Raw genomic sequence first — 54,265 nt, 5'->3', positions numbered from 1 at the left:
ACCGTAGACTTATCCACACCCGACTGCGACGCAGTCGGCCTTAGACCCCGGGTCAAAATTGAATCGGCACGGTGGGTCAAAATTCCATCGGCACGAACAGGCCAAGCGGGCCCAGTACATCGCCGAGCGCATCCGGGCCGCTGGCCACGAACGCCGCAAGCTGGGTGAGCTGCCCGATGACTGGACAGCGCTGATCGAAGACTTCCAGCGCGACTTCCCCAACTTCGCTGAGTTGGCCGAGGTACTGCACGACCACTTCGCCCTGCATGCGATGGGCGATGGCCGTGTGGCATGGTCGCCTATCCTGCTGGTCGGCCCTGCCGGGATCGGCAAGACAGAGGCCGCCCGCTGGCTGGCTGCGCGGCTGAGCCTTCCCTTCCGTGTGATCGACATGGCCAGCACCCAGTCCAGCTCGCCGCTGGCCGGGTCGGAATCGTTCTGGTCGAACTCGGAGCCTGGCGTGGTGTTTGAGCAGTTGGCCTACCAGCCGCTGGCCAATCCGGTGATCGTGCTGGACGAGCTCGACAAGACCGACCAGCAACGCCCGTACGACCCGCTCGCGGCGCTTTACACCCTGCTGGAACCTCGCAGTGCACGCGACTTCATCGACCTCTCGATCCGCGATTTCGCCATCGATGCCAGCCACGTGAACTGGATCGCCACGGCCAACAGCATCGAGAGCATCTCAGCACCACTTCTGTCGCGCATGACGGTGCTGCATGTACAGGCCCCGACGCCAGAGCAGGTGGCCCACATCGCTCGACAGATGTATGGCCGCATGCGGGCCGAGAGCCCTTGGGGGTCAGGTTTTGCGCCGACGCTGGACGACCAGGTGCTGGACAAGCTGAAGAACTTGCCGCCGAGAACCTTGGGGCTGGCGTTGAAGCGCGCGCTGGGGCGGGCAGCACGGGACGAGCGGGATCACATTCGGGTGTGCGACCTGCCGGCCCTCGGCAGCTCGCCCCGAAAGGCAATGGGGTTCGTGGCCTGACACCGCACAACGCCGCACGCCCAGTACGCTTGTGAGCGTTTCAGCGTGCATCTAGCCTCTGCGACATCCGTAGGACGCAACCAGGCGATTACGGTAATTACGATAGTTACGGTAATCGCTGCTGCCCTCACCCCCGCTGGTGGGCCTGACCACATGCATGGCAAAACCACGTGCTCTGCCACCGGCGCTTCGCGGCGCTGTAGGCCTTCGCCTGGGTACGCCATCTCTTCATCAGCAGCCAGCCCAGCGCGATGAGTCCCACGCCCACAGCTGCCTGCTTCCAGTTGTAGCGCAGGCCCGCCAAGCCGACGTACACGCATTCACGTGCCAACAGCGGGCACACCGTCATCGACATGTAGATGACGATGCCGCCGATCCCATAGGCTCCGATGAACGGTAGCGGTGACGGCGGCGCGGGCGGAGCGCAATGCTGAGCCAGAGCCGTGGATTGGGAGCCCTGGCTACTGCCTTGAACAAACTGCCCATCTGAAGTGACCGCCGTGTGCGATGCGTGAAACTCCTGTGTACCGCCCGCATGCACAACAGCCATCGGCTGAATGTGCGTGCTGCCACAACTCGGGCATTGCATCGACATGCTCAGCCCTCCGAACCTTCGGTGTTGACCGTGCAGGTCAGCGTGGCCTCACCGCCCTCCATGCCCGCCGAAAGCACGCCGACCTTGGTTAAACGGCCATAGGTCTTGCCGTCCTTGCCCAGCTTCAGCGAGCCTGATTTCGCAAGCTGCTGGACCGTAAGGCCGGGCAAGTAGCTGCGGTAGGTTTGCTCACCCCCGTCACGTGACACCGCTACCTTGCGGACGCTGACCCCATAGACCTTGACTGACTCGGTGAGCGTGACCGGCGTGACGCCTTGATCTGGATTCCATCCCGACTGCTTGAGCAGCGACTCAGCCAGTTCAAATCGTGGACCGATGGCTGTGCAGCTCAGCGCCTGTTCGAGCTGCGCCTTGGTCTTGGCGTCCACGGGCTGCGACGCTCCGTTGCTGGAGGCAGGAGGCACGGTTGGCTTGATGATCGCGTTGGCGTCATACCCTACCAACCAGAGATTGGTCGGTGCGCCCGGCTGCCAGCCGGTGTCGAGCACCAGTTGCTGGACAAACCCCTGGAAGGCGAGCTGCTGCCGCTCGCTGATCGGCTGCCGGTCGGGGATGGACAGCATGGGCGGCTTGGGGCCAACGGTACGGACATTGCCGCTGTGCTCGACCGCCGTCTGCTGCATGAAAAGGTGCAGGTTGGCGGCGTTGTTGACCGCGTACCCCACCGACTGCCCCCAGCACACCGAGAAGGCGGGCACAGGTTCGGACTTGGACTTGCTCCACCAAATGGTGGCTGTGCCGACCCAGCAGTCGTTACGCGACCAGTCCGTGACCGTGACAGCCACGCGTGGGAAGTAGGTCTTGGACGTTCCGTCGTAGGGATGCTTCGCGAAGACACCCGCCAGCTTTGTCGCCGAGGCGCGCGGTGCAGCAGGAGCGCTCGAAGGGATATCACTCTCCCTCCCTGCACCGGAAGCCGGTGCATGTGCCCGTGCGGCGTCAGCGGCCGGGGCGGCCTCAGGAGTGCTGGCCGATGCGCTGGCTGCGTTCCTGGGCTGCAGGCCGAGCTTGTCGCTCAACGACACCGACACGCGGGTACTGCCATCCGGCTGTTCCGTCGTCGTGCAGCCGGCCAAGATCATGGCGGCGAAGAATAGGCAAATAGCGATCCTCATTCATCTTCTCCCATAGGCTGCTTTCATCTGCCCATTAACGACTTAACGTCACTCATGGTTGACATTAAGTCTCTCATAGCTTGTAGCCTGTGTGGGCGTGAGTGGTCACGCTTGGCTGCATGAAGAAGAACAAGGAAAAGCAGTCAGCTCGAATGGTTTTTGCGGCCAACCTGCGCCTGGCCCGCCGTCTGCGCGACGTTTCTCAGGAAGCCCTGGCACTTGATGCGGGGCTGTCACGGACGTACGTCAGCGAGGTAGAGCGCGGAGAGCGAAACGTGTCCATCGACAACATGGGGCTGCTGGCTGACGCCCTGCAGATCCCGCTCAAAGACCTTGTCGATCCGGAGCGCTTCAAGGTCTTGGACTGAGGGTTGAGTCCCCGATTGCTCTGTGGGATGGACCAAGTCCGCTACGAACGGTTTTCCACAGATTCGCGCAGCCCAACTACCAGTAAAAGTATCTGAAGAGCTATCAGAACCCCTATCTGTATAGAACAGGGGCGATCTATCGACCCTGACTGGGGCGATTTATCGAGGAACCGGCGTTACAGCAGGGGCGATCTATCGAGCGTTGCCGGGGCGATCTAACGTGGACAACCTTTGCTGTCCACGAGCTTGTCCACATCAGCCGAGCTTCTTGGCGAGATCCTCGGCCCTGGGGTGGTAGTACCGCTTGAGCATGCGCAGGTCTCGGTGGCCAGTCATCGCCGAGAGCTCCAGGACGTTCGTGAGCTTCTCAGCCAGCCGTGACGCAGCCTCGTGCCGCGTGTCATGAAAGTGAACATCTTCGAGGAACCCCGGGATGGGCCGGCGCTTGGCCTGCTTGCAGTCAGCACGGTACTGCTCTTGAGCACGCTCAATGGCCCGCGCAAAGCCCTTTCTCAGTGCCAACGCCGTTGTCGGGAAGACGGCCCCTGTGCGCTGAACCTCTGCCTCTCCCTCAACATCCTCGTCGGCTTCTGGTGTTGGCAGCGCCTTGAGGATGGCCACAGCCCGTGTAGACAGGGGCACCGTTCGAGAGTCGCCGTTTTTGGTGTCGGGCAAGTGAGCGGTCTGGCGCTCCAGGTCCACATTTTCCCAAGCCAGCGAAAGCAACTCCCCCCTCCGCATGGCCGTTTCAATGGCGAGCTTCACAAGAGGCAACAGCCACGGGTTGCGAGCTCCTTTGCTGAACGTTCCATCGACGAGGCGCTCCCCACCAGTCAGCGCAGCCAGCAGGTAAGACTCTTCCTCAGACGAAAAGCGGCGATCCCGCGCGCGCGCTTTTTCGGGACGCTTGATGGACCGGATCGGGTTTTCGACGTGGATGTCCCACTCACGCCGAGCATGGTTGAATACGGTCGAGAGCACGTCGATTTCGCGGTTGACGGTCCCCCCGGTCACCTCCTTGAGTCGGCGGTCACGCCATTTGGCGACCTCCGCGCTTGTGACGGCGGTCATCTTCAGGCCGACCAGCGCTTGGTCACGCAGGAGCACATCGATCTTTACGGACTCGATGGCCGCCGACTTTTTAGAGGGGGTGACCTCGCGTTGATAGCGCTGAAGGACTGCGGCAAGCGTGGTTTTGTCTGCTTCCCGCCTGTCGATGAAGCCTGTGGTCTCCTGTTCGCTCTCGACCATGCGAACCCACTTCTCCGCGTCCTCCCGGTAGGTGAAGGTGCGCGACTGCTCCGGGAAGCCCTTGCGCCTGACCTTGGCCCGCCACTGGTACTCCCCACGCTTTGTGATCTGCCCCATACGTCTCCCTGATGGCCCAATGGCCCAAGAATGGCCCAAATAATCAGGAAGCACCTTAAACCACCAGTAAAAACGGCACAAGGGCTAAGCGTTCGGGACGTAGAGGCCGGAGGTTCGAATCCTCTCACCCCGACCAGAATTTTCAAGCTGACACGGCCGCCATTATTTCAACATGGCGGCCGTTTTTGTTTTTGGAATCAAGAACTTAGACAGTTCCTGGGCGGGAAGTCGAGGCATCGCACCGAGCGTGTGCAAAATGTGCGAATGTCGTTCTTTTGAGAAAAAGCGACAGTTTGCTCCATTCTTGCGCCAATTCACCTTGCGTCGCGTTTCGTGTGCCTGCGTAGAGTTCACTAAGACTGCGCTGGAGCGCCGAAGAATCGGCGACCTAAAGTCAAGTGGCAGTGACTACGCGGCGACCTGTTTTACCGCCATTGATGCTTACACGGGATTCCATCCACGTCTAAGGAATCCCATCATGTCAGACATCTCCAATCGTTCCGCCTACCGTGTCACCGCCGCACGCCGCCCCGAGCACGACCGCGTACCGCGGCACAACATCGCCTGGCTGGCGCAGCCAGGTACGCACCGTGTTACGCGACAGCCCCGTACTGCGGGCAATCACTCGAGCGGATTTGTTCTGGCGGAAATGCATCCGCTGAATCTTGCCAATCATGTCCATGGTGATCACTCCTGCCCCCCGTGCCTCAAAAAGCAGCAGGGTAGGTGGAACACCCGGGTCAATTTTGCGTCAGCATAACCTTCAAAGGTGGGGCAATTTTCGTTCGGGACGAACATCATTTCAGGGCCACATTTGCCCGGCTGTTGCGCTTTCGCCGCAAAGGTGCCGTTCGTACGGTTCCGCCCTTTCCGCCATGCGCCGGGTGACCGCACTGCAATCTCTGCAAAAATCTTCCCGTTGGCCACCCGTCGTGGCTGACTCACGCTCCATTTCCCCTCGCCTCTTATGCCCCGCCGCATTCTCTATCTCTCCGGCACCCGTGCCGACTTCGGGCTGATGCGCCAGACCTTGCACGTGGCCGCGGCGCATCCGGGGCTGGAGGTGGCGGTGGCGGTCACGGGCATGCACCTGCACCCCGACTACGGCCACACGGTGGACGACATCGAGGCCAGCGGGCTGCGCATCGCGGCGCGCATTCCCAGTGATGTGGGCGCGCGCGATGGCGCGGGCATGGCGCGGGCGATCAGCCAGACGCTCGCCGGGTTGGCGCCGGTGCTGCTGGCCGAGCGTCCTGATGCGCTGCTGCTGCTGGGCGACCGGGGCGAGATGCTCGCGGGGGCGATTGCCGCGCTGCATCTGGGCGTGCCGTCCATTCACCTGCACGGCGGCGAGCGCTCGGGCACGGTGGACGAACCGGTGCGCCATGCCATCAGTAAGCTGGCAGCGCTGCATTTCTGCGCCACGGTGCAGTCGCGCGAGCGCCTCATCGCGATGGGCGAAAACCCGCAGCGCGTGCATGTCGTGGGCGCGCCGGGGCTGGATGATCTGTCTGATGCGCGGCAGCTTCCGCGAGAGGCTGCGCTGCATGCCTTGCAGACGGCGCTGGAGCGGCAGACTCCCCCCCCCAACCCTCCCCACGCGTGGGGAGGGGGTACTGATGTTGCAGTGAGAGGGTTTGCTCCTCCCCCACTTGTGGGGGAGGCCGGGGGGGGCATCCGAAGGGAACGCGAAGCGCTGTTCTCACCTCCCCCACTTGTGGGGGAGGCCGGGAGGGGGAGCCTGACCGAGCGCCCTTACGCCCTCGTACTCTTCCACCCCGTAGTGCAAGAGGCGGACGACGCCGCCGCGCAGACCCAGGCGCTGCTTGACGGTCTGCGGGCCGCCGGGGCGGGCTCGGCCTTCAGCGTGGTGTGGCTGGCGCCCAATGCCGACGCGGGTTCGGGCCACATCGAAGCCTTGCTGCGGGCGCAGCAGTGGCCGGGGTTTCACCGCATCACCCATCTGCCGCGCGCCGACTATCTGGCCGCGCTGCGCCACGCCGCGGTGCTGGCGGGCAATTCGTCGTCGGGCATCATCGAGGCGGCCAGTCTGGGCACGCGGGTGGTCAACGTCGGCAGCCGCCAGAACCTGCGCGAGCGCAACGCCAACACGGTGGACGTGCCGCCGCAGGCCAGCGCCATCGAGGCCGCCGTGCGGCAGGCGCTGGCGCTCGGGCCTTGGTCGCATCCGCAAGACAATGTCTATGGTGACGGCCGGAGTGCCGTGCGCATCGTGCATCTGCTGGCCACCCTGCCGCTGTCTGGCGATCTGCTGCACAAGGTCAATCGTTATTGAAACCCCTATGTCCCCATCCTCCGACAAACCTGTGTTGATCGTGTTTGGCGCCGGCGGCCACGGCCGCGTGGCGGCTGACGCGGCGTTGTTGAGCGGTGCCTTTGCACGCGTGGTCGCCTCAGACCGCAACCCGGCCACCTGGGGCAGCGAACTGCTGCCCGGCGTGCCGGTGCTCTCGATCGACGAGGCCAGCGCCTTGCCCGGCCCGCGCGCAGTGCATGTGGCCATCGGCCACAACGCCATACGGCGCGACGAGGCGGCGTGGCTGGCGTCCATCGGGCCGCTGGCCACCGTCGTGCACCCCAGCGCCAGCGTGGCGGCCTCGGCGCGCGTGCAGCCGGGCTGCCTGATCACGGCGCAGTGCGTCGTCGCGCCCATGGCCGAGCTGGACATGGGCGTCATCGTCAATCACGGCGCGGTGGTCGATCACGACTGCCGCATTGCCGCTTGGGCACATGTGGCCCCCGGCGTGCGCCTGGGCGGCGCAGTGCAGGTGGGCGAAGCAGCCCTGGTGGGCGCGGGCAGCACGGTGCTGCGCAATCTGCGCGTGGGCGTGGGCGCTACGCTGGGCGCGGGCGCGGTGCTGCTGCAAGACCTGCCCGACGGCGAGGCCTGGGCCGGTGTGCCGGCCCGCCCACTTCAAGGAGTTTCGGCATGAATCTCAACACCTTCAACGCCCTTTGTCTGCCCCCCGGCGCCACCTTGCACGAGGCGCTGGCGCGGCTTGATGCCACGGCGCAGGGCATTCTGCTCGTGACCGACGCGCAGGGGCGTCTGCTGCGCACCGTGACTGACGGCGATCTGCGCCGCGCCGCGCTGGCCGGGGTGAGCAACGAGGCGCCCTTGTCCGCCCTGCCTGGGCACCCGCCGCACACGATCGGCCTGCAGGCCAGCCAGCGCGACGTGCTGGCGCTGATGGACGCGCAACGCATCGACCATGTGCCGGTGGTGGACGCAGCCGGGCGCGCGGTCGATCTGGTGACGCGGCGCGAGCTGTCGCAGCGCGTCTATCTGTCGTCGCCGCATCTGGGCGAAGACGAAGTGGCGCTGGTGCAGGAGGCGTTCACCAGCAACTGGATCGCGCCGCTCGGCCCGCATGTCGATGCGTTCGAGCGCGAGCTGGCGGCGCGCTTGGGCGTGCAACACGCGGCCGCCACGAGTTCAGGCACCGCGGCGCTGCATCTGGGCCTGCGGCTGCTGGGCGTGGGGCCGGGCGATGTGGTGCTGTGCTCCAGCCTGACCTTCGTGGCCAGCGCCAACCCCATCAAACAGCTCGGCGCCACGCCAGTATTCATCGACTCCGAGCCGCAGAGCTGGAATCTGTCGCCGCAGGCTTTGGCCGTTGCGCTGGCGGCGTTGCAGGCAGAAGGCATCACGCCCAAGGCCGCCGTGGTCGTCAACCTTTACGGCCAGAGCGCCGAGATGGACGAGATCGTCCCCTTGCTTGAACGCTATGGCGTGCCCATGCTCGAAGACGCGGCCGAATCGCTCGGCGCGACCTACCGCGACCGCCCCAGCGGCAGCTTCGGCAAGCTGGCGGTGTTTTCGTTCAACGGCAACAAAATCATCACCACCTCGGGCGGCGGCATGCTGGTGAGCAACGACGCTGCGCTGATCGAACACGCCCGCAAGCTCTCCACCCAGGCGCGCGAACCGGCGCGGCATTACGAGCACATTGAAGACGGCTACAACTACCGCCTGAGCAATGTGCTGGCGGGCATCGGCCGCGGTCAGTTGCGGGTGCTTGAGCAAAGGGTGCAGAGCCGCCGCGAAGTGTTCGCGCAGTATCGCGACGCGCTCTCTGGCGTGCCCGGTCTGCGCTGGATGGCCGAGCCCGAGGGCCACCAGTCCACCCGCTGGCTGTCGGCCTTCGTGCTGGCGGGCGGAGATGGAGAGAGCCCCCAGGCCCGCCGCGACGCGCTGCTCGACTTTCTCGAGCGCCACAACGTCGAAGCCCGGCCGGTGTGGAAACCGATGCATCTGCAGCCGCTTTACGCCGCTTGCCGCTACTTCCCCCACGCACCTGGGCAGGATGTGAGCCGCGCGCTATTCGAAGGCGGCGTCTGCCTGCCCTCGGGCTCGAACATGAGTGACGCCCAGCGCGCCCGCGTGTGCGAACTGGTGGCGCGCGGCCTGGAGCTGAGCTGGCGGAGCGCCGCATGAGGTTTTCGACCCGAGCGATCTGGCGCCCCGCGGCGGCCGACGCCCTGCTCGTCGCCCTCACCTGGCTGCTCGCCTTCCTGTTTCGCTTCAGCCTGCTGCGCAATGACGCGCCGGTCAACCTGGCGCAGATTCTGTGGATCAGCACGCCGCTGGCCGCCGTGGTGTGGGTGGCGGCGCTGGCGGGGCTGGGCGTTTACCGCACGCCGTGGCGGCACACCAGCGTGCCCGAGTTCAAGCGGCTGGCTTCGGCCATGATCGTGGCGGCGCTGGCGCTGGCGGCCGTGCTGCTGCTGTTGCGCCTGCCCAATTTCCCGCGCTCCATCGTGCTGCTGCATCCGCTGTTCGCGGGCGCCGCGCTGCTTGGTCTGCGGCTGGGCGCGCGCATTCTGGCCGAAGGACGGCTGACCCGCTCGACCGCGCAAGGCAAGCCGCTGCTGGTGCTGGGCACGCTCGACGAGGCCGCGCGCGCGCTGCAAAGCCTGCGATCGAGCAAAGGCTGGCAGGTGGCCGCCCTCATCAGCCCGAATCGCGGCGAAGTGGGCCGCAGCGTGCAGGGCGTGCGGGTGGCCGGCAGCGTGGACGATCTGGCCCATGTGGCTCAGGCGCAGGGTGCCAGCCATGCGCTGATCGCCAGCGAGCCCGGCAGCCCAGCGCGCCGCGAACTGCTGCTGCAGGCCAGCGATGCGCACCTCGCCCTTCTCACCCTGCCGCGCGCCGACGACTGGCTGCAAAGCGGCGGCAGCGCAGGCGGTGGTCAGGCGCCGCGCCAGGTCGAGCTGGCGGACCTGCTCGGGCGCGCCGCGGTGCAGCTCGATGTGCGCGGCCTCTCCAGTCTGCTCGCCGGGCAGGTGGCGCTGGTCACGGGCGCGGGCGGCAGCATCGGCTCGGAGCTGTGCCGCCAGATTGCGCGCTTCGGCGTGCGGCAACTGGTGTGCATCGACTCGTCTGAAATCGCCATTTATGCGCTGGAGCAGGAGTTCAAGGCACGCTTTCCCGAGCTGGCCGTGCGCTACTACACCGCCAACGTGCGCGAGCCCGAGCGGCTGCTCGACCTGTTCAAGCGGCACCGCCCCGCCGTGGTGCTGCACGCCGCGGCCTACAAGCATGTGCCGCTGATGGAAGACGACAACGCCATCGAGGCGCTGCGCACCAATGTGCTGGGCACGCTGGGCGCGGCACGCGCGGCCACGGCCAGCGGCGCGCAGCGCTTCGTGCTCATCTCCACCGACAAGGCGGTGAACCCGACCAATGTGATGGGCGCGAGCAAACGGCTGGCCGAGCTGGCGCTGCAGGCGCACGCCGCGCAGCACCCCGACACGCATTGCTGCGCGGTGCGCTTCGGCAATGTGCTGGGATCGAGCGGCAGCGTGGTGCCGCGCTTTGCGGCGCAGATCGCCGCCGGCGGGCCAGTCACCGTGACCCACCCGGAGATCGTGCGCTACTTCATGACCATTCCCGAAGCCGCGCAGCTCGTGCTGCAGGCGGGGCTGATGGGGGAAAGCGGCAACATCTTCGTGCTCGACATGGGCGAGCCGGTGAAGATCGTCGATCTGGCGCGGCTGATGATCCGGCTCTCCAACAAGACCGAAGAAGAAATTCCCATTCACTTCACCGGCCTACGCCCCGGCGAGAAGCTATTTGAGGAATTACTGGCCGACGACGAAACCACCCTGCCCACGCCCCACCCCAAACTGCGGGTCGCCCGCCAGGCCGAGCAAGACCCCATCGATTTGCAGGCCTTGGAGCTGTGGATCGCCGCCAGCGGCGCGCAGTCGCCTGCGCAGATCAAAGCCGCGCTGCACGCGCTGGTGCCGGAGTACACCCCGCAGTAGCCGCACGCTGCGTCGCAAGTTCCCCTACAATCGCATTGGTTTTCGCTCGGAGGGTCGCAACGACTCCCCTCATCCACCGCCTCGCTGCGGCGTGTCGAGCGATGATTCCCCTGCGGTTCTGCAGGGTGGTTTCCCCAGCTGCTTCGCTGCAGTGCCACGCAGGATCGCCTTGATCAAGCAGGCCATGCCGTTGCCGCACAACGACAACAAAGGTGTCCCTGATGATGCAAACCTTCCGACAGGACTGGCTTTCCAACATTCGCAACGATCTGCTCTCGGGCGTCGTGGTGGCGCTTGCGCTGATCCCCGAAGCCATTGCCTTTTCCATCATTGCCGGGGTCGATCCCAAGGTGGGGCTGTACGCCGCCTTCAGCATGGCCACGGTTATCGCCTTCGCCGGAGGGCGCCCCGGCATGGTCTCCGCCGCCACCGGCGCCATGGCGCTGGTGATGGTGTCTCTGGTGAAAGAACACGGGCTGCAATACATGCTGGCCGCCACGCTGCTGACGGGCGTGTTGCAGATGATCATCGGCTGGGCGGGCTTTGACAGGCTCATGCGCTTTGTCTCGCGCTCGGTGATCACGGGCTTTGCCAACGCGCTGGCCATTCTCATTTTTCTGGCGCAACTGCCCGAGCTGATCCGCGTGCCCTGGGCCGTCTATCCTCTGGTGGCGGCCGGGCTGGCCATCATCTATCTGTTGCCCAGAATCACCCGCGTGGTGCCTTCGCCGCTGGTGGCCATCGTGGTGCTCACCATCGTGACGGCGGCTTTTGGCATCCATGTGCCCACCGTGGGCGACAAGGGTCAGCTCCCGGACAGCCTGCCCATGTTTCTCATGCCCGATGTGCCGCTGAATTTCGAGACCCTGCGCATCATCTTTCCGGTGTCGCTGGCCATGGCCGTGGTCGGGCTGCTGGAATCGATGATGACCGCCACGCTGATCGACGACTTCACCGACACCTCCAGCAACAAGCGCCGTGAATGCGTGGGCCAGGGCGTGGCCAATATCGCCACTGGCTTTCTCGGCGGCATGGCGGGTTGCGCCATGATCGGCCAGTCGGTCATCAACGTGAAGTCGGGCGGCCGCGGGCGACTTTCCACGCTGACGGCGGGCGTCGTGCTGCTGGTCATGGTGGTGTTCCTCGGCGATTGGGTGGCGCGCATTCCCATGGCGGCGCTGGTCGCAGTGATGATCATGGTGTCCATCGGCACCTTCAACTGGGGCTCGATCCGCAATCTGCGCGAGCATCCCAAGAGTTCGAGCGTGGTCATGCTGGCCACCGTGGCCGTGGTCGTCGCCACCGACAATCTGGCGCTGGGCGTGCTGACCGGCGTGCTGCTGTCGGGTTTCTTTTTCGCCCACAAGGTCGGCAGCATCCTGCGTGTGAGCTCGCGGGCCGATGCCGAAGGCCGCAGCCGCACTTACACCGTGACCGGGCAGGTGTTTTTCGCCTCGGCAGACGCTTTCATCTCCCGCTTCGACTTCAAGGAGGTGATCGACAAGGTTCACATTGACGTCAGCCGCGCGCATTTCTGGGACATCACGGCCATCAGCGCGCTGGACAAGGTGATCCTCAAATTCCGTCGCGAAGCCACCGAGGTCGAGGTCACGGGGCTCAACGAAGCCAGCGCCACGCTGGTGGACAAGTTCGCGGTCCACGACAAGGACGGCGCCGAAGACCTGTTGATGAGCCATTGAGGAGCCGACCATGCCAGACCACAACAAAGTCACGGCCTGCGTGGATCATTCCCGCTTCGCCGACTACGTCACCGACTACGGCGCCTGGGCGGCGCAACGCATGGGCACGCTGCTCGACCTGCTTCATGTGCTGGATCGCCATCCCGAAACCGCAGCCTCCAGCAGCGACCACAGCGGCGCCATCGGCTTGGGCGCGCAGGACGATCTGCTGCAGGAACTGGCCGAAAGCGAACGCCAGACGCTGTTGAGCGCCCGCGAGCGCGGCCGCACACTGCTCGCCCAGCTGCGCCAGCGCGCGCTCGATGCGGGAGCCACCGAGGTGGATATTCGTCAGCGCCTGGGCGAGCTCACGCAGACGCTGGTCGAGCAGGCACCCGCCATCGGCCTGCTGGTTCTGGGGCGGCGCGGCGCATCGGCAGAACGGTCGGGGCGCGACATCGGCCGTCACGTCGAAGCCATCGTGCGCGCCCTGCACATCCCCATCCTGACCGTGACCGATGCGTTCACCCCGCCGCAGCGCGTGCTCATTGCCTACGACGGCGGCAGCATGACCCGCCGCGCGGTGGAATGGGTCGGAGCGCAACCTTTGCTCGCCGGGCTGGACATCACTGTGTGCATGGCCAGCACCCCTTCAGCGCAGACCGAAAAAACGCTCGACTGGGCGCGGCAAACTCTGCAATCGCGCGGCATGACGGCGCAGGTGCTGGCCCGGGCGGGCGACCCCGAAAGCGTGATTTCCGCCGTGCTCAAAGAGCAGAACATCGATTTGCTCATCATGGGCGCCTATTCCCATTCACCGGTGCGCAAACTGCTGCTGGGCAGCAAGACCGCCGACCTGCTGCGCGCTTCGACCATACCCACTCTGTTGCTGCGCTGACCCACCGCACGCGAGCCTGTGGTGCAATGCACGGCTTCACGTCTAGACCCCGTTGCCCATGTCCACCCCCCCCATCCTGCTGGCTGAACACCTGCGCAAGCGCTACACCGAAGGGCCGCAGGCCGTCGATGTGCTCAAGGACGTGAACCTGCGCCTGGACGGCGGCCAGACCCTGGCCATCATCGGCGCCTCGGGTTCGGGCAAGAGCACGCTCATGCACCTGCTGGGCGGGCTCGACCGGGCCGATGGCGGCCGTGTGCAGGTCTGCGGGAGCGACTGGGCGCAGATGAGCCCCAAGGCACAGGGGGCATGGCGCAACCAGCATGTCGGCTTCGTGTACCAGTTTCACCACCTGCTGATGGAATTCAGCGCGCTCGACAACGTGGCCATGCCGCTGCGCATTCGCCGCACAACGGCTGAAGCTGCGCATGCCGTCGCGGCGCAAATGTTGCAGAGCATGGGCCTGGGCGCGCGGCTGCAGCACCGCCCTGGCGAGCTTTCGGGCGGCGAGCGCCAGCGCGTGGCCATTGCCCGCGCGCTGGTCACGCAGCCACAGCTCGTGCTTGCCGACGAGCCCACGGGCAATCTCGACAGCGAAGCCTCGGCGGTGGCGCTGAACCTGCTGCTCGACGTGGCGCTGGCGCAGGGCGACGCCGTCATCATCGTCACTCACGACGCCACGGTGGCCGCGCGCTGCCAGCGCCAGCTCCGGCTGGTGAACGGTGCGCTGCAAGAAGCCTGAGAAAGTTCGAGCGCGCACCTGTGGCCGCCCGCACCGATCCACTACGATTGCTGGATTCGTTTTTTCCTCACACCCGCAGTCGTCCTGTTTGTCCATGTCCCGTTCCAAAGCCACCTTGTTTGAACTTCGCAGCGGCGCCATCGACGCCGTGCATCTGGTGGTGAAAACGCCCGACTTCGCCGTGCTGGCCGAAGCGCTGCAGCAGCGCTTCGACGCCGCACCCGAGTTTTTCTCGGGCGAGGCCGTAGCCATCGATCTGCGCCGCCTGGCCGACGACGCCACCCTGCCGCTGGACGAACTCGCCGCCCTGCTTCGCCGCTTCAAAATGCGCCCCTTCGGCGTGGTGGCGCAAGCCGCGCAACAAACCTGGGCCGGGGCCAGCGATCTGCCCCTGCTCGACAGCCGCGACGTCGGTCGAGACCCTCGCAAACCAGCCGAGAGCGCCGAAGCCGCCACTGCACCCGCAACGACACCCGCCGCTGCGGCGCCCGGCGCCGAGCCCCAAGCCGCGGCGCAGCCTTCCGTCCCTGCCGCAACACCCGCCCAAGAACCCGCCCCCGCAACGCTGCCCACGGTGCTCATCGACCGCCCGCTGCGCTCGGGTCAGCGCATCTACTCTCCCGGCGACCTCATCGTCCAGGGCGTGGTCAGCCACGGTGCGGAAGTCATGGCCGAAGGGCATGTGCATATCTACGGCGCGCTGCGCGGCCGGGCGCTGGCCGGGGCGCGGGGCAATGCAAACGCCCGCATTTTCTGCACCAGCTTCGAGCCGGAGCTGGTCGCCATTGCCGGCATCTATCGCACCGCCGAACAAGACTTTCCCGCCGGTGTGCGCGGCAAGCCGACCACCGTGCGGCTGCAGGGCGAACAATTGCTGATCGAACCGTTGGCACTCAAATAATTCAAGAAGGACAGAACTCATGGCGAAAATCATTGTGGTGACTTCGGGCAAAGGCGGCGTGGGCAAGACCACCACCAGCGCCAGCTTCGCCTCCGGCCTGGCCCTGCGCGGCCACAAAACCGCCGTCATCGACTTCGACGTCGGCCTGCGCAACCTCGACCTCATCATGGGCTGCGAGCGCCGCGTGGTCTATGACCTCATCAACGTCATCCAGGGCGAGGCCAAGCTAACCCAGGCGCTGATCAAGGACAAGCAGTGCGACAACCTGTTCATCCTCCCCGCCTCGCAAACCCGCGACAAAGACGCGCTCACCATGGAGGGCGTGGAAAACGTGCTCAAGGAGCTCGACGACATGGGCTTCACCTACATCGTCTGCGACTCGCCGGCCGGGATTGAGAGCGGGGCGCTCATGGCCATGCACTTCGCCGACGAAGCCCTCATCGTCACCAACCCGGAAGTCTCCTCAGTGCGCGACTCCGACCGTATTCTGGGCATGCTGTCGAGCAAAACCAAGCGTGCCATCGAAGGCGGCGAGCCGATCCGCGAGCATCTGCTCATCACCCGCTACAACCCCAAGCGCGTCAGCGACGGCGAGATGCTCTCGCTCACCGACATCCAGGACATTCTGCGCATCCAGCTCATCGGCGTGATTCCTGAGAGCGAATCGGTGCTGCAGGCCTCCAACCAAGGCACGCCGGCCATTCACCTCACCGGCAGCGACGTGGCCGAGGCCTATCAGGACGTGGTGGCGCGCTTCCTCGGCGAAGACAAGCCGATGCGCTTCACCGACTATCAGAAACCAGGCCTGTTCAAGCGCCTGTTCGGCGGTTGAGGGAGGGGCGCACCATGTCATTCCTCTCTTTCTTTCTGGGCGAAAAAAAGAAAACCGCCACCGTCGCCAAAGAACGGCTGCAAATCATCCTCGCGCATGAACGCGGCGGCAACGGCGCCCCCGCCGACTGGCTGCCCGCACTGCAGCGTGAACTGGTCGACGTGATCTCGAAATACGTCAAGATCGACAGCAACGACATCCAGGTCAAACTCGAACGCCAGGACACGCTGGACGTGCTGGAAGTGAAAATCGAAATCCCGCCGCGAGGTTGACGGATAGCGGGGGCCGAACGTAGTACAGGTACAGCCGTCCTGACCCGCGCCTCAACCGCAGCTGCCGATATATCCGCAGTTCTCGCAGCGGTCGCAGCCGTCCACTCGCCGTAGAAACGGCCCGCCGCATTCGGGGCAAATACGTCCGCCGGGCAGCAGCTCAGGCGATGCGTCGGCTGATTCGAGATCGATGCGCAGGGCCTCGGGGACGTGGGCGCGCTGCGCTAGCGAGAGCAGCGATTGTTCGCGGCCGGAGGCGTCGAGATAACCGCGGCGGCGCAGCAGTTCCTGCAGGGCGTAGGCGATGGCGGCGACTTCGGACTGGTGGAAGCGCGGCGCACGGCTGCCGTCTGACTTGATGACTTCGCCGCAGCGCACCGGGCCTTTGTCCCACACGACTTCGCGCATGTTCTGCAGACTCTTGGCGATGGAGCCGCCCGAACGTGCGACGAGGGAAAGCAGCCGCATATTGGAGGCGATCCATTGCTGACCTTCGTCGCGCTGCCCAGCAGGCATGAAGAACTCAATGGGCCGCTCGATGCGCACGGCCTCGCCGTTCACCCGGCCCTCTACTTCAGCGAAAGAGACGGAGAGATAGACGGTCTTCTGTCCTTCCGAGGTCATGTAGCTGATCTTGCTGGTGACGGCCTGCAAGTCGCCCGAGGGACGGCCTTCGATGCGGCGGGTGAGCGGATCGATGTCGTCGGCAGTCCGGGCAGATGCGGCAGCAGGCGCGGCCGCCGTGGGCGTGGCTTGCAGCACCGCGCCAAGCACAGCGTTTGGACGGTAAGTGGCCAGCCCCTTGAGCCCGGCTTTCCAGGCCTGCAGGTAGAGGTCTTTGAAGTCGTCGTAGGGGTAGTCGGCCGGGACGTTGACGGTTTTGCTGATGCTGGTGTCGATGAAGGGCTGCACGACCTGCAGCATTTTCATGTGATCGGTGGCGGACATTTCCAGCGCGGTAACGAAGGCCGGCGGCAGGGCGCTCATGTCTCGGCCCAGGCTGCGGTACAGGCGCCAGGCGTGGTCGGCGACTTCGTACTCGCGGGTGGTGTTGTCGGCCATGCGCTTCTTACGGGTATAGACCCACGAGAACGCAGGTTCGATGCCGTTACTGGCGTTGTCGGCAAACGCCAGGCTGATGGTGCCGGTGGGCGCCACGGCGAGCAGGTGCGAGTTGCGGATGCCATGCGCGGCGATGTCGGCGCGAAGGGCTTCGGGCAGCCGCTTGGCGAAGCCGCTGTCGAGGTATTTTGTCGCGTCGAACAGTGGGAAGGCGCCTTTCTCCTTGGCGAGATCGACCGAGGCGGCATAGGCCGCGTCGCGCAGGGTGCGGGCCATGTCGGCCGCGAAGCGCCGGGCGTCGTCGCTGTCATAGCGCAGGCCGAGCATCACGCAGGCGTCGCCCAGGCCGAGAAAGCCCAGGCCGATGCGGCGTTTGTTTTGCGCCTCGTTGTGCTGCTCGACCAGCGGCCAGTAGGTCACGTCGAGCACGTTGTCGAGCATGCGCACCGCAACACGGGTGACGGCCTGAAAGCCCTCGGCATCGAACCGCGCCTGCGGCGTGAACGGATCGCGCACAAAACGGGTGAGATTGATCGAGCCCAGGCAGCAGCAGCCGTAATCAGGCAAAAACTCCTCGGCGCAAGGATTGGTCGCCTCGAAGGTTTCGCAGTAATACAGATTGTTGTCGGCGTTGGCGGTGTCTAGAAACAGTATGCCCGGCTCGGCGTGATCGTAGGTGGACTGCATGATCTGGTCCCACAGATCGCGGGCGCGCACGCTGCGGTACACCCACAGGCCATCGGCCCGCTGGCGCGCACCGGCAGCGAGTTGATCGTCTCCCGGCCTGGCCTTGTGCACCAGATCGATCTGCGCGTCGTTTTCGACCGCCTGCATGAACGCGGCGCTCACGCCGACCGACAAATTGAAGTTCTTGAACGCGCCTTGGTCTTTGGCGTGGATGAAGGCTTCGATGTCGGGATGGTCGGCTCTCAATACGCCCATTTGCGCCCCCCGGCGGCTGCCAGCGGATTCCACCGTTTCACAGGAGGCGTCGAACACCCGCATGAACGACAGCGGGCCGCTGGCGCGGCTGTGGGTGCCGCCGACATGCGCACCCACCGGGCGGATGCGCGAAAAGTCGTAGCCCACGCCGCCGCCGCGCCGCATGGTCTCAGCCGCCTGCGCCAGCGCCTTGTAGATGCTGGGCTTGCCGTCCTTGTCGTCGGACACCGAATCGCCCACGGGCTGGACGAAGCAGTTGATCAGCGTGGCCTGAATGTCGGTGCCCGCCGCTGACATGATGCGTCCGGCAGGCACGAAGCCGTCGGCCAGCGCCTGCCGGAACAGCGCTTCGCTGCGGGCCGGGTCGGCCTCTTCGACCGCCAGGGCGCGGGCGACGCGGGTGTGAATGTCTGCGATGGTGCGCTCATCGCCCTTGGCGTATTTCTCCGCCAGAACGTCGAGACTGATGTCTTGTGCTTGCATGATGGGAGCCTAAAAACGCAAAGGCCGCACGGCGGAATGCCTGCGGCGCGAAAAATCGATGCTGGGAGTCTGTCGGGCTTGAGTCGCGTAGAGCGAAAAAAGGGTGTGGGGATGGCCTGCGGCGGCGGATTTGCCGCCCCATAGCCGAAGCTATGGGGCAAAAAGCCGCTGCCGAAGGACGCTGCACAGCCTTTTTGCAGCCCGCGATCCTCAAGTCCGACAGACTCCCAGGTTTATACCGCGTCTTCGTGATCGTCGGGTTCGACCTCGGTCAAACCCAGCAGGGTTTGCGTCTGATCGACCGGCAGCGCTTCCACCTGCTTGAGCTGGCGCGTCATGGCGCGGGTACGGGTTTCCGCTTGGCCGATGGTATTGCTTGCTTCGTCGAGCTTCTTGCGCGTTTTTGCAAGAACGTCGCCGAATTTGGTGAATTCCGTTTTCACCGCACCGAGCACTTTCCACACCTCGGTGGAGCGTTGCTCCAGCGCCAGGGTGCGAAAACCCATGTGCAGGCTGTTGAGCAGGGCCAGCAGGGTGGTCGGCCCGGCGAGCATCACGCGGTACTCGCGCTGCAGCACCTCCACCAAGCCCGGTCGGCGCAGCGCCTCGGCATACAGGCCCTCGGTGGGCAGGAACAGAATGCCGAAGTCGCTGGTGTGCGGCGCGGCAATGTATTTGCTCTGGATGGTCTTGGCCTCGTCGCGCAGACGCAGTTCAAGCGCCTTAGAAGCGGCCTCGGCGGCGGGTTTGTCAGCCTGCTCCTGCGCGTCGAGCAGGCGCTCATAGTCTTCGCGGGGAAACTTGGCGTCGATCGGCAGCCAGACCGGGCCTTCTCCCTTGCCCGGCAGGCGAATGGCGTATTCCACCCGGGCGTTGCTGCCGGGCACGGTTTCCACGTTGACGCCGTACTGCTCGGGGGTGAACACCTGCTCGATCAGGCCGGCAAGCTGAATTTCGCCGAACACCCCGCGCGATTTCACATTGGTGAACACCCGCTGCAGATCGCCCACGCCTTGCGCCAGGGTCTGCATTTCGCCCAGGCCACGGTGCACCAGTTCCAGCCGCTCGGCGACTTGCTTGAAGCTCTCGCCCAGCCGCTGCTCCAGTGTGGCGTGGAGTTTTTCGTCCACGGTGGCGCGCATCTGTTCGAGTTTTTTCTCGTTGTCGGCCTGCAGCTCGCGCAGACGCAGTTCCACCGTGCCGCGCATTTCGTTCAGGTTTTTGTCGGTGGACTGGCGCAGCTCGGTGAGGCGCAACTCGGTGGACTCGCGCATGGCAGTCTGGCCCTGCTCGGCGCTCTGGCGCGCTTCGATCAAGCGCTGGTCGGTGGCCTTGCGCAAGGCGTCGAGGCGCTCGATGAGCTGGGCCTGCAGCGTCTGCAGGCTCTGGGTGTTGGTCTGGGTGAGATGGCCGACTTGCTGCACCAGGGTGTCGCCCACCGCTTTTTGCAGGCTTTGCAGTTGCAGGTTGACGGCGTCGAGCTGGGCGTTTTGCGTGCGCGTGCTCTCGCCCTGCTGGTTGAGCAGCATTTGCTGGAATTGCGCCAGTTGCCCGGCCTGCTCGGTGCGCAGGCTCTGGCTGCTGTTCTGCACCGCGCCGCGCAGTTCGCGCTCCAGACGCTCCATCTGCGGGGCCAGTTCCGCGCCGATTTCGCGCCGCAACTCGGCCAGACCGCGCAGACGCGACAACAGCGTCCAGGCCATGCCCAGCAGGATGAGCAACAACAGCGCAACGAGGAGGAGCAACACCAGTTCAAGAGACATGCAGGTTCAACCCGTAACGGGCGTGATGGGCGGTTGGCCTTGCAGCACCGCGACAAGGTTGTCCACCGCGAGTTGCGCCATCGCACGGCGGGTGGGAATGCTGCTGCTGGCGATATGCGGCGTGAGCACCAGACGCGGCGCAGCCAGCAGGGCGGGGTTGACGGCGGGCTCACCCTCGAACACATCCAGCCCGGCGGCGCCCAGATGACCGCTGTGCAGGGCGTGGGCGAGCGCGGCTTCGTCCACCACGCCGCCTCGGGCGATGTTGACCAGCGTGGCGCCGGGCTGCATCTGCGCCAGCTCAGTCGCACCGATGAGGTGATAGGCGGCGGGGCTGTAGGGCAGCGCCAGCAGCACATGCCGACTCTCGCGCAGCAACTCGGGCAACTCGCGATAACTGGCGCGCAGATCGTCTTCGAGGTGCGCCGCCAGCCGTTTGCGGTTGTGATAGAGCACGCGCATATTGAAGCCATGCGCCGCACGCCGCGCAATGGCCTGGCCGATGCGTCCCATGCCGACGATGCCCAGCGTGGCGCCATGCACATCCGCGCCGGCGAACAGATCGACGCTCCATTTTTTCCACTGCCCCGCGCGCAGATAGCGCTCGGCCTCGCCCACCTGTCGGGCCGCGGCCAGCAGCAGGGCGAAGCCGAAATCGGCAGTGGTCTCGGTGAGCACGTCGGGCGCGTGGGTGACGATGACACCACGCTCGGCGCAAGCGGCCAGATCGATGTGATCGACACCCACGGTCATGGTGCTCACGACCAAGAGCTGCGGGCAGGCATCGAGCAAGGCCGCATCGATGCGCTCGCTGCCGGTGATGAAGGCGCCGTGCTTGTCGGCTAGGCGCTGGCGCAGCGCCTCGGGCGTTGCGATGGCGTCGTCGGGCGTGGTTTCGACTTCAGCCACGGCGCGCAGCGGCTCGATGACGTCGGGAAACACGGCACGCGCCACCAGCACGCGCAGCGGGCCGTCTGCAACAAGATTGCTCATCGGAAAAACACCACGGTCAGGAGAAGAAAGCACGGCATCAGAACGGCCAGCGACCAACCCATATAGCCGAAGAACGAGGGCATGCGCACGCCGCGATGCTCGGCGATGGCTTTGACCATGAAGTTGGGCGCGTTGCCGATATAAGTGACCGCGCCCATGAACACTGCCCCGGCCGAAATCGCCATGAGGGTGGTGGCGTGGGCCATAAGTTGCGCCGCGTCGCCCCCCGCCAGATTGAAAAACACCAGATAGGTCGGGGCGTTGTCGAGAAAGGACGACAGCGCCCCGGTGAGCCAGAAGTACGCGGCCGCGATGGGCTGACCCTGCGCATCGGAAGTAAGCGAGACCAGCCCGGCCAGCGCTCCGCCGCTGCCCGCCCGCAGGATGGCGATGACCGGAATGATGGTGAGAAAAATGCCGAGAAACAGCTTGCCCACCTCGATCATCGGCCCCCAGGTGAACTGGTTTTCATGCCGTGCCTGCCATGGCGTGGTGGTCAGCGACAACAGCGCCACGAGGACGAGCGCTGCGTCGCGCGTGAGGTTCTGCAGGTCGAGACTCTGACCGAGGATCGTCACGGTGATGCCCGGTTTCCATAGGCCGCTGTGCAGCACCGCGATGACGATGACCACCAGCCACAGCACATTCCACGCGCCAATGATGCCCAGCGGGCTGTCGGGCGTGGGGTCGATGGCCGGGCGCTCGGCCTCCTGGCTCCAGAACCAGCGGTCGAGCGCATAAAACACGGCCAACAGCAGGGCGCAGAGCAAAGCCGTGGGGGCCAGCAGGTGCTTGAGCGTCCAGAAAAAATCCACGCCCTTGAGAAAGCCGAGAAATAGCGGCGGATCGCCCAGCGGGGTGAGCGCACCGCCGGCATTGGCCACCAGAAAGATGAAAAACACCAGCACATGCGCGTTGTGCCTGCGGCCATCGTTGGCGCGAATGACGGGGCGCACCATCAGCATGGCCGCCCCGGTGGTGCCCATGACGCTGGCCAGCACCGTGCCGATGGCCAGCAGCAGGGTGTTCTGCGCCGGGCTGCCGTGCAGATTGCCGCGTACCGCAATGCCGCCGCTTACCGTGTAGAGCGCGGTGAGCAGAATGACAAAAGGCAGGTACTCGTGCAGCAGGGTGTGCAGCGCAGCGCTCCAAGTGGCCTGCACGCCGAAACTGATGGCAAAGGGGATGAGAAACAGCGCAGCCCAGCCCGCCGCGATCTTGCCCTGATGGTGATGCCACACCTTCGCCGCAAACAAGGGCATGAGCGCGATGGACAACAACATGGCCGCGAAGGGCAGCCCCCACCACAGGCTGAGCGTCGCCGGGTCGGGGACGGTCTGGACGGTGGCGGCCGATGCCAGACCTGGCAACAGGCTCAGCAGCACCGTGGCCGCAGCACGGGTCTCACGCCGCATCGACGATCACCACATGCACGCGGTACGGCCCATGCGCACCGAGCACGATGGTTTGCTCGATATCGCCGGTGCGCGACGGCCCGGACACGGTGGACAGCGCTCGCGGCAATTCGCCCAGTTCGGCCCTGAGCAGCGCGTAGGCATCTTCCAGCGCAGCCACAATGCGGCTGGCCGGCACGATGGCGATATGCGTTTGCGGCAGCAGATGGGTGGAAGCCGGAGTAGCCGGAGAACTCGCCAACACCAGCGAGCCGGTCTCGGCCACCGCGCAGAAGCAGCCGGTGATGCCGAGCTTGTCTTCATCGCGCGGCGGACGGAACTCCAGGGTCACGCCCGCGTCGACCCAGGGCAGATCGGCCAGAGTGTCCCAGGCCACGCCCTGCATACCCAAGGCCTGCTCGCGCAGATAAGCCGCCACCGCGGGCGGCACGTCCTGCGCGCTGGCGACCCGGGCCACGCTGGTCTGCAGCGCCAGCGCCTGCGTGGTGAAACCCGCTATGCGGTCGGCAATCGTCGGCTGCGGCCCGCGCACATGGCGGCCGATATCGACCTCGGCATCGGCCGCCTCGAGGTCATGCAGCGCGGCCGGTCGCCCCTGACGGGCACGAATCTGCGCCAGGATCGCGGCGCGGGCGTTGTCGGTATTCATGCGGGAGATTCTAGGAGGCCAACCCCGCGCTTGCCCCTGTCGTTAACTCCAACAGACAGTTTGTTACCCATACTGACCGACTGTCATGTGACGGGTTTCTATGCGCCATTTCCGTGTTGATTGTTGCAGTCTACGGCAGGCACATCAAACCCGTGGATCTGTTCGGCTATGCCGCCACACTGGGGACGATTCCCATCATCCTCACTTACCTGATTACCAACCTCGCCTTGCCGGTCTACATGCGAAAACACCACCGCGCGGAATTCCAGTTGACCAAACATCTCATTCTGCCGATTCTGGGAACCTTGCTGATGCTGATGCCCTTGTGGGGACTGGTGGAGCCCGGACAGCCGGAATCATTCAATCTCTTCCCCTACGTCGCCCTCGCTGTCTTGGCGCTGTCGGCGATCTACGGATTGATTCTGACCAAGAGAAATCCGCACCTTGCGCAGACCATTGGCAGCTTTATCGCAGACGAATAAAACACCGCACCCAAGCGAAGTTTTTAACTGGAGTCACCCGTCTTCCGCATCATGCTCCACCAGTTGGCTGGCGGGGATCTGGAAGACTTCGCGTAGATAGGCCAGATACGCCGGGTCGTCGCACATATTCTTGCCTGGCGCGTCGCTGACCTTGGCGACGGGCTGGCCGTTGCAGCGGGTCATTTTGAGCACCATCTGCGGCGCTTCAAAACCGAGGTCGTGCATGAGGTTGGTGCCGATGCCGAAGGCCAGGCCGACGCGCTGGTGAAACTGCCGGTACAGCGCGATGACCTTGGGGATGGTGAGCATGTCGCTGAACACCAGGGTCTTGGTGCGGGGATCGACGCGGTGCTTGGCATAGTGCGCAATCATCTGTTCGCCCCATGAGAAGGGGTCGCCCGAGTCGTGCCGGGCGCCGTCGAACAGTTTGCAGAAATACAGATCGAAGTCGCGCAGGAAGGCTTGCAGACCATACACATCGGCCAGGGCGATGCCCAGGTCGCCGCGGTATTCCTTGGCCCACGTCTCGAAGGCGAACACCTGGGTGTCGCGCAGGCGCGGGCCCAGCGCCTGGCAGGCCTGCAGGTATTCGTGCGCCATAGTGCCCAGCGGGGTGAGGCCCATGTCTTTGGCGAGCAGCACATTGCTAGTGCCCGCAAGCTGGGGGCCGAGGCCGCTATGCAGCCGCCCAAGCACCTGGGCCTGCCAGCGCCGCGAGTAGCGGCGGCGGGTGCCGTAGTCGGCGATGCGGCAGTCTTGCAGCTCCGGGGTATGGAGCAGGGCAATCTTGTCGGCAAGACGCGCCAGTCCTGCGTGCTGGTCGGCATCGGCATGGGCGTAGCGGGCGTACACCTCGCTGACGATGGCGAGCACCGGCACTTCGAACAGAATGGTGTGCAGCCAGGGGCCTTGGATGGCGATGTCGATCTCGCCGCGTTCGCGTGCAGCCGGGTCGGCAGCGGGCGTGGCGCGGATGCGCTGGCGGTTGAGGCGGAACAGCGCAAGGAAATCGACAAAATCGCTCTTGATGAAACGCAGGCTGCGCAGGTAGTCGAGTTCGTCGGGTTTGAATTGCAGGGTGCAGAGGGCGTCGAGTTCGTCGTTGATCTCGCCCAGCCGCGACACCAGATCGACCCCGGGCGTGCGGCATTTGAAGCGGTACTCCACCTGCGCGCCGGGAAAGTGATGCAGCACCACCTGCATCATGGTGAACTTGTAGAGGTCGGTGTCGAGCAGGGATTCGATGATCATGGGTTCGACGAGTTGCGGCGCTGGCGTGACAGCGCCTTGGCCCAAAGCAGGCGCAGCACGGCGCGTTCGCGCTGGTCTTGCGCGGCATCGGTGCGCACGCGGCGCGCTCGGTCGAGCAGTTCGAGTCCGAGGCGTGCCTGGGCTTCGAGCGCGCCGTCGCGCACGGTGAGATCGAGCGGGCGTCCGGCGCCGGGCAGATTGTCGAGCATGCCCTCCTGCACGGCTTGGGCAATGCGGGTTTCGCCGATGAAGGCCAGCGCGTTCATGCGTCGTGGAACCGGGTGAATTCGGCCACCGGCGCGCGCTCGGTGACCAGGGTGTTTTCGATGGCCGCAGGATCGGCCCAGCCCAGCGACATGCCGCAGACGACTTGCTGCGTTGAGGCGTCGAGCTTCAATTCGTCTTCGATGAGGCGGTGAAACTGGGTGAACGCGGCCTGCGGGCAGGTGTCGAGGCCACGACCGCGCGCCGCCACCATGATGCTCTGCAAAAACATGCCGTAGTCGAGCCAGCTGCCCTGCTCCATCACCCGGTCGATGGTGAAAATCAGTCCGACCGGCGCGTCGAAAAACCGGAAGTTGCGACCATGTTGGGCGTGCATCGCGGGCTTGTCGCCCTTGGCGATGCCCAGCAGGCCGTACAAGTCCCAGCCGACCTTGCGGCGGCGGTCGATATAGGGCGAACGCCATTCGCGCGGGTAATAGGCGTATTCCTCGGTGTGCTGCGCGGCCTGTGACGGGTCGTCATACGCCGCCAGGATGCGAGCGGACAGCCGCGCGAGCGCCGCGCCCGTGAGCACATGCACTTGCCAGGGCTGGGTGTTGGTGCCCGACGGCGCGCGCGCGGCCACTTGCAGGATGGCCTCGAGCGTTTCGCGCGGCACCGGCGTGGGCAGAAAGCGGCGGATGGAACGGCGCGAAGTAATCGCGCCATCCACTGCGGACTGCGTCTCTGGCGCGGGGGGCTTTTGTTCTGCCGAGGCGATGGGAAGGCGATGGGTCATGGCTGAAGCGAATGCGGTCATTCGGCGCCAGTCTATCCCCCCGAATCGAAGCCCTGCGCGACACCGGGTTTGGGGGTGGGCAAGCCGCACGGGTCGCCCCATCATTCGCAAAGTCCAAACGTGAAAAAACGTAACACCTCTGCGGATTCCTCACATGAAACGCATCGCCCTCTTCGCTGACGGCACCTGGAGCAAGCCCGACCAGAACGACGGCAACGCGCCCACGCCGACCAATGTGGTCAAGCTCTCGGTCGCCGTCGCGCCGCAAGACAGTCATGGCATCGATCAGGTGGTGTTCTACCAAAAAGGTCTGGGCGAACAGGGCGGCCTGTGGGACAAAATCACCGGGGGCGCGTTTGGCCTGGGGATCTCGGCCAATATCCGCGAGCTTTACCTGTTTCTGGTGCAGAACTATCACCCGGGCGACCAGATCTTTCTATTCGGTTTCAGCCGCGGCGCGTACACGGTGCGCAGCGTGGGCGGGCTGATTCGCAATTGCGGCATCCTGCGTCCGCAGCATGTCGGCCGCGTCGGCGAGGCCTACGCGCTCTATCGCGACCGTTCGCCCGACAGCCACCCCAACGCGCCGCAATCCGTCGCCTTTCGCGAGGCCTACGCCTGGCCGGACGCGCCCATCGAACTCATCGGCGTCTGGGATACGGTGGGCGCCCTGGGCATACCCGTCACCCCGCTGCGCTTCTGGACTAAACCTCTGTACGAGTTTCACGACGTGGCGCTCAGCAGCCATGTGCGTTACGGCTATCAGGCACTGGCGCTGGACGAGCGCCGCAAGCCTTTCGTGCCGACGCTTTGGCAGAAGCAAAGCCACGCCACCGATCAGGTGGTGGAGCAGGCCTGGTTTCCGGGCGTGCATGGCGATGTGGGCGGAGGGCAAACGCTCACCGGCCTTTCTGACGGTGCGCTGCTATGGATGGCCGACCGGGCGCAACGCTGCGGTCTGGCGCTCGACCCGGCCCTGCTTCCCCCGCATGGCGACCCCGCCGCGCAAATGGGCGACACCCTGACGCTGTTCTACCGCCTTTTGGGCCAGCGCGAACGCCAGCCGGGACAGGCCAACCCCGCCGGTCACGAGGGCGTGCACACCTCCACCCTCAGCCGACACTCCACCCTGCACGATTACCGCCCCCCCGCGCTGGAGCGTTTTCTCGCCATGCGGCCGGTGACTTACTTGCCCTGAGCTGCGGCAGCAGAAGCGGCAGGCGCTTGCGGTGCCGTTGTTGGCGCTGTGGTCGGCGCTGTGGTCGGCACAGCGGCTGGTGCGCTTGCAGTGGCCTGACCTGAAGCCAGGCCGAGCGTGAGCACCACGTCCTTTTCCTGGTCTTTCTCGTGGCCGTTGCCCGCCATCTTGCCTGCCGTCTCTTCTGCGGCCTTGATCGCAGTCCCCATCTGCACCCGCATCGCAGGCAAGGCCTTGGGGCCGGTGGTCAGCGCAGTGACCACGGCCTTGGCCCGCGCCTGCGCCAGCGCGTCGAGAGCCGATTGGGGAATCACTACCGCCTTGGCCAACTGCGCCAGGATGGCGTGCAGCAAAACCTGCTCCGGCTGATCGGTTTTGGGCAGCGATTTTTTCAGCGCGTCGAGCGCGCTGGTCGGGTGCTGGTCGAGGTAGAGCGCGGTGATGGCATTGCGGGTGCGGGCATTGCCCAGATCGAGCGGGCCCGGGCTGACATCGGGCGGCACGGTCACGCCCAGCTTGAGCAGCACCTGACGACGCACCGAGGCCTGCTGCAGCGCGGCGGTGTCGCGCGCGACATCGAGTGTGGGCGGCACCTGCAATTCCAGCCGCGGCCGCTTGAGCAGCGCCTCGGCGATATGCAGCAGCTTTTCACGCTCGGGCGGCGCCAGCACTGCGCTGCCGGGGGCGAAAGCCACGTTCTGCGACGTTTGCTCGCCCCCGCCGCCGAACAGTGCGCCCAGCGCGCGGAACGGCGCGGTGACGATCTTGGTCAGCACGTTGACGATGGCCTGCCAGATGATGCCGCCGTAGCTGAACTTGGGGTTGTTCAGGTCGCCATGCACCGGCAGGTCGAGGTCGATCACGCCGTCGCTGTTTTCCAGCACGGCGATGGCCAGATCGAGCGGCAGGTTCATCGCGCCGGGACTGTCGACATGCGGGCCCAGCTTGAGCCGGGTGATGGTGAACTGGTTGTTGCCCTGCATCTGCGCCTTGACGATCTTGTACTGCAGCTTGGCATCGAGCCGCCCCGATTCGATGGTGCGCCCGGCAAACTTGCCCGAGTAGGGCGAAACCGAGGCCATGTTCAGGTTGCGGAAATCCAGCGTGACGTCGGTGTTCTGGGTGGCGCGGAAGGGCTGCAACTGCCCCCGCACCTTGGCCGAGCCGTAGTCGTTGACCTGACCGTCGAGTTCGATCTGGGCGCTGCTGTCGGGCGCGTCTGACAGACCGTTGATCACCCCGGAGAGCTTTTGCATACGCACCCGGAAGTCGGGCTTGATGGACTGATCGGTGAAGTCGACATCGGCATTTTCGATGGCGGTGCGGTCGATGCGCAGCGCCAGCGGCAAGGGTTTTTCCGCACTGTTGCCCACAGCGGCAGGCGGCGGGCTCTGGGCGGGTTTGCGCGTGAGCAGGATGGCCTGCACATTGAGCGTGCGGTCGGGGTTGATGACGATGCGACCATAGGGCTCTACCGCCTGCAGCGCGTTGATGCTGACCGACAGCGGCGCGCTATCGACACTCAGCCCGGTGGCCGCCAGCTTGCGCCAGCCCAGAAACGGCGTGCGCCCTTCGGGCTCGATCAGCGCGAGGTTGTCGATCTGCGCACGGCCGTCATAGCTCACCTTCGGCACGCTGCCCTGGCCCTTGCCCAGCTTCACGGTGCCGTCGGCCGAGACCGTTCCACTGGTGAGCAGCAGCCGCACATAAGGCGCCAGCAGACTGCCGTAGGGGGTGAGCGCAAGCTGCTGAAGTTGCACCTGCAGCGAACCGGCCAGCGGCTGCGGGGCCACTTGACCGCGGGCGCTGAACTGCCCGCCCTGCTTGAGCGCGAAGCGCACTTGCAGCGCAACGGGTTTGCGCAAATCCAGACTGAGGTTGCGGGCGCTGGCCTGGCCCTGCACCACATCCAGCCGAATGGGCGCGGAAGTCTGGCGATCTTCGACCTGAGCCGAGAAGTCGCGCAGAACAAGGCTTTTGAGTTGCAGATCGGGCGGCTTGGCGGCCGGGTTTTGTGCGGCAGGCTTGGCGGGTCGCGGCGCTGCGGAGGCGCGAGTAGCGGACGCGGGCACAAAGGCCTGCGCCCAGTTCAGGCCGTTCTGCGCCAGAGTCACCTCGGCATTCAGGCCGTCCACTTGCAGGGCTCCGGCGCGAATATGGGCCACGCCGGACGCGGGCAGACTGATTTCGCTGGAGCCGAGTTGCAGGCTTTTCCACCGTGCCAGCGCTTGGCGGGCGCTGTCGAGCTGCATCGCGCCGAGTTGCAGTTGCAGGTCTTTGGCCTGAACCTGCGCCGGGCTGCCCGCAGGCAGCACCACCTTGGCCGCGGAGTTCATCTTGAGGTCGCTGAGCTGCAGTTGCAGCGGCGCCTTGAAGCTCTGGTCGGTGTAATCCAGCGCCCGCACCCGGGTGGCGACGCGCTGCACTTCCAAGGTCCAGGCGGGTGCGGGCTGAGCGGCTTGAACGGCTGATGCAGGCGCTGAAGTGGGCACTGAGGCGGGAACTGAAGCGGGCGGGCTCGGCGGCTTCGACGCTTTGGAAGCGCTCATGGCCTGCAGCAGATCGATCTGCCCGTTCGCCAGACGCTTGAGCTGAACTCGGGCCGCGTCGAGCTGAACGGCGCCGAGTTGCAGGCGGCGCTGCGCCAGATCGGCCTGCACCGCATCGACCTGCAGCATGGGCAGCGAAAGCCAAGGCGCCGCCTGTGCAACTTCTGCGCGCAACTGGCTGTTCTGCAGGGTGATTTGCGGCAGTTGCAGGGTGCGCTGGGCCAGATCGACCGTGCCCGGCTGCGTCTGCAGGCTGCCCGCCTGCAGTGCGGCCTGGCCGATCTGCCCGCTGATGTCTTGCACGCGCAGCGGCCCGAAACCTGCGTGTTGCCGAGCCCAGTCGAGTTGCCCACCTTGTAGTTGCGCAGTGTGGAACTGCAGCTGATCGCTGCCTGAGGCGGCGCTCAATCCGTCCAGCGACAAAGACTGCATCGACACGGTGCGTTTGGCGCCATCGATTTTTGCCCCATCCAGTTTCAGGCTTTGCCACTGCACGGCGGCGGCGCCCACCCGCGCGGCCAAGGTCTGAATTTGCGCGCCGAGGTCATTGATCGCCCACAGCCAGCCTTGCTGCCCCTGCACCGCGCTGTAGGCCGCATGAATCGACGCCGTGCCCGAGGTGATCTGCAAGCTGCTCGATAGATTCGGCACGGCCCGCGCCGCGGCTGCCAGGTCGAGCCCGGTGAGTTCCGCCTGCCCGCCGGACACCAGCGGATTGACGCCCACATAGCCCTTCCAGCGCAGCGTGGCCTTCTGCTCGGGCAGCACCAGACTGATGGCGTATTGCCCGCGCGCCTTGGGCAGAGTGGACAGATCGTTGACCTGCACGTTCAAAGGCGTCAACTGCGTGGCATAGGGATGGGGGCGGTTGGCATCGGCGTAGCGCAGCGTGCCGCCTGCGATCTGCAACTGCTCGATCACCACGCGCGGGAGGGTGTCGGAAGGTTTGGCCGGTTTGGGGCCGCGCTGCAGGGCGCGCACCAGAGCGTCCCAGTTCATCGCGCCGCCTTGCGCAATGGCCACGTTCACCTGCGGCTGATCGACGCGGATTTGATGAAACGTCCACGCCCAGCGAAACAGGCTGACCGGGGCGAAATCAACGAACAGCTTGCCAAACCCCGCCAGCGGCACCCCTTGCGGCGTGCTCAGTTGCAGCTGGTCCACCGTGAGATTCAGGTGCAGGGGGTCGAACGCCACCTTGCCCACCGTGGCCCGGCTGTCGAGCCGCGACTGCGCCAGCTTGGGGATGTAATGCTCGGCCAGCGGCCCGACCGCAAGGTAGCCAAAAGCCACGTAAAACACGAACAGGCCCGCCACAATGAGCACCGGCAGGCTGAGCAGCACGCGGCGCAGTCGCCTCCAGACGGACGAAGCAGTGGCAGACATCAAAACCTCGCGAAAGATTGGATGCACTGCATTATGGCTCCACCCCGCGGCGCGGCGCCGCTTCGGCCGATACCATCCCTGCTTGTTGCGCAACTCAATCCACCCGAACCCATGACCGACTCGACCCCCGCTTATGTTCAGTACGTAGGCGCCGCCCTGTTTGCCATTGCGGTGATCCATACCTTTTCCACCAAATTCTTCGAGGGCCTGGCGCACCGCCAGCCCGCGCACGCCGGGCTGTGGCATCTGCTCGGCGAGGTCGAGGTGGTGTTTGGGTTTTGGGCCATGGTGCTCATGGTGTTTTTGTTCGCCACGCTGGGGCAGCATGAAGCGGTGGGCTACATCGACTCGCGCGATTTCACCGAGCCGCTGTTCGTCTTCGCCATCATGGTCATCGCAGGCACCCGGCCCATTCTTCAGGCTGCGGGCGACGTCGTCAACGGGCTGGAGCGCGCCCTTCCCCTGCCGGGCGCGATCATGTTTTACCTGCTTCTGCTGGTGCTCGTGCCGCTGCTGGGTTCGTTCATCACCGAACCCGCAGCCATGACCTTGGCCGCCCTTTTGCTGCGCGACCGCATTTTTCGCGCCGAAGTGTCGCTGCGGCTCAAATACCTCACCCTGGGGGTGCTGTTCGTCAACGTATCCATCGGCGGCACGCTCACCCATTTCGCCGCGCCGCCGGTGCTCATGGTGGCCTCGACCTGGCAGTGGGATCTGGGTTTCATGTTCACCCATTTCGGCCGGAAAGCCGCCATCGCGGTGGCCATCAACGCCGTGGGCGCCACCCTGATGTTCCGCCGCGAACTGGCCGGGCTGGCGCGACCGGCCGCGGTGGATACGCCCGACCCCACACAACAACGCGCGCCGCTGAGCGTCATCGGCATCCACCTGTTGTTTCTGGTGGCCGTCGTGGTGTTCGCTCACCACCCGGCGGTGTTCATTCCCCTGCTGCTGTTTTTCGTCGGTTTTGCCACCGCCTACGCGCGCTATCAAGACGCCCTGATGCTCAAGGAAGGCATGCTGGTGGGCTTCTTTCTGGGCGGGCTGGTGGTGCTGGGCGGCCTGCAGCAATGGTGGCTGCAACCGCTGCTCACCCGCATGGATGCCACGGCGGTATTTTTCGGCGCCACGGCGCTGACGGCCATCACCGACAACGCGGCGCTGACCTACCTCGGCTCGCTGGTGCAGGGACTGAGCCCCGAATTCAAATACGCGCTGGTGGCGGGGGCGGTCAGCGGCGGCGGCCTCACGGTCATCGCCAACGCCCCCAATCCGGCTGGCATCGCCCTGCTGCGCAGCTGTTTTGACGAAGGGGCGGTGCAGCCGCTGGGCCTGTTGGCCGCCGCCCTGCTGCCCACCGCGGTAGCGATGGGCTGCTTCTGGCTGCTGTGATCCATTTTTCCAACCACTTTTCTACCCTATGAGCACTCCCACCATCGTTGATTCTGCAACTCACACCGTCGCTTTTCTCGGCCTGGGCGTCATGGGCGACCCGATGGCCGGGCATCTGGCCCGCGTCGGGCACCGCGTGACTGTTTACAACCGCACCGCCAGCAAGGCGCACGACTGGGTGCGCCGCAACGGCGGGCATTCAGCGGCGACACCGCGCGAAGCCGCGGCGGGGGCCGACTTCGTGTTCTCCTGCGTCGGCAACGATGACGACTTGCGCGCCGTGACCCTCGGCCCGGACGGCGCTTTCGCCGGCATGCAGCCCGGCGCGGTGTTCATCGACCACACCACGACCTCGGCCGATGTCGCCCGCGAGCTAGGCCTTGCGACGCGCGAACGCGGCCTGTTTTTTCTCGACGCCCCCGTCTCGGGCGGGCAGGCCGGTGCGCAGAACGGCACACTCACCGTGATGTGCGGCGGCGAGGCCCCAGCGTTCGAGCGGGCGCAGCCGGTGATTGCCGCGTTCGCCCGCGCCGTCACCCGGCTGGGCGACAACGGCGCCGGGCAGCTTTGCAAGATGGTCAACCAGATCGCCATCGCCGGCGTGGTGCAAAGCCTGGCCGAGGCCATCGCCTTTGGCGAGCACGCCGGGCTGGATCTGTCCACGGTGCTGCAGGTGATCGGCAAAGGCGCGGCGCAGAGCTGGCAGATGGACAACCGCGGCCCGACCATGATCGAAGGCCGCTACGACTTCGGCTTTGCCGTCGATCTGATGCGCAAGGACTTCGGTCTGTGTCTGCAGGAGGCCCGCCACAACGGCGCGCGGCTGCCGGTCCTTGCCCTGGTCGATCAGTTCTACGCCGATGTGCAGGCGGCAGGCGGCGGGCGGCTCGACACCTCGTCGCTGCTCAAGCGGCTGCGTGATAAAAGCAACTGAAACTGCGGCGCCACAAAAGACAAAGACGACAAAGGCCACCCGAGAGTGGCCTTTGTTTTTACTGACGACGATTATTTGGCCGTGTAGCGCGCGGCGCTGGCGGTGATTTCGGCCCGCGCGGCATCAATCCCGGCCCAGCCTTCGGTCTTCACCCACTTGCCCGCTTCGAGGTCTTTGTAGTGGTTGAAAAAATGCTCGATCTGCTTGAGCAGTTCGGGCGGCAGGTCTTCGGGCTTCTGGATGTGGCGGTACTGCGGCAGCAGTTTTTCCACCGGCACGGCGATGAGCTTGGCGTCCACCCCGGCTTCGTCGGTCATTTTCAGCATGCCGATGGGGCGGCAACGCACCACGCAGCCATGCACCAGCGGAATGGTGGTGACCACGAGCACGTCCACCGGGTCGCCGTCTTCCGACAGGGTCTGCGGAATGTAGCCATAGTTGCACGGGTAGTGCATCGCGGTGGACATGAAGCGATCGACGAACAGCGTCCCGCTGGCCTTGTCCACCTCGTACTTCACCGGCGGCGCGTGCGCGGGAATTTCGATCACTACGTTGAAGTCGTCAGGCAGGCTTTTGCCCGCAGGCACGTCGCGCAAACTCATAATCAGTCCTTGGGTTAAGAGAGAGGTAGAGAAAATTTAGGCAGGATTATTGCCGCGTGGCTCGGGCGGCGGTGCGTTTTCCTTTTGCGGGTTGCGCATGTCCTGCAACTGCTGTTCGTTGATGATGTTGAACATGGTCACGACCTTCGACACGCCCGTGGTGTCACGTGCGATCTGCACGGCACGGTCGGCCTCGCGCTGGGTGACGATGCCCATGAGATAGACCACGCTATTGGACGTGGTCACCTTGAAAGCATTGCCGAAAATATCGCGGGCGTCGATCAGGCGGGCGCGCACCTTGGTGGTGATGAGGGTGTCGGTGGCGCTGCGGTTGAGATCGGCCACGGGCCCGATGTCAATTTCGTTGAGCACGGCCTTGACATTGGGTACGCCCTTGACGACTTGTTCGGCCTTCTGTTTGTCGGCCTCGCTCGGCACCTGGCCGACCAGCAGCACCTGCTGGTTGTAGCTCACGGCGCGCACATTGGCATCAGCGCCCAGGGCGGAAGAAATGCGGTTGTCCGCCTTGAGCTCAATGGTGTTGTCTTCGAGGATGGAGCCTGCCGTGCGTCGGTCGGTTGCCACATAGGCGGTGGTGCCCACCGCGCCCAAACCCAGCACGAAGCAGCCCTGCAACTGCGTGGCCGCGAGCACGACGGTCAGCAGACTGGCCGCGCGCCACAAACCGCGCGAACGACGCACGCCGCTCGCCGCAGAAGCCGATTTAGAACAAATATCCACGTTCATCTGTGTCATGCCAAAGACTCCGGTTCACCCATCAGCACCCAGTCTAAGCCATCGCAAAGGCAATGCAACGTCAGCAGATGCACCTCCTGGATGCGGGCGGTACGGTCGTTGGGCACGGCGATATGCACATCCGCTTCGCGCAGCAGGCCGGCCACCCGGCCGCCAGTGCGCCCGGTCAGCGCCAGCACGCTCATCTCTCTGGCCTGCGCGGCCCGCACGGCTTCGACGATGCTCGACGAATTGCCGCTGGTGCTGAACGCGACCAGCACATCGCCGGGCAGGCCCAGCGCCCGCACCTGCTTGGAGAACACATGGTCGAAACCATAATCGTTCGCCACGGCGGTGAGGGTGGAGGTGTCGGTGGTGAGGGCGATGGCGGCCAGCTCGGGGCGCTCGCGCTCGAAGCGGCCGACCAGTTCCGCGGCCAGATGCTGACTGTCGGCGGCCGATCCGCCGTTGCCGCAGATCAGAATCTTGTGCCCGTTCGACACCGCCGTCGCCAGCACATCGACGGCGCGCGCGATCGGCCCGGTCAGCGCCTCGGCCGCCTGATACTTCAGATCGGCGCTGTCGAAAAAATGCTGCTGGATACGCTGCTCTAGCATGATGTGACTGAGAGACAAAAGGGCGATGTTAGTCGGGGTCGAGTGCCTGTGCGGCCCGCGTGTTGTCCTGCCTGCGTCGTCATTCTTCCGCCGAAAACGCGCCGGGCAGCCACTCCAGCTTGCCCGCTTCCAGCGCAACCACATCGAAACGGCATGTCGGCTCCTCGACCAGACGCGCCAGATAGTGACGCGCGGCCAGCACAATACGGCGGCGTTTGTGCGCATCGACACTGCCAGCCGCCCCGCCATACGCCGCCGCGTTGCTGCGGGCGCGCACCTCGACAAAGACCAGCGTGCCGTCGGCCGCGCGCATGATCAGGTCGATCTCGCCGCCCCGCACCCGATAATTACGCTCGACCAGCCGCAAGCCGCGGGCCTGCAGCTCGGCACAGGCCTGCGCTTCTGCCGACTGCCCCAGACGGCGCGCCGCGCGCTGCTTCCACATTTGCAACATGCCCGCCATGTCCACTCCCCTCCAAACCGCACTGGAATTCTGCGCCCAGCAGGATTTTCCGCCCGCGCTCTACATGGTGGCCGCGCCCATCGGCAACCTGGCCGACATCAGCCTGCGCGCCCTGGCCGCGCTGCACCATGCCGACCGCATCGCGGCGGAAGACACCCGGGTGGCGCAGCGTCTGCTCGAAGCCTACGGGCTGCGCAAACCCACGCTGCGCTGCGACCGGCACCGCGAGGCGCAGGCCGCGCAGCACATCGTCGCCGCAGTGGCCGCGGGCGAGCGCGTGGCTTTTCTCAGCGACGCGGGCACGCCGGGCATCAGCGATCCGGGCAGCCGCATCGCCGCGGCCGCTCATGCCGCCGGGCTGCGGGTGATGCCCCTGCCGGGCGCCAGCGCGGTGACGACGGCGCTCAGCGCCAGCGGCCTCGATCTGCACTCGGGTTATTGCTTCGCGGGATTCGCGCCCGAAAAGACCGTGGCGCTGCGCGCCTTTCTGCAGGCCGCGCTACAGGCTTCGCGGGTGACGGTGTTTTTCGAAGCCCCGCACCGGCTGCGCGACTGCCTGCTCACCTTGCTGGAGCTTGACGCGCAAGCGCAGCTCGTCCTCGCCAAGGAGTTGAGCAAACAGTTCGAAACCCTGCTGCCCTGCACGCCGCAAGCCGCGCTCGACTGGCTCGATGCCGATCCCCGGCGGGCGCAGGGCGAATTCGTGCTGCTGTTGCAGCCGCGCGCGCCGGTGGCGGAACTCGACACCCGAGCCGTCGCCTTGCTGCAGCGGCTGGCGCAAGAATTGCCCGCCTCACGCGCGGCCGCGGTTGCGGCCGACCTCACCGGGCTGAAGCGCGATGCGCTGTACCGCTGGCTACTCGATCAAAAACAGGGCTGATCGAGCGCCCCGCCTCACACCGGCGCTGGAGCTTCACCCGTCCAGATTTCCACCCGGTTGCGTCCGGCTTGTTTGGCGCGGTAGAGCGCCTGGTCGGCGCGGTCGAGCAATTCGTCAGCGTCCATCAGGGTGGACGTGGGAAGGAACTCGGCAATGCCGATGCTGGTGGTCAGCGTCAAGCCATCAGGCGCGCTCGAGGGCAGGCAGCTGGCTTCCTGGATGGACAGCCGCAGGCGCTGCGCCACATCGAACGCGACCTGCCGCGTGGTCTGCGGCAGCAGAATGGCGAACTCATCGCCCCCCAGCCGTCCACACAGATCGGGCCCGCGCAACTGCTGCATGCAGGTTTGCGCAAAACAGCGAATGACAGCGTCGCCCACCTGATGGCCGAAGCGGTCGTTGATCTGTTTGAAACGGTCGATGTCCAGCGCCAGCACCACGAACGGGCTGCCCTCACGCTGCGCGCGGCGCAGTTCCAGTGCGGCGCGGGCCAGAAAGTAGCGGCGGTTCGGAATGCCGGTGAGCGTGTCGGTGTAGGCCAGATTGCGCAATTCGCTTTCGCGCGCCTTGGCCTCGGTGATGTCCTTGAAGGCGAAGATCAGCGCGTCGTCGTCGCGGTAACGCCCCCGGGTGACCGACAGCAGCAGCCAGACCTCGGTGCCGTCGAACCGGCGGAACTGGGCCTCCACGCCGCGCACGATGCCGCCTTCGCGCTGCAGCCGAGCCAGCAGTTGATCGCGATCGACCGAGTCGCCCCAAAGAGGCCGCATCGACTGCCCGGCGTGCTCCGCATACGAGCCGCGGAACAGACTGTCGGCGGCCTTGTTGGAAAACAGCAGCGCCGCGTCGCTGGTGCGGGTGATGACCAGCGGCACCGGCGACTCTTCCGCGAGGAAGCGAAAGCGCTGCTCGTCTTCGCTGAGTTGCTGCTGCAACTGCTTGATGGCGGTGATGTCCTGCATGCTGGTGACCACGCCCACGATCTGGCGACTGACCGCGTCGCGCACCAGCGCCTTGTTCAAAATCCACACCGTGGGCTCATGATCGGGATGCAGATAAGGCGCTTCGCGCGTGACCTGCAGGCTGCCGGAGAGCAACTCGCTGTCCATGTCTTCCCAGATGCGGCCCAGCGTCGTGCCGAGAATCTGCGTTCCGGTACGGCCGTGAATTTCCGGGCCGCTGAGCCCGACGAGCAGGTTAAAGGCCACGTTCACCCGGGTGAACCGCCCCTGCGGATCGCTGAACGCCACCGGGTTGGGCAGGGCGTTGAGCAGTGATTCCTGAAACCGCAACTGCGCCTGCGTGGTGGCCTGGCTGATCTGCAGCGCGGCGGTGCGACGGTTGACCTTTTTTTCCAGCGTGGCATTGATGTCGCGCACCTGTTTGAGTGCCACGGTGCGCTCGTTGGCCAGCAATCCGGCGAGCAGCATGGCGCTGGCGAACGCCAGCAGAATGATCTGCATGGACATGAAGCGGTCGCTGCCCAGCATGCTGTACATCGGGCCTTGCTGCAGCACGGTCGCCGTCACGATCAGCAGGCTGATGACCGCGCTCAAGGCGGCGGAAACCGCCAGCGGCAAGCGCATCGCCGACCACAGCAGCGGCAACATGACCAGGCTCGCCAGCCCGATGGGCAGCGCGCTCTGGCCGACTGGCATGAGATAGACCAGCAGAGTGCCGATCACCGCGAGCGCCGGCAGCCACACCATTTCCCCGTTGAACGCCGCCCGCAAGGTCTGCAGCGACACCCGGCGCAGCAGTTCGGCGGCGGGGGTGAGCACCACGATGCTGGCCATATCGGTCACCCACCATTGCACGCCCAGATCAGGCGAAACGGGCGTCCGGCCAAAACCGAAGGTGGCCGCAGCAGCGGCCCCCACGGCCGCAGAGACCCCCGCGCCGATTACGCCCATGGCGCCGATGAACCAGAGACCGTCGGCCGTCGTCTCGAAACCCTGCCAGCGCGCGCGTCGCCGCAGCAGCCACAGACCGAGCAGCGGCCCGAGGACATCGCCCGCCGCGATCAAGGCACTGGCCTGCAGTCCCCAGCCCAACAGCATGTAGTCGCTCACCCAGGACGCGAGCGCGATGGCCGGCACCATCGACGGCCCGCGCGCAATCAGGCCGAAGGCCGCCACGGCCGCCGAAGGCCACAGAATGAGCTCGCTCGACCGCACCCCGAGCACCAGCCAGGCCACCAGGATGTAACACGCAGCGAGGCCCACTGACCAGAACAGCCAGCGAATCACGGAGCGGGTGGACACGGAGCACATGAGGGCGTTGCAGCAGGGTCAGTGAGTCAAAGTTTCAGGGCAGAAAACGACATTTCATGAAGAGAAAACATCCCAAAAAATCGGTCGATGATTGTCAGCAAAGAACCAAACTTGTTGACAATCCAGACAAACTGGAGAAATCAACGAAAGATAAGCATTATTCCTGCACCAGATTCGCTAACGGCTCTGGCTTGACTGGATTCTCTGGAAGTTGCGTCGCCCTGTCCGTGAAATCCGTCACGTTGTCGGCCCGTAGCCTCTCACGCAGCGATAAGAATTGTTGAAAATTGCGCACTGCTTCACGAACTCAGCACCGTAAGCGCGGCGTTTCTCTGGCTGTTTCTCTTACTGAACCCTCTCCCATGTCCCCACTGCCCGACCCCGAACCGTCCTTCTCGTCGCCTGCGATGCAGCGTCGCTTACTGCTGAGGGCCGCGGCAGGTACGCTTTTGTTCAGCCCGTGGCTGAAAGCCGCCCAGGCGCGAGCCCCAGTCAATCTGGCCGCGACGCCCATCGGCCGCCTGGATCTGCCGTGGTGGCGCAAGCGCTTTGAAGCGTCGCTGCAACAGGTGCGCCGCAGCCAGCCAGAACTCGTCTGGCTGGGCGACTCCATCACCCAGAACTGGGAGCGCAGCAGCCCGCAGCCCTGGGCCGACTACCAGCCCATCTGGCAACGCGAATACGGACGCTACCAGCCGCTCAATCTCGGCTTCATCGGCGACACTACCTCCAGCGTGTTGTGGCGGCTCGATCACGGGCAGGTTCAGGGGCTGTCTCCGAAGGTCTGCATCCTGCTGATCGGCGCCAACAATCTGGGACGGCCGCACTGGGGCGCACACCTGACCGTGCCGGGCATCGAGGCGGTGGTGGACAAGGTGCACCAGTTGCTGCCGCACACCGCGGTGCTGCTGCTCGGCGTGCTGCCCAGCAAGCGCTCGGCCTGGATCAGCGCCGAAACCCTCAAGATCAACGCCGCGCTGGCGCAGCGTTATGCCCACAGCCCCCTTGTGACCTTCCTGAATGTCGGCCATGTGCTGCTCGACGCCCAAGGCCAGCCCGATCCCGCGCTCTATCTCGAAGGGCACGAGACGCATCAAACCGTGCTGCTCCACCCGGATGCGCAAGGCATGCAACGCATCGCCCAGGCGATCGCGCCCACGCTGGACAAACTCATGACAGACGCGCCGGACCGTCCCAAGAGTCCATAGTGCCCAGAACAGAGAGCCGAGCGAAGCGAAGGGTTTCGGGGTGGGCTGGTGGCTCGCTAAATCAGCCTTCCTGCCCGCAGGCAAAGCGGCTTTTGCTGTGCAATACTGCGTCACGCACACTGCCTGCCCATCCCCAAAAAAATTCTGCAGGAGACAACATGAAAGCTTCCCTTCGTTTGCCCGCGGCGCTCGGTCTGTGCGCCTTGCTGTCCGCACCCGCCTTCGCGGCCGAGCCGCTCACCGTCACGGTCCACCGACTTACCCTTGAGACCGCCGAGCGCATCGCGCAGGGCGCCATCAAGGCCTGTCGCGCCAAGGGCTTGCAGGTCAGCGTGACCGTGGTCGATCGCAACGGCATCGTGCAGGCCACGCTGCGCGACACCCTGGCCCCGCCGGTCTCGCTGGCCATCAGCCGACAAAAGGCCTATACCGCCGCCATGTTCGGCATCAAAGGCAGCGCCATGGGGCCGCAAGCCGCCTCGCCCCTGGCGCTGCTGGGTGACGGCCTGGCCTTCACCGCGGGTTCCGTGCCGATCGAAGCCGGGGGCCGGATGTACGGCGCCGTGGGCGTGAGCGGCGCGCCGGACGGCAAGGTCGACGAGGAATGCGCCCAGGCCGGACTCGACGCGGTCTTGCCCGATCTGGAAATGCAGTAAGGGCCTGCGCGTGCCCTCGCGTTTCCCGTTGCTCTTCCCTGGTTTTCCCTACTCGCGCCCCTGCCTACAATCCTCACTCAGTACTGCGCGACCTCGCGCCGCGCAGAACTGACCGACACAACGGCCTGCCTTTTTTTTGGGCAGCCCGATCAACCCGCATGAAATCAGGGCTTTCCGCCCATCCGGTGTGACATTTTCCCCAGCCGCTGGGGATAACTGGGCACCGGTGGCACCCCTGTGGATAATTTTCCGACCCTCCATGGCCAGTCGCCGACCTCCCGCCTATTCCGAATCGTCCATCCGCGTGCTCAAGGGCCTGGAGCCCGTGCGCCAGCGTCCGGGCATGTACACCCGCACCGACAACCCGCTGCACATCGTGCAGGAAGTCATCGACAACAGCGCTGACGAAGCCCTGGGCGGGTACTGCCAGCACATCGCCGTCACCCTGCACACCGACGGCAGCATCAGCGTGGAAGACGACGGCCGCGGCATCCCCTTCGGCCTGCACCCGGAAGAGAACGCGCCGGTGGTCGAGCTGGTGTTCACCCGGCTGCATGCAGGGGGCAAGTTCGACAAGTTGCAGGGCGGCGCCTACAGCTTCTCGGGCGGCTTGCACGGCGTGGGCGTTTCGGTCACGAATGCACTGGCGGCAAGGCTGGAGGTCACCGTCTGGCGCGACGGCCAGGTGGCGCATCTGGTGTTTGCAGGTGGCGACGTTATCGAACCCCTGGCGGTGCGCAAGGCCGCACGCGATGAGCGCAGAAGCGGCACCCGCGTGCGGGTCTGGCCCGATGCCAAATACTTCGACAGCCCCCATCTCCCCTTGGCCGAACTCACCCATCTGCTGCGCAGCAAGGCGGTGCTGCTGCCCGGGGTCAAGGTCGATCTGATTCAGCAAAAAACCGGCGACATCACGCACTGGGAATATGCCCGCGGGCTGCGCGACTATCTGCTCAGCAGCCTGCCCGCCGAGCCCTACATCGACCTGTTCGAGGGCGAGCACTACGCCAGCGCTTCAGAACAGGAGAGTTTCGCCGAAGGCGAGGGCGCGGCCTGGTGCGTGGCCTTCACCGAGGAGGGCGCGGTGCTGCGCGAGTCTTACGTCAACCTCATTCCCACCCCGGCCGGCGGCACGCACGAAGCCGGCTTGCGCGAGGGCCTGTTCCAGGCGGTGAAGGGTTTCATCGAGCTACACAACCTGCAGCCCAAGGGCGTGAAACTGCTGCCCGAAGACCTGTTCGCGCGGGCGTCCTTCGTGCTTTCCGCGCGGGTGCTCGATCCGCAGTTCCAGGGCCAGATCAAGGAAAAGCTCAATAGCCGCGATGCCTTGCGCTTGGTCGGTCAGGCGGTGCGGCCCACGCTTGAACTCTGGCTGCACGAGCGGGTCGATCAGGGCAAGAAGCTCGCTGAACTGGTCATCCGCCAGGCGCAGAGCCGCCTGCGCGCGGCGCAGAAAGTGGAGAAGAAAAAGGGCTCGGGCGTGGCCGTGCTGCCGGGCAAACTGACCGACTGCGAAAGCCGCGATACCGAACGCACCGAACTGTTTCTGGTGGAGGGCGATTCCGCCGGAGGCTCGGCCAAAATGGGCCGCGACAAGGAGTTCCAGGCCGTGCTGCCGCTGCGCGGCAAAGTGCTCAATTCCTGGGAGATCGAACGCGACCGACTGTTCGCCAACACCGAGATCCACGACATCGCCGTGGCCATCGGCGTCGATCCGCACGGCAAGGACGACGCGCCGGACCTAAGCAACCTGCGTTACGGCAAGATTTGCATTCTGAGCGACGCCGACGTGGACGGCTCGCACATCCAGGTGCTGCTGCTCACCCTGTTCTTCCGCCATTTTCCCAAGCTCATCGAGCGCGGTCATGTCTGCGTGGCCCGCCCCCCGCTCTACCGCCTCGACGCGCCCGCGCGCGGCAAGAAACCGGCGCAGAAGATCTACGTGCTCGACGACGCCGAACTGCAGGCCGCACAAGACAAACTGCGCAAGGACGGCCTGAAGGACGGCGCCTGGCAGATTTCGCGCTTCAAGGGCCTGGGCGAAATGAGCGCCGAACAACTCTGGGACACCACCCTGAACCCCGACACCCGCCGTCTGTACCGCGTGCGGCCCGACGACGCACAAGCTCTGTTCCATCAACTCATGGGCAAAGGTGAAGCCCAGGCGCGCCGCGGGCTGATGGAGGAATATGGCGACCAGATCGAAGTGGACATCTGATATGAGCGAACAAGCCACCCTCGAATTCGACAACCGGCCTGAAGACGACACCGACTCGCTGGCGCTGGGCGACTATGCGCGCCGCGCCTATCTCGACTACGCCATTTCCGTGGTCAAGGGCCGCGCCCTGCCCGATGTGTGCGACGGCCTCAAGCCGGTGCAGCGGCGCATTCTCTACGCCATGTGGCGCATGGGGCTGGCGTTCGATGCCAAGCCGGTCAAGTCGGCGCGGGTGGTTGGCGACGTGCTCGGCCGCTTTCACCCGCATGGCGACCAGGCCGCCTACGACGCCCTGGTGCGGCTGTCGCAAGACTTCGCGCAGCGCTATCCCCTGATCGACGGTCAGGGCAACTTCGGCTCGCGCGACGGCGACGGCGCCGCCGCCATGCGCTACACCGAGGCGCGGCTCTCGCCCATCGCCCGGCTGCTGCTGGGCGAAATCGACGCGGGCACCGCCGACTTCATTCCCAACTACGACGGCTCGACCACCGAGCCCCGGCTGCTGCCCGCGCGACTGCCTTTCGTGCTGCTCAACGGCGCCAGCGGCATCGCCGTGGGCATGGCCACCGAGATTCCGGCCCACAACCTGCGAGAAGTCGCCAACGCCTGCGTCGCCCTGCTGAAGAATCCCCGCCTCGAACTCGCCGACGTCCTGGCGCTGATGCCCGGGCCCGACTTCGCCACCGGGGGTCAGCTCATCTCCAGCCCGCAGGACATCGCCGCCGCCTATGCCGTCGGCCGTGGCAGCCTGAAGGTTCGCGCCCGCTGGACGGTGGAAGAACTCGCGCGCGGCCAATGGCAACTGGTGATCAACGAACTGCCGCACGGCACCAGCACGCAGATGGTGCTCGAAGAAATCGAGGAACTCAGCAGCCCCAAAATCCGCCCTGGCAAGAAGGCGCTCGCACCCGAGCAGATCGCACTGAAAGCCACCCTGCTGAACCTGCTCGACACGGTGCGCGACGAGTCGGGCCGCGAAGCCGCGGTGCGGCTGGTGTTCGAGCCGCGCAGCTCTCGCATCGATCAGGCCGAGTTCGTCAACACCCTGCTCGCGCGCACCAGCCTGGAGACCAGCGTGCCGATCAACCTGGTGATGATCGGCACCGACGGCAAGCCGCGCCAGAAGGGGCTGATGGACATTCTGCGCGAGTGGATCGCCTACCGCCGCGACACGGTGCAGCGTCGTTCAAAGCATCGCCTGGAACAGGTGGACGCGCGCATCCACATCCTCGAAGGTCGGCAGCAGGTGCTGCTCAACCTCGACGAAGTGATCGAGACCATCCGCAACAGCGACGATCCCAGGCCGGCGCTGATGGCGCGCTTCGATCTCACCGAGTTGCAGGCCGACGACATTCTCGACATGCGGCTGCGCCAGCTCGCACGGCTGGAGGCCATCCGCATCGACAAAGAACTCGCCGCCCAGCGCACTGAAGCCGCCGAACTGCAAAAACTGCTCGCCGACGAAAAAGCCATGACCAGGCGCATCATCAGCGAAATCGAGGCCGACGCCAAGCAGTTCGGCGACGACCGCCGCACCCTCATCCAGGCCGAGCAACGCGCCGTGGCCGAGGTCAAGGTGGTCGATGAACCCGTCACCGTCATCGTGTCGCAAAAAGGCTGGCTGCGCACGCAGAAAGGCCACGGCCTGGTGCTGTCCGCCCTCACCTTCAAGCCGGGCGATGCGCTCTACGCCACGTTCGAATGCCGCAGCGTCGATCCCCTCGTCGTGCTCGGCAGCGACGGCAGGGTTTATTCCATCGAGGTCGCCGACCTGCCCGGCGGGCGCGGCGACGGCCAGCCCGTCACCTCTTTCATCGAACTCGCACCGGGCACGCAGGCCCTGCATTACCTCGCGGGCGCCCGCACCACGGCGCTGCTGTTGTGGACGGCGCAGGGCTTCGGCTTTGTCACCCACATCAGCGATGCCCTGAGCCGCCAACGCGCGGGCAAAACCTTCGTCACCCTCGAAGACGGCGACGCCCTGCAGCGCCCGCTGGTGCTCGACACCGACGCCGACGGCAGCCCTGTCGGGCGTCTGGCCACGCTCAGCGCAGACGGCCGCCTGCTGCTCTATCCGGCGGCAGAAGTCAAAACTCTGGCCCGCGGCGGAAGGGGGATCACCCTGATGGCGCTCGACGCCAAGGAAGCCCTGCAAAGCGTGGCGCAGCTGGCCGCCGAGCGCGACGCCCTGCTCGTCAGCGGCAAAGGTCGCGGCGGCATGGAACGCAGCGCCACACTCAGCGCCGCCCAGCAAACCGCTTATGTCGGCAAACGCGCCCGGCGCGGTCGCAAGCTCGAGGTGACGTTCAAGCCGGACCGCCTGAGCCGCGCGTAAAACAGAACGCCAACAAAAACGCCCTGTACAAAGCAAAGGCAGGGCGTTTTTGCGTTGTCGTGCGGCGGTTTTACTTCACCACCACCTCTACCCGGCGAGCTTCGACGCCGCTGGCGCCGCCCGTCGTTTCCGCCGGTTTTTCGAGGGTGATGCGATCAGCCGACACGCCTTGCGCCACCAGCGCATCGCGCACCGCGGAAGCGCGCTTCTTCGCCAGCTCGGCATTCAGCGCCGCGGAACCCGTCGCGTCGTGATAGCCGCTAATCACCACCGAGTGCCCTTGCGCCACGGCCTCGGCAACTTGCTTGAGCGCAGCATCAGCGCCCGCCGCCAGATCGGCCTTGCCACTGGCGAAGTAGAACTTGACCACCCCGTTTTCCACCACCACGCGAGCGCCATCGGCCTCTGCATTCATCGGTTGCGGCATCGAGGTCGCCAGCATGGGGGCGGACGGCGCGGAAGCTGTGGCCGGTGCGGCTGCGGCCTGCCCTTGCGCCCCGCCGCCATCTTTGATGGCCACGCCGACAATCACCGCCACCGTCGCGAGCACGGTCGCCAGAACCACGCCGACAATGGGAACGTAGTTGTCATCATCCTGAAAAAACATGCCGATTCCTCCCTGAACCGTGAAAGTGCCGCAACCCGGTACGGCAAACCAGCAGCATTCTAGTTTCCTTGGCGCTCAGTCCGGCACGCGCAGCTCGAACAGATGCTGCACCTTGGTCTGGGCAAAACCCAGACGCAAATAGAACTGATGGGTGCGCAGGCGCTCAGCGCGGCTGCGGACTTGCAGCACGGCCAGTCCCTGCGAGCGCGTCCAGTCGATGGCGCGGCGCACCAGCTCCGCCCCCAGGCCTTCGCTGCGGTGCGCCTCGTCCACCACCAGCCCGGCAATTTCGGCGCAGAGCCCGGATTCCAGATGCAGCACTTTGAGCATATGCGTCCAGGCCACCACTCGCCCTTGCACTTCGGCAACAAACACCGCGTGATCGGCTGATGGCAAGATGAGTGCAAGCCGCTCGCGCATGAGTACCGCAGTGGCGGGATAGCCCAGTTGACCCGACAGTGCGGCGAGCGCCTCGGCGTCGCCCAGCTGGGACTTGCGAATCACCTCACACCTCGGCGATCAGTTCGATTTCCACTGCGGCGCCCATCGGCAGCTGCGCCACGCCAAAAGCGCTGCGGGCATGCGCGCCGCGTTCGCCGAACACCTGGGCGATGAGCTCCGACGCTCCGTTGATCACCAGATGATGTTCGGTGTAATTAGGCGCGGAGTTCACCAGACCGAGCAGTTTCACCACGCGCTTGACCCGCTCCAGATCGCCCACTGCGGCCTGCAGCGTGCCCAGCAGGTCGATGGCGATGGCCCGCGCTGCTTCCTTGGCGGTGGCGGTGTCCATATCGGTGCCCAGTTGACCGACCCACACCTTGCCCTCCTTTTTCGCAATATGGCCTGAGAGAAACACCAGATTGCCGGTCTGCACAAACGGCACATAGGCAGCGGCGGGGGTGGAAACCGGGGGCAGGCTGATGCCCAGATTCTTGAGGTTTTGTGCGATCAACATGAAATTCTCCAATCCAAAAAGCTCAGTGTAGAACCAGCTCGCGACACGACCGCGCATAAAAAAGCGGGGCCAGCGGCCCCGCGAAACACTGCTTGGAGGAAAGGAAGTTGAGGAAAGTTTTCAGCCGATCTGTACCGGCACGAAGATGCGGTTGCTGCCGCGCTGAATCAGCAAGGCCACCGATTTGCCCGCACTCTTCAGGATGCCACGCACCTGATCGATGCTGCTGACCGACTTGCCGTCGACCGCGATCAGAATGTCGCCGGGCTGGATGCCGGCCTGTTCCGCCGGGCCGCTGACGCCCTCGACCAACAGCCCATGCGACACGCCGGCCTGCTGCTCTTCATTGGCGTTGAGCGGGCGCACCACCAGCCCCAGCCCGCCGTGGTCGCCCTGCGCGCCCGGGCTGGCCGAAGCGAGGGTCACGTTGTCGCTGAAGTTGCCCAGAACGGCGGTGATGGTCTGCTGCTTGTGATCGTGCCAAACGCCCAGGGTCACTTTGCTGCCGGGCTCGGACAGGCCGATCATCATCGGCAGATCGGCCGAATCGTTCACCGGCTGGCCGTTCACGCTGAGAATGATGTCGCCCGGCTGGAGACCGGCCTTGGATGCCGGGCTGTCTTTCTCGACCTGCGCGACCAGCGCGCCGCGAGGCGTTTGCAAACCAAAAGAGGTCGCCAGGTTTTGTGTCACCGTCTGCACCGCGATGCCCAGCCGTGCGTGCTGCACCTTGCCATGCTCGATGATCTGCTTGGCCACGCGCTCGGCCACATTGATCGGGATGGCGAACGACAGCCCTTCAAACGCGCCGGTCTGCGTGAAGATCTGCGAGTTGATGCCGACCACTTCACCCTTGGTGTTGAACAGCGGCCCGCCCGAGTTGCCGGGGTTCACCGCCACGTCGGTCTGAATGAAGGGCACCATGCTGTCGTCGGGCAGCGAGCGGCTCTTGGCACTCACAATCCCCGCGGTCACCGTGTTGTAGAAGCCGTAGGGCGAACCGATGGCCAGCACCCAGTCACCCGGCTCCAGATTGGACGGGTTGCCCAGCCGCACCGTGGGCAGATTGGTCGCCGGAATCTTGATCACCGCGATGTCGGTCTTGGTGTCGTAGCCCAGCACCTTGGCCTTGTAAGTGCGATGGTCGGTGAGGGTCACACGTACCGAGCTGGCGCCCTTGACGACGTGCGCGTTGGTCAGAATCAGCCCGTCGGAGCTGATGATGAAGCCCGAGCCCAGCCCTTCGGTCGGCACTTCCTGCTGCTGGCCGTTATTGAATTGCTGGAAGAAGCGGAAAAACGGATCGTTCTGGAACTGCTTGGGAATCTGTTGCTGCTGCACCGTTTCCTTGGTTTCGCCCTTCACATTGATGTGCACCACCGCCGAGCCGTAGGCCTTGACGATGGAAGCGAAGTTCGGCGCGTTCACCGCCACATTGGTCGCTGGTGCGGCCGGCGGATTGTTGAATAGCGGCACGACCTTGTGGTTCATTTCAACCTGCGGCGCCGTTTCGGCATAGCTGAACTGATAGGCCATGGTGCCGGCTCCGGCGATGATGCCCGCTGCCGCCAGTGCGGCCCAGAGTTTTGACGAAACCTTCGATTTTTTGCTTTGCATGACTGCCTCCGAAACGATTCAAACGAGTTGCGATGGTGGAATGTTCGCTGCCTTGCCTTAGACTCGGCTTAAGGGTCTGCGTCTGGGGTCTACGTCTGTCGCGTCCGATCTTTGTCTGCGAGAAAAACCATGTCATCACGTCCTGTTTTGCGTCCAGTTTCACCCGTCGCCGGTCTATGGCTCGCCAGCCTTCTGTTCTGCGCTGCCGCGCAGGCGCAGTCCCTTGCACAGCCGACCCCGGGAGTCGTCGCGGGGGTGGTCGCGGGGGTGGTCGATCTACAGGCCACGGCGCAGGTCGAAGTAGTGCCCGACCTCGCGGTGACGACTCTGGCCGCGGAACGCAGCGGGGCTGACCCGGCCAGCCTCACCGCGCAAGTCAGCAAGTTGCTCGAAGCAGCCTCGAAGCAGGCCCGCACCGTGCCCGACATCGAGGCCAGCAGTGGGGCGTTCACCACCCAGCCACGCTGGAAAACGGTGAACAATCAGTCGCAACGCGACGGCTGGACGGTGCGCGCCGGACTGGTGCTCAAGTCGCACGACTTTGCCGCTTTGGGCAAGATGGCCGGGCAACTGGCGCAGCAGGGCTTCATGATCGAATCCAACGGCTTCGAACTCTCCAAGGCCCTGCGCGACCGCGAGGAAACCACGCTGATCGATTCGGCCATAGCGCGCTTCAAGTCCAAGGCCGCCACGGCGGCGCGCGCGCTGGGCTACGGCAGCTACACCCTGCGCACCCTGAGTATCGAACCCACGCAGGGACAACTGCCGCAGCCCCGCCCCATGATGATGCGCGCCGCCGCGCCCATGGCCGAAGAGCAAGCACCCGCCGTACCCCTGGTCACGGGGCGCACCCCGCTGCAGCTCACGGTGCAGGGATCGGTGCAGCTCACTCGCTGATACCCCGCCCCTATTCCCGCCTCTAGTTCTCTCTTCGCTTCCGGGCCCCTAAAATCGCGGGCTTGCCCTTCTTCCCTGCCGTCTCGCACGGCCCGGTATGCCTCACACCCCGCCAGAATTCGTTCTCACCCTCTCGTGCCCGGACGCGCCAGGCATCGTGCATTCGGTCTCCGGCCTGCTCTATCAGGCGGGTTGCAACATCATGGATTCGCAGCAATACGGTGATGCCGACACCGGGCTGTTTTTCATGCGGGTGCACTTCTCCGCCCCGGAGCATCTGCAGGACGCTGCCCAGCTCGCGCTGTTGTTCGGCGATGTGCGCAAGCGCTTCGACATGCAGGCGCAGTTTCACGATCTGCGCATTCGCCCCAAGGTCGTCATCGCCGTCAGTCAGTACGGCCACTGCCTCAACGATCTGCTCTACCGCTGGAAGGCCGGGCAACTGGCGATGGACATCGCCGCCGTCGTCTCCAATCACACCACTTTCGCCGATCTGACGCGCAGCTACGGCATCGAGTTTCACCATCTTCCGCTGAAGGCCGGAGAAGCCGCCGAAACCAAGCGGGCGCAGGAACAGGCCCTCTTCGGCGTGATGCAACAAAGCGGCGCGGCGCTGCTGGTGCTCGCGCGCTATATGCAGATTTTGAGCGCTGAGTTCTGCGCCCAGCTCGAAGGCCGAGCCATCAACATCCACCACTCTTTCCTGCCCAGCTTCAAGGGCGCGCGCCCCTACGCGCAGGCCTATGCGCGCGGGGTCAAGCTCATCGGCGCCACGGCGCATTACGTCACCGCCGAGCTCGACGAAGGCCCCATCATCGAGCAGGACGTCGAACGCGTCGACCACACCATGAGTGCGGCCGATCTCACCGCCGTCGGCCAGGATGTGGAGAGCGTCGTGCTCGCGCGCGCCGTGCGCTGGCAGGTTGAGCATCGCATTCTGCGTAACGGCCACAAAACCGTGGTGTTCCGCTGACCCGACACAACGACCGAGACCCGCCATGCCGCGCCGCAAGCTCCCGCCCCAAACCCCCTGGACCAACTCGCCCGATGATGTCGAAGCCGCGTTCTACGAGGCCCTTTCCAGCGGCAATCTCGACGCGCTGATGGCCCTGTGGTCGGAAGAAGACGAGATCTGCTGCATTCATCCCGGCGGCCAACGGCTGGACGGTCAGGCAGCGATACGCGAGGGCTTCGCGCAACTGTTTGTCAACGGCGGTTTGCAGATCAATGCCGAGGTACAGCACCGTTGGCACAGCATGACCAGCGCCGCACACAGCGTGGTCGAACGCGTGCCGCTCGATGTGGACGGCCAGCCGCAATGGGGCTTCGTGCTCGCCACCAATCTGTTCGTACAGACCGCCGCCGGGTGGCGCATCGTGCTGCACCACGCCAGCCCCGGCGCGCCGCAGGCGCCGCTGGCCGCCATGGCGCCGACCGACGTCCTGCACTGAGAGGGTGTCGACGAATAGCGTCCCGCTCGGCCTCCTTACCCGCACCGTGTCTTCGACCAAGGCCGCAACTCCCTACACCGCACCGCTTTGGCTGCCCGGCGGGCAGTTGCAGACCGTGGTGCCTGCACTGATCTCACGTCCCGGCGCGCGTCGCCCCGCGTTGCGCCGTGAACGCTGGACGGCGCCCGACGGCGACTTCATCGACGTGGACTGGCTGGACGCCCCGTTCGGCCCTTCCGCCCCCCTGCTGGTACTGTTCCACGGGCTAGAAGGTTCGTCGCAGAGCCACTATGCACAGGCGATTCTCGCCGCCTGCGCCCAAGTCGGCTGGCAATGCGCCGTGCCGCACTTCCGGGGCTGCTCGGGCGAAGACAACCGCGCGCCGCGCGCCTATCACTCCGGCGATTTCACCGAGATCGACTGGATACTCCAGAGATTCACTAAGACCCGCCCGCGCGCGCCCTTGTACGCCGCCGGCGTGTCGCTGGGCGGCAATGCGCTATTGCGCTGGGCGCAAGTGCAGGGCGGGGCGGCCAGCCAGCGGGTGCGCGCCGTGGCGGCCGTCAGCGCCCCGCTCGATCTGGCCGCCGGAGGCCGCGCCATCGCCACCGGCATGAGTTACCAGATCTATACCCGGCTTTTTCTGCGCACCCTCAAGCCCAAGGCCCTGCGCATGATCGCGCGTCACCCCGGGCTGGCCGATCCGCAGCGCGTGCGGCGTGCGCGCAATCTGGGCGAGTTCGACGATGCCTTCACCGCCCCTATCCACGGCTTCCGCGACGCGGCCGATTATTGGGAGCGCGCTTCCAGCAAACCGCATCTGCGCGAGCTTCGCGTCCCCACCCTTATTCTCAACGCCCGCAACGACCCCTTCCAGCCCGCCGACGTGCTACCCGTCGCCAGCGCCGTCTCAGATTGGGTGCGGCTTGAGCAGCCCGCCCACGGCGGCCATGTCGGTTTTGCTCAAGGCAGCCTGCCCGGGCATCTCGACTGGCTGCCGCAGCGTCTGCTGCACTTCTTCCAACACGGAAACTAAGCGATGGACAGCGCGGTACTCCAAGCCATGTCACGCTGGCCCAGCGTGCCACGCTGCACCGGCTGGCTGGCCCTCGACCAGCGCGGCCAATGGTGGATGCGCAATCACGCTGGCCCCACCACCTGGCCTCGCGATGCAAAGGGGCGACTGGACAAAACCGACGCCGGCCCCGTCCTGCACGCGGGCCTGGCCGCTTTCATCGGCCGCAACTACACCGTCGATGCCACCGGTGCGTGGTACTTCCAGAACGGCCCGCAGCGGGTCGATGTCAGCCTGGAAGCCGCGCCGTGGATCATCCGCCTGCATCACAATGCCAGAGCGGGCGCACATTGGAGCACGCATACCGACCAGGCTTGCAAGGTCGAATCCCTCTGGCTGGATGATCGGGGTCAGGTGTGGCTGCGCACCGGCCTCGGCCCCGGCCTGCTGCACAGCGCCGACATGTCCCTGCTCGCCGACCATCTCGATGCCCCAGGCGTACAACTCTGCCTGCCCAACGCCGCCCCCCTGACCATCGGCCACTTCACCGAGTCGCCTGCTGAGTTCTTCGGTTTTCGGCCCGATCCCCCCTGAAGTTGGCGACAAAAAAGCCCGCAGATCGCGGGCTTTTTTGTCACGATGAAGGCGGGGAGCCCCCCCTTCGACACTTACTTCGACTGAGCCACCATATAGTCCACAGCGGCCTTCACGTCATCATCGCTCGCCGAAGAACCGCCCTTGGGCGGCATCACGCCGAGCTTGCCCGTATAACCATGAATCGCACGGTCATACAACACCGCGTCGCCCTGTGCAATGATCGGCGCCCAGGCTGCCTTGTCGCCCACCTTGGGTGCGCCTGCCACACCCGCACCGTGGCAAGCGATACAGGTGGATTCGTACAAACCCTTGCCGTCCACCTTGGTCGCCGCAACCGGCACCGCCGCACCGCTGCTTGAGCCCGCCGGCGTTGTCGCTGCAGAAGAAGCCGCAGGCGCCGCAGCGGCTGTGGTCATCGAGGCCGCATTCTGCTGTGCCGCAGCCTGACTGCTGGCCGCCACTGCGGCAGAGCCCACCGGAGCAACCCGCGCATCCACCTCAGCCGTCGCCAGCGCCTCCGAACCCGCCGGTGGCTGGCTGCTGCTGCCGATGTAAAACGCAATCAACAGCAACAAGACGATAGGAACAATGAAGCCGACGCCCATCACCATCAGAATCTTGCGCAGAGTCGGCGCAAAAGGCAGATCAGACACATCGTCGGAACTGGAAGAAGCGAAATGGGAATTCGAGTGCGGTGCGCTCATAACGGTCGAGTGTAAAAAGTGGAAATCTGAAAAATTGCAGACGACATGATATGCGTTGCTCACGATCCCTCGACGGGGTCAACCCCAACACCGCCCGCCAGAGATCCTGAATTTGATTCGCATCATATTCAGAAACATTCTGTAGTGCGACATACCGTCGCCCCCTGTCGACCGAACCTCAAGTCAAATTCAAGTCAAATCTGCAGGCAGCCAAAGCAGAAGCCCTCCTGACATTACGGCCGCGACAGCCCCCGAACAGGTTAAGATGTTGCGTTGCACGGAAGTCACAACGCACCTTCCGCCTGCGCCCGTAGCTCAGTGGATAGAGTATTGGCCTCCGAAGCCAAGGGTCGCTGGTTCGATCCCAGCCGGGCGCACCATTTTTGCAGCAGAACCAAGACGCGCTTGTACGGGCTTGCCCTCTGGGAAGCGGGCCGTTTTGTATTCGGCGCCGGTCAGCGGCATTTTCCTTCGGTCGTAGGCAAAGACACGGAGGATGCCCGACGTAATCTGCTTCAATGCCCCAGGCCATGCCCCATGAAGCAACCGGCCGTCAAAAAGCTTGCCAGACTTCTGCAAACAAAAAACCCGCTGTCTCAGAGGAGAACAGCGGGTTTTTCAGACTTCCTTGGACTTCTTAAAACAGAATATTGGCGGAGACGAAGTCTGTCTTGTCTTCGTTCCACCCCGTTCCGCATTGTTGTTTTTTCCGTTTATTTTCAATGCTTTACAGCCTTTCATTGTTTCGCGCCGTTTCTGAAAGTGGATGACAGTTCTGTCGATTTTGATGATAATTTTGTGGACAGTCGAACTCGGCGGAGACAGGGATGGCCAAGGGGCAGCTTACCGCGCAAGAG

General features: G+C 65.1%; 51 protein-coding genes and 1 tRNA gene. 28 read left to right on the top strand and 24 right to left on the bottom strand.

Translation table 11 applies throughout. The features are described from left to right. Nucleotides 1–76: 76 nt before the first annotated feature. Nucleotides 77–250, bottom strand: coding sequence for a hypothetical protein (locus ABT24_RS05255; protein WP_286737436.1), 174 nt, complete (start codon nucleotides 248–250; stop codon nucleotides 77–79). Here ABT24_RS05255 and ABT24_RS05250 point away from each other — a divergent pair. After that, the gene (locus tag ABT24_RS05250; RefSeq protein WP_286737433.1) at nucleotides 233–991 is read left to right on the top strand and encodes an AAA family ATPase; all 759 of its coding nucleotides are present in this window, start codon (nucleotides 233–235) and stop codon (nucleotides 989–991) included. The two genes, ABT24_RS05255 and ABT24_RS05250, sit on opposite strands and share 18 nt — an antisense overlap. A gap of 127 nt (nucleotides 992–1,118) precedes the next feature. Here ABT24_RS05250 and ABT24_RS05245 read toward each other — a convergent pair whose 3' ends face one another. Further along, nucleotides 1,119–1,586: a hypothetical protein gene (locus tag ABT24_RS05245; protein WP_276732064.1), complete on the bottom strand. Its 468-nt coding sequence runs from the start codon at nucleotides 1,584–1,586 to the stop codon at nucleotides 1,119–1,121. A gap of 2 nt (nucleotides 1,587–1,588) precedes the next feature. Beyond that, nucleotides 1,589–2,722 (bottom strand): hypothetical protein, encoded by a 1,134-nt coding sequence (locus ABT24_RS05240; protein ID WP_276732066.1) that lies wholly within the window; start codon nucleotides 2,720–2,722, stop codon nucleotides 1,589–1,591. 119 nt (nucleotides 2,723–2,841) lie between these two features. Between ABT24_RS05240 and ABT24_RS05235 the strand changes: the two genes are divergently transcribed. Beyond that, on the top strand, nucleotides 2,842–3,090 hold the full coding sequence (locus ABT24_RS05235) for a helix-turn-helix domain-containing protein (RefSeq protein ID WP_016445613.1): 249 nt from the start codon (nucleotides 2,842–2,844) through the stop codon (nucleotides 3,088–3,090). 255 nt (nucleotides 3,091–3,345) lie between these two features. Here the strand turns inward: ABT24_RS05235 and ABT24_RS05230 are convergent, their stop codons facing one another. Together ABT24_RS05230 and ABT24_RS05225 are read right to left on the bottom strand one after the other, a co-directional pair. Beyond that, a complete protein-coding gene (locus ABT24_RS05230) occupies nucleotides 3,346–4,458 on the bottom strand; it encodes a site-specific integrase (protein WP_276732071.1) in 1,113 nt (370 codons plus the stop codon). Nucleotides 4,459–4,939: 481 nt separating this feature from the next. Further along, a complete protein-coding gene (locus tag ABT24_RS05225) occupies nucleotides 4,940–5,140 on the bottom strand; it encodes a hypothetical protein (RefSeq protein WP_276732159.1) in 201 nt (66 codons plus the stop codon). 285 nt (nucleotides 5,141–5,425) lie between these two features. On the opposite strand from ABT24_RS05225, the gene ABT24_RS05220 reads away from it, so the two are divergent. From ABT24_RS05220 to minE, 10 genes are all read left to right on the top strand, one after another. Beyond that, the gene (locus tag ABT24_RS05220) at nucleotides 5,426–6,754 is read left to right on the top strand and encodes a UDP-N-acetylglucosamine 2-epimerase (RefSeq protein WP_286737430.1); all 1,329 of its coding nucleotides are present in this window, start codon (nucleotides 5,426–5,428) and stop codon (nucleotides 6,752–6,754) included. Between the two features lie 7 nt (nucleotides 6,755–6,761). Continuing rightward, nucleotides 6,762–7,412 carry an acetyltransferase gene (locus ABT24_RS05215; RefSeq protein ID WP_276732076.1) on the top strand — a complete coding sequence of 217 codons (651 nt, stop codon included), beginning with the start codon at nucleotides 6,762–6,764 and terminating at the stop codon, nucleotides 7,410–7,412. Beyond that, complete coding sequence (locus ABT24_RS05210; protein WP_276732079.1) at nucleotides 7,409–8,917, top strand: aminotransferase class I/II-fold pyridoxal phosphate-dependent enzyme; 1,509 nt, start codon at nucleotides 7,409–7,411, stop codon at nucleotides 8,915–8,917. Before ABT24_RS05215 ends, ABT24_RS05210 begins: the two co-directional genes overlap by 4 nt. Next, complete coding sequence (locus tag ABT24_RS05205; protein ID WP_276732083.1) at nucleotides 8,914–10,749, top strand: polysaccharide biosynthesis protein; 1,836 nt, start codon at nucleotides 8,914–8,916, stop codon at nucleotides 10,747–10,749. Before ABT24_RS05210 ends, ABT24_RS05205 begins: the two co-directional genes overlap by 4 nt. Before the next feature lie 221 nt (nucleotides 10,750–10,970). Beyond that, nucleotides 10,971–12,449 (top strand): SulP family inorganic anion transporter, encoded by a 1,479-nt coding sequence (locus ABT24_RS05200; protein WP_276732086.1) that lies wholly within the window; start codon nucleotides 10,971–10,973, stop codon nucleotides 12,447–12,449. A gap of 10 nt (nucleotides 12,450–12,459) precedes the next feature. Further along, nucleotides 12,460–13,326: a universal stress protein gene (locus ABT24_RS05195; protein ID WP_276732089.1), complete on the top strand. Its 867-nt coding sequence runs from the start codon at nucleotides 12,460–12,462 to the stop codon at nucleotides 13,324–13,326. Between the two features lie 58 nt (nucleotides 13,327–13,384). Further along, the gene (locus ABT24_RS05190; RefSeq protein ID WP_156054326.1) at nucleotides 13,385–14,068 is read left to right on the top strand and encodes an ABC transporter ATP-binding protein; all 684 of its coding nucleotides are present in this window, start codon (nucleotides 13,385–13,387) and stop codon (nucleotides 14,066–14,068) included. A gap of 94 nt (nucleotides 14,069–14,162) precedes the next feature. Then, entirely contained in the window at nucleotides 14,163–14,969 is an 807-nt protein-coding gene (gene minC / locus ABT24_RS05185) for a septum site-determining protein MinC (RefSeq protein WP_276732094.1), read from the top strand. A 19-nt stretch (nucleotides 14,970–14,988) separates the two neighbouring features. Next, the gene (gene minD, locus ABT24_RS05180) at nucleotides 14,989–15,801 is read left to right on the top strand and encodes a septum site-determining protein MinD (RefSeq protein ID WP_013122249.1); all 813 of its coding nucleotides are present in this window, start codon (nucleotides 14,989–14,991) and stop codon (nucleotides 15,799–15,801) included. 14 nt (nucleotides 15,802–15,815) lie between these two features. Continuing rightward, nucleotides 15,816–16,073, top strand: a complete 258-nt coding sequence (minE, locus tag ABT24_RS05175) for a cell division topological specificity factor MinE (RefSeq protein WP_013104679.1) — start codon at nucleotides 15,816–15,818, stop codon at nucleotides 16,071–16,073. A 51-nt stretch (nucleotides 16,074–16,124) separates the two neighbouring features. Here minE and ABT24_RS05170 read toward each other — a convergent pair whose 3' ends face one another. The 5 genes from ABT24_RS05170 to ABT24_RS05150 all read right to left on the bottom strand — a co-directional run bounded on the left by ABT24_RS05170 (nucleotide 16,125) and on the right by ABT24_RS05150 (nucleotide 23,380). Continuing rightward, the gene (locus tag ABT24_RS05170; protein WP_276732095.1) at nucleotides 16,125–18,560 is read right to left on the bottom strand and encodes an adenosylcobalamin-dependent ribonucleoside-diphosphate reductase; all 2,436 of its coding nucleotides are present in this window, start codon (nucleotides 18,558–18,560) and stop codon (nucleotides 16,125–16,127) included. A gap of 233 nt (nucleotides 18,561–18,793) precedes the next feature. Continuing rightward, entirely contained in the window at nucleotides 18,794–20,323 is a 1,530-nt protein-coding gene (locus tag ABT24_RS05165; RefSeq protein ID WP_276732096.1) for a DNA recombination protein RmuC, read from the bottom strand. Between the two features lie 6 nt (nucleotides 20,324–20,329). Next, complete coding sequence (locus ABT24_RS05160) at nucleotides 20,330–21,316, bottom strand: 2-hydroxyacid dehydrogenase (protein WP_276732097.1); 987 nt, start codon at nucleotides 21,314–21,316, stop codon at nucleotides 20,330–20,332. After that, on the bottom strand, nucleotides 21,313–22,731 hold the full coding sequence (locus tag ABT24_RS05155; RefSeq protein ID WP_276732098.1) for a sodium:proton antiporter: 1,419 nt from the start codon (nucleotides 22,729–22,731) through the stop codon (nucleotides 21,313–21,315). Before ABT24_RS05155 ends, ABT24_RS05160 begins: the two co-directional genes overlap by 4 nt. Then, nucleotides 22,721–23,380 (bottom strand): LutC/YkgG family protein, encoded by a 660-nt coding sequence (locus ABT24_RS05150; RefSeq protein ID WP_276732099.1) that lies wholly within the window; start codon nucleotides 23,378–23,380, stop codon nucleotides 22,721–22,723. Before ABT24_RS05150 ends, ABT24_RS05155 begins: the two co-directional genes overlap by 11 nt. A gap of 152 nt (nucleotides 23,381–23,532) precedes the next feature. On the opposite strand from ABT24_RS05150, the gene ABT24_RS05145 reads away from it, so the two are divergent. Further along, a complete protein-coding gene (locus tag ABT24_RS05145) occupies nucleotides 23,533–23,862 on the top strand; it encodes an APC family permease (RefSeq protein ID WP_286737419.1) in 330 nt (109 codons plus the stop codon). Between the two features lie 33 nt (nucleotides 23,863–23,895). On the opposite strand, the gene pncB is transcribed toward ABT24_RS05145, so the two are convergent. From pncB to ABT24_RS05130, 3 genes are read right to left on the bottom strand one after another with little or no spacing between them, the layout of a single operon-like run. Beyond that, on the bottom strand, nucleotides 23,896–25,113 hold the full coding sequence (pncB, locus tag ABT24_RS05140) for a nicotinate phosphoribosyltransferase (RefSeq protein ID WP_276732102.1): 1,218 nt from the start codon (nucleotides 25,111–25,113) through the stop codon (nucleotides 23,896–23,898). After that, entirely contained in the window at nucleotides 25,110–25,379 is a 270-nt protein-coding gene (locus tag ABT24_RS05135) for a DnaJ family domain-containing protein (RefSeq protein WP_276732103.1), read from the bottom strand. The genes pncB and ABT24_RS05135 overlap by 4 nt, the downstream gene beginning before the upstream one ends. After that, a complete protein-coding gene (locus ABT24_RS05130; protein ID WP_276732104.1) occupies nucleotides 25,376–26,116 on the bottom strand; it encodes a nitroreductase in 741 nt (246 codons plus the stop codon). Before ABT24_RS05130 ends, ABT24_RS05135 begins: the two co-directional genes overlap by 4 nt. A gap of 154 nt (nucleotides 26,117–26,270) precedes the next feature. On the opposite strand from ABT24_RS05130, the gene ABT24_RS05125 reads away from it, so the two are divergent. Continuing rightward, nucleotides 26,271–27,314 (top strand): T6SS phospholipase effector Tle1-like catalytic domain-containing protein, encoded by a 1,044-nt coding sequence (locus tag ABT24_RS05125; RefSeq protein ID WP_276732106.1) that lies wholly within the window; start codon nucleotides 26,271–26,273, stop codon nucleotides 27,312–27,314. Here the strand turns inward: ABT24_RS05125 and ABT24_RS05120 are convergent. After that, nucleotides 27,302–31,249, bottom strand: coding sequence for a DUF748 domain-containing protein (locus ABT24_RS05120; protein WP_276732107.1), 3,948 nt, complete (start codon nucleotides 31,247–31,249; stop codon nucleotides 27,302–27,304). The two genes, ABT24_RS05125 and ABT24_RS05120, sit on opposite strands and share 13 nt — an antisense overlap. Before the next feature lie 111 nt (nucleotides 31,250–31,360). Between ABT24_RS05120 and ABT24_RS05115 the strand changes: the two genes are divergently transcribed. After that, on the top strand, nucleotides 31,361–32,641 hold the full coding sequence (locus ABT24_RS05115; RefSeq protein WP_276732108.1) for a putative Na+/H+ antiporter: 1,281 nt from the start codon (nucleotides 31,361–31,363) through the stop codon (nucleotides 32,639–32,641). 28 nt (nucleotides 32,642–32,669) lie between these two features. Then, complete coding sequence (locus ABT24_RS05110) at nucleotides 32,670–33,575, top strand: NAD(P)-dependent oxidoreductase (protein ID WP_276732111.1); 906 nt, start codon at nucleotides 32,670–32,672, stop codon at nucleotides 33,573–33,575. A gap of 71 nt (nucleotides 33,576–33,646) precedes the next feature. On the opposite strand, the gene ppa is transcribed toward ABT24_RS05110, so the two are convergent. From ppa to ABT24_RS05090, 4 genes are all read right to left on the bottom strand, one after another. Continuing rightward, nucleotides 33,647–34,177, bottom strand: coding sequence for an inorganic diphosphatase (gene ppa / locus ABT24_RS05105; protein ID WP_013104665.1), 531 nt, complete (start codon nucleotides 34,175–34,177; stop codon nucleotides 33,647–33,649). 36 nt (nucleotides 34,178–34,213) lie between these two features. Next, a complete protein-coding gene (locus tag ABT24_RS05100) occupies nucleotides 34,214–34,933 on the bottom strand; it encodes a BON domain-containing protein (RefSeq protein ID WP_276732114.1) in 720 nt (239 codons plus the stop codon). After that, nucleotides 34,930–35,529: a phosphoheptose isomerase gene (locus ABT24_RS05095; RefSeq protein ID WP_276732116.1), complete on the bottom strand. Its 600-nt coding sequence runs from the start codon at nucleotides 35,527–35,529 to the stop codon at nucleotides 34,930–34,932. Before ABT24_RS05095 ends, ABT24_RS05100 begins: the two co-directional genes overlap by 4 nt. 79 nt (nucleotides 35,530–35,608) lie before the next feature. After that, complete coding sequence (locus ABT24_RS05090) at nucleotides 35,609–35,983, bottom strand: YraN family protein (RefSeq protein WP_276732157.1); 375 nt, start codon at nucleotides 35,981–35,983, stop codon at nucleotides 35,609–35,611. A gap of 7 nt (nucleotides 35,984–35,990) precedes the next feature. Here ABT24_RS05090 and rsmI point away from each other — a divergent pair, with 7 nt between their 5' ends. Then, nucleotides 35,991–36,872 (top strand): 16S rRNA (cytidine(1402)-2'-O)-methyltransferase, encoded by an 882-nt coding sequence (gene rsmI / locus ABT24_RS05085; RefSeq protein WP_276732119.1) that lies wholly within the window; start codon nucleotides 35,991–35,993, stop codon nucleotides 36,870–36,872. 14 nt (nucleotides 36,873–36,886) lie between these two features. Here the strand turns inward: rsmI and ABT24_RS05080 are convergent, their stop codons facing one another. Beyond that, on the bottom strand, nucleotides 36,887–39,145 hold the full coding sequence (locus ABT24_RS05080; RefSeq protein WP_276732122.1) for a sensor domain-containing diguanylate cyclase: 2,259 nt from the start codon (nucleotides 39,143–39,145) through the stop codon (nucleotides 36,887–36,889). Nucleotides 39,146–39,507: 362 nt separating this feature from the next. Here ABT24_RS05080 and ABT24_RS05075 point away from each other — a divergent pair, with 362 nt between their 5' ends. The 4 genes from ABT24_RS05075 (at nucleotide 39,508) to parC (ending at nucleotide 45,562) form a co-directional block, all read left to right on the top strand. After that, the gene (locus tag ABT24_RS05075; protein ID WP_276732125.1) at nucleotides 39,508–40,353 is read left to right on the top strand and encodes a GDSL-type esterase/lipase family protein; all 846 of its coding nucleotides are present in this window, start codon (nucleotides 39,508–39,510) and stop codon (nucleotides 40,351–40,353) included. Between the two features lie 158 nt (nucleotides 40,354–40,511). After that, on the top strand, nucleotides 40,512–41,009 hold the full coding sequence (locus ABT24_RS05070; protein WP_276732127.1) for a GlcG/HbpS family heme-binding protein: 498 nt from the start codon (nucleotides 40,512–40,514) through the stop codon (nucleotides 41,007–41,009). A gap of 259 nt (nucleotides 41,010–41,268) precedes the next feature. Then, the gene (locus ABT24_RS05065) at nucleotides 41,269–43,227 is read left to right on the top strand and encodes a DNA topoisomerase IV subunit B (protein WP_276732129.1); all 1,959 of its coding nucleotides are present in this window, start codon (nucleotides 41,269–41,271) and stop codon (nucleotides 43,225–43,227) included. 1 nt (nucleotide 43,228) lies between these two features. Next, a complete protein-coding gene (gene parC / locus ABT24_RS05060) occupies nucleotides 43,229–45,562 on the top strand; it encodes a DNA topoisomerase IV subunit A (RefSeq protein ID WP_276732133.1) in 2,334 nt (777 codons plus the stop codon). 70 nt (nucleotides 45,563–45,632) lie between these two features. On the opposite strand, the gene ABT24_RS05055 is transcribed toward parC, so the two are convergent. The 4 genes from ABT24_RS05055 to ABT24_RS05040 form a co-directional block, all read right to left on the bottom strand. Continuing rightward, on the bottom strand, nucleotides 45,633–46,169 hold the full coding sequence (locus ABT24_RS05055; protein WP_276732136.1) for an OmpA family protein: 537 nt from the start codon (nucleotides 46,167–46,169) through the stop codon (nucleotides 45,633–45,635). 75 nt (nucleotides 46,170–46,244) lie between these two features. Next, nucleotides 46,245–46,673, bottom strand: coding sequence for a GNAT family N-acetyltransferase (locus tag ABT24_RS05050; protein WP_276732139.1), 429 nt, complete (start codon nucleotides 46,671–46,673; stop codon nucleotides 46,245–46,247). 1 nt (nucleotide 46,674) lies between these two features. Next, nucleotides 46,675–47,127, bottom strand: coding sequence for a RidA family protein (locus ABT24_RS05045; RefSeq protein WP_276708993.1), 453 nt, complete (start codon nucleotides 47,125–47,127; stop codon nucleotides 46,675–46,677). 120 nt (nucleotides 47,128–47,247) lie between these two features. Then, the gene (locus ABT24_RS05040; protein WP_276732143.1) at nucleotides 47,248–48,744 is read right to left on the bottom strand and encodes a Do family serine endopeptidase; all 1,497 of its coding nucleotides are present in this window, start codon (nucleotides 48,742–48,744) and stop codon (nucleotides 47,248–47,250) included. A gap of 129 nt (nucleotides 48,745–48,873) precedes the next feature. On the opposite strand from ABT24_RS05040, the gene ABT24_RS05035 reads away from it, so the two are divergent. From ABT24_RS05035 to ABT24_RS05015, 5 genes are all read left to right on the top strand, one after another. Continuing rightward, nucleotides 48,874–49,641: an SIMPL domain-containing protein gene (locus ABT24_RS05035; RefSeq protein ID WP_276732145.1), complete on the top strand. Its 768-nt coding sequence runs from the start codon at nucleotides 48,874–48,876 to the stop codon at nucleotides 49,639–49,641. 97 nt (nucleotides 49,642–49,738) lie between these two features. Further along, nucleotides 49,739–50,614, top strand: a complete 876-nt coding sequence (gene purU, locus ABT24_RS05030) for a formyltetrahydrofolate deformylase (RefSeq protein ID WP_276708999.1) — start codon at nucleotides 49,739–49,741, stop codon at nucleotides 50,612–50,614. A gap of 25 nt (nucleotides 50,615–50,639) precedes the next feature. After that, nucleotides 50,640–51,092, top strand: a complete 453-nt coding sequence (locus ABT24_RS05025; protein ID WP_013122223.1) for a YybH family protein — start codon at nucleotides 50,640–50,642, stop codon at nucleotides 51,090–51,092. A gap of 4 nt (nucleotides 51,093–51,096) precedes the next feature. Beyond that, the gene (locus tag ABT24_RS05020) at nucleotides 51,097–52,128 is read left to right on the top strand and encodes a YheT family hydrolase (protein ID WP_423837858.1); all 1,032 of its coding nucleotides are present in this window, start codon (nucleotides 51,097–51,099) and stop codon (nucleotides 52,126–52,128) included. Between the two features lie 3 nt (nucleotides 52,129–52,131). Next, a complete protein-coding gene (locus tag ABT24_RS05015) occupies nucleotides 52,132–52,701 on the top strand; it encodes a DUF2946 family protein (RefSeq protein ID WP_276732152.1) in 570 nt (189 codons plus the stop codon). Nucleotides 52,702–52,775: 74 nt separating this feature from the next. Here ABT24_RS05015 and ABT24_RS05010 read toward each other — a convergent pair whose 3' ends face one another. Continuing rightward, the gene (locus ABT24_RS05010) at nucleotides 52,776–53,408 is read right to left on the bottom strand and encodes a c-type cytochrome (RefSeq protein ID WP_276732154.1); all 633 of its coding nucleotides are present in this window, start codon (nucleotides 53,406–53,408) and stop codon (nucleotides 52,776–52,778) included. A gap of 304 nt (nucleotides 53,409–53,712) precedes the next feature. On the opposite strand from ABT24_RS05010, the gene ABT24_RS05005 reads away from it, so the two are divergent. Then, nucleotides 53,713–53,788 (top strand) — tRNA-Arg (locus ABT24_RS05005). 157 nt (nucleotides 53,789–53,945) lie between these two features. Further along, nucleotides 53,946–54,265: hypothetical protein (locus ABT24_RS05000; protein WP_286737408.1), on the top strand; the 320-nt coding region annotated here is incomplete at its 3' end.

The organism is Thiomonas sp. SCN 64-16 (genome assembly GCF_001725585.1).
Lineage (GTDB): Bacteria > Pseudomonadota > Gammaproteobacteria > Burkholderiales > Burkholderiaceae_C > Thiomonas > Thiomonas arsenitoxydans.
Note: the sequence above shows the minus strand (reverse complement) of the source record. Positions and strands in the feature narration are given on the sequence as shown.

Excerpts from the sequence above, each read along its gene's own strand:
- ABT24_RS05115 (WP_276732108.1), top strand. The coding sequence starts at position 31,361 with ATGACCGACTCGACCCCCGCTTATGTTCAGTACGTAGGCGCCGCCCTG.
- ABT24_RS05015 (WP_276732152.1), top strand. The coding sequence starts at position 52,132 with ATGGACAGCGCGGTACTCCAAGCCATGTCACGCTGGCCCAGCGTGCCA.
- ABT24_RS05065 (WP_276732129.1), top strand. The coding sequence starts at position 41,269 with ATGGCCAGTCGCCGACCTCCCGCCTATTCCGAATCGTCCATCCGCGTG.
- ABT24_RS05245 (WP_276732064.1), bottom strand. The coding sequence starts at position 1,586 with ATGTCGATGCAATGCCCGAGTTGTGGCAGCACGCACATTCAGCCGATG.
- ABT24_RS05195 (WP_276732089.1), top strand. The coding sequence starts at position 12,460 with ATGCCAGACCACAACAAAGTCACGGCCTGCGTGGATCATTCCCGCTTC.
- ABT24_RS05010 (WP_276732154.1), bottom strand. The coding sequence starts at position 53,408 with ATGAGCGCACCGCACTCGAATTCCCATTTCGCTTCTTCCAGTTCCGAC.
- ABT24_RS05160 (WP_276732097.1), bottom strand. The coding sequence starts at position 21,316 with ATGAGCAATCTTGTTGCAGACGGCCCGCTGCGCGTGCTGGTGGCGCGT.
- ABT24_RS05110 (WP_276732111.1), top strand. The coding sequence starts at position 32,670 with ATGAGCACTCCCACCATCGTTGATTCTGCAACTCACACCGTCGCTTTT.
- ABT24_RS05125 (WP_276732106.1), top strand. The coding sequence starts at position 26,271 with ATGAAACGCATCGCCCTCTTCGCTGACGGCACCTGGAGCAAGCCCGAC.
- rsmI (WP_276732119.1), top strand. The coding sequence starts at position 35,991 with ATGTCCACTCCCCTCCAAACCGCACTGGAATTCTGCGCCCAGCAGGAT.
- ABT24_RS05045 (WP_276708993.1), bottom strand. The coding sequence starts at position 47,127 with ATGTTGATCGCACAAAACCTCAAGAATCTGGGCATCAGCCTGCCCCCG.
- minD (WP_013122249.1), top strand. The coding sequence starts at position 14,989 with ATGGCGAAAATCATTGTGGTGACTTCGGGCAAAGGCGGCGTGGGCAAG.
- ABT24_RS05100 (WP_276732114.1), bottom strand. The coding sequence starts at position 34,933 with ATGACACAGATGAACGTGGATATTTGTTCTAAATCGGCTTCTGCGGCG.
- purU (WP_276708999.1), top strand. The coding sequence starts at position 49,739 with ATGCCTCACACCCCGCCAGAATTCGTTCTCACCCTCTCGTGCCCGGAC.
- ABT24_RS05215 (WP_276732076.1), top strand. The coding sequence starts at position 6,762 with ATGTCCCCATCCTCCGACAAACCTGTGTTGATCGTGTTTGGCGCCGGC.
- ABT24_RS05040 (WP_276732143.1), bottom strand. The coding sequence starts at position 48,744 with ATGCAAAGCAAAAAATCGAAGGTTTCGTCAAAACTCTGGGCCGCACTG.
- ABT24_RS05170 (WP_276732095.1), bottom strand. The coding sequence starts at position 18,560 with ATGCAAGCACAAGACATCAGTCTCGACGTTCTGGCGGAGAAATACGCC.
- parC (WP_276732133.1), top strand. The coding sequence starts at position 43,229 with ATGAGCGAACAAGCCACCCTCGAATTCGACAACCGGCCTGAAGACGAC.
- pncB (WP_276732102.1), bottom strand. The coding sequence starts at position 25,113 with ATGATCATCGAATCCCTGCTCGACACCGACCTCTACAAGTTCACCATG.
- ABT24_RS05070 (WP_276732127.1), top strand. The coding sequence starts at position 40,512 with ATGAAAGCTTCCCTTCGTTTGCCCGCGGCGCTCGGTCTGTGCGCCTTG.
- ABT24_RS05055 (WP_276732136.1), bottom strand. The coding sequence starts at position 46,169 with ATGTTTTTTCAGGATGATGACAACTACGTTCCCATTGTCGGCGTGGTT.
- ABT24_RS05225 (WP_276732159.1), bottom strand. The coding sequence starts at position 5,140 with ATGGACATGATTGGCAAGATTCAGCGGATGCATTTCCGCCAGAACAAA.
- ABT24_RS05235 (WP_016445613.1), top strand. The coding sequence starts at position 2,842 with ATGAAGAAGAACAAGGAAAAGCAGTCAGCTCGAATGGTTTTTGCGGCC.
- ABT24_RS05230 (WP_276732071.1), bottom strand. The coding sequence starts at position 4,458 with ATGGGGCAGATCACAAAGCGTGGGGAGTACCAGTGGCGGGCCAAGGTC.
- ABT24_RS05220 (WP_286737430.1), top strand. The coding sequence starts at position 5,426 with ATGCCCCGCCGCATTCTCTATCTCTCCGGCACCCGTGCCGACTTCGGG.
- ABT24_RS05135 (WP_276732103.1), bottom strand. The coding sequence starts at position 25,379 with ATGAACGCGCTGGCCTTCATCGGCGAAACCCGCATTGCCCAAGCCGTG.
- ABT24_RS05150 (WP_276732099.1), bottom strand. The coding sequence starts at position 23,380 with ATGAATACCGACAACGCCCGCGCCGCGATCCTGGCGCAGATTCGTGCC.
- ABT24_RS05120 (WP_276732107.1), bottom strand. The coding sequence starts at position 31,249 with ATGTCTGCCACTGCTTCGTCCGTCTGGAGGCGACTGCGCCGCGTGCTG.
- ABT24_RS05210 (WP_276732079.1), top strand. The coding sequence starts at position 7,409 with ATGAATCTCAACACCTTCAACGCCCTTTGTCTGCCCCCCGGCGCCACC.
- ABT24_RS05130 (WP_276732104.1), bottom strand. The coding sequence starts at position 26,116 with ATGACCCATCGCCTTCCCATCGCCTCGGCAGAACAAAAGCCCCCCGCG.
- ABT24_RS05190 (WP_156054326.1), top strand. The coding sequence starts at position 13,385 with ATGTCCACCCCCCCCATCCTGCTGGCTGAACACCTGCGCAAGCGCTAC.
- ABT24_RS05095 (WP_276732116.1), bottom strand. The coding sequence starts at position 35,529 with ATGCTAGAGCAGCGTATCCAGCAGCATTTTTTCGACAGCGCCGATCTG.
- ABT24_RS05205 (WP_276732083.1), top strand. The coding sequence starts at position 8,914 with ATGAGGTTTTCGACCCGAGCGATCTGGCGCCCCGCGGCGGCCGACGCC.
- ABT24_RS05035 (WP_276732145.1), top strand. The coding sequence starts at position 48,874 with ATGTCATCACGTCCTGTTTTGCGTCCAGTTTCACCCGTCGCCGGTCTA.
- ABT24_RS05080 (WP_276732122.1), bottom strand. The coding sequence starts at position 39,145 with ATGTGCTCCGTGTCCACCCGCTCCGTGATTCGCTGGCTGTTCTGGTCA.
- minE (WP_013104679.1), top strand. The coding sequence starts at position 15,816 with ATGTCATTCCTCTCTTTCTTTCTGGGCGAAAAAAAGAAAACCGCCACC.
- ABT24_RS05090 (WP_276732157.1), bottom strand. The coding sequence starts at position 35,983 with ATGTTGCAAATGTGGAAGCAGCGCGCGGCGCGCCGTCTGGGGCAGTCG.
- ABT24_RS05165 (WP_276732096.1), bottom strand. The coding sequence starts at position 20,323 with ATGTCTCTTGAACTGGTGTTGCTCCTCCTCGTTGCGCTGTTGTTGCTC.
- ABT24_RS05155 (WP_276732098.1), bottom strand. The coding sequence starts at position 22,731 with ATGCGGCGTGAGACCCGTGCTGCGGCCACGGTGCTGCTGAGCCTGTTG.
- ABT24_RS05075 (WP_276732125.1), top strand. The coding sequence starts at position 39,508 with ATGTCCCCACTGCCCGACCCCGAACCGTCCTTCTCGTCGCCTGCGATG.
- ppa (WP_013104665.1), bottom strand. The coding sequence starts at position 34,177 with ATGAGTTTGCGCGACGTGCCTGCGGGCAAAAGCCTGCCTGACGACTTC.
- ABT24_RS05200 (WP_276732086.1), top strand. The coding sequence starts at position 10,971 with ATGATGCAAACCTTCCGACAGGACTGGCTTTCCAACATTCGCAACGAT.
- ABT24_RS05025 (WP_013122223.1), top strand. The coding sequence starts at position 50,640 with ATGCCGCGCCGCAAGCTCCCGCCCCAAACCCCCTGGACCAACTCGCCC.
- minC (WP_276732094.1), top strand. The coding sequence starts at position 14,163 with ATGTCCCGTTCCAAAGCCACCTTGTTTGAACTTCGCAGCGGCGCCATC.
- ABT24_RS05240 (WP_276732066.1), bottom strand. The coding sequence starts at position 2,722 with ATGAGGATCGCTATTTGCCTATTCTTCGCCGCCATGATCTTGGCCGGC.